Annotated in this window: 47 protein-coding genes, 1 tRNA gene and 2 pseudogenes; 32 read left to right on the forward strand and 18 right to left on the reverse strand. The window is 54.0% G+C overall.

Annotated elements, in window-relative coordinates; genetic code table 11:
* The first annotated feature begins 628 nt into the window (after positions 1–628).
* The gene (locus tag AC2FJF_RS23215) at positions 629–1,399 is read left to right on the forward strand and encodes a lysophospholipid acyltransferase family protein (protein ID WP_058282256.1); all 771 of its coding nucleotides are present in this window, start codon (positions 629–631) and stop codon (positions 1,397–1,399) included.
* A gap of 329 nt (positions 1,400–1,728) precedes the next feature.
* Here AC2FJF_RS23215 and AC2FJF_RS23220 read toward each other — a convergent pair whose 3' ends face one another.
* Positions 1,729–2,148 (reverse strand): hypothetical protein, encoded by a 420-nt coding sequence (locus tag AC2FJF_RS23220; RefSeq protein ID WP_058282257.1) that lies wholly within the window; start codon positions 2,146–2,148, stop codon positions 1,729–1,731.
* A 569-nt stretch (positions 2,149–2,717) separates the two neighbouring features.
* Between AC2FJF_RS23220 and AC2FJF_RS23225 the strand changes: the two genes are divergently transcribed.
* The 5 genes from AC2FJF_RS23225 (at position 2,718) to AC2FJF_RS23245 (ending at position 7,974) form a co-directional block, all read left to right on the forward strand.
* Positions 2,718–3,314, forward strand: coding sequence for a TetR/AcrR family transcriptional regulator (locus tag AC2FJF_RS23225; protein ID WP_496727389.1), 597 nt, complete (start codon positions 2,718–2,720; stop codon positions 3,312–3,314).
* A 122-nt stretch (positions 3,315–3,436) separates the two neighbouring features.
* Positions 3,437–4,543, forward strand: coding sequence for an alkene reductase (locus AC2FJF_RS23230; RefSeq protein ID WP_496727390.1), 1,107 nt, complete (start codon positions 3,437–3,439; stop codon positions 4,541–4,543).
* Positions 4,544–4,883: 340 nt separating this feature from the next.
* Entirely contained in the window at positions 4,884–6,773 is a 1,890-nt protein-coding gene (locus AC2FJF_RS23235; RefSeq protein ID WP_496727391.1) for an SLC13 family permease, read from the forward strand.
* Between the two features lie 253 nt (positions 6,774–7,026).
* The gene (locus AC2FJF_RS23240; protein WP_496727392.1) at positions 7,027–7,392 is read left to right on the forward strand and encodes an alpha/beta fold hydrolase; all 366 of its coding nucleotides are present in this window, start codon (positions 7,027–7,029) and stop codon (positions 7,390–7,392) included.
* A 39-nt stretch (positions 7,393–7,431) separates the two neighbouring features.
* Positions 7,432–7,974: an alpha/beta hydrolase family protein gene (locus tag AC2FJF_RS23245; protein ID WP_496727393.1), complete on the forward strand. Its 543-nt coding sequence runs from the start codon at positions 7,432–7,434 to the stop codon at positions 7,972–7,974.
* A 168-nt stretch (positions 7,975–8,142) separates the two neighbouring features.
* Here the strand turns inward: AC2FJF_RS23245 and AC2FJF_RS23250 are convergent, their stop codons facing one another.
* Entirely contained in the window at positions 8,143–9,030 is an 888-nt protein-coding gene (locus AC2FJF_RS23250; RefSeq protein ID WP_496727394.1) for a LysR family transcriptional regulator, read from the reverse strand.
* A 104-nt stretch (positions 9,031–9,134) separates the two neighbouring features.
* On the opposite strand from AC2FJF_RS23250, the gene AC2FJF_RS23255 reads away from it, so the two are divergent.
* The 8 genes from AC2FJF_RS23255 (at position 9,135) to AC2FJF_RS23290 (ending at position 14,337) form a co-directional block, all read left to right on the forward strand.
* Positions 9,135–9,425, forward strand: coding sequence for a putative quinol monooxygenase (locus tag AC2FJF_RS23255; protein WP_496727395.1), 291 nt, complete (start codon positions 9,135–9,137; stop codon positions 9,423–9,425).
* A gap of 26 nt (positions 9,426–9,451) precedes the next feature.
* Complete coding sequence (locus AC2FJF_RS23260; protein WP_496727396.1) at positions 9,452–10,465, forward strand: zinc-binding alcohol dehydrogenase family protein; 1,014 nt, start codon at positions 9,452–9,454, stop codon at positions 10,463–10,465.
* On the forward strand, positions 10,466–10,846 hold the full coding sequence (locus AC2FJF_RS23265) for a VOC family protein (protein ID WP_496727397.1): 381 nt from the start codon (positions 10,466–10,468) through the stop codon (positions 10,844–10,846).
* A 136-nt stretch (positions 10,847–10,982) separates the two neighbouring features.
* On the forward strand, positions 10,983–11,366 hold the full coding sequence (locus AC2FJF_RS23270; protein WP_496727398.1) for a nuclear transport factor 2 family protein: 384 nt from the start codon (positions 10,983–10,985) through the stop codon (positions 11,364–11,366).
* 136 nt (positions 11,367–11,502) lie between these two features.
* Entirely contained in the window at positions 11,503–12,006 is a 504-nt protein-coding gene (locus tag AC2FJF_RS23275; RefSeq protein ID WP_496727399.1) for an aggregation factor core, read from the forward strand.
* Positions 12,007–12,019: 13 nt separating this feature from the next.
* Entirely contained in the window at positions 12,020–12,472 is a 453-nt protein-coding gene (locus tag AC2FJF_RS23280; protein WP_496727400.1) for a TspO/MBR family protein, read from the forward strand.
* Between the two features lie 11 nt (positions 12,473–12,483).
* Positions 12,484–13,038 (forward strand): CIA30 family protein, encoded by a 555-nt coding sequence (locus AC2FJF_RS23285; RefSeq protein ID WP_496727401.1) that lies wholly within the window; start codon positions 12,484–12,486, stop codon positions 13,036–13,038.
* Positions 13,039–13,164: 126 nt separating this feature from the next.
* Positions 13,165–14,337: an adenylate/guanylate cyclase domain-containing protein gene (locus AC2FJF_RS23290; RefSeq protein ID WP_496727402.1), complete on the forward strand. Its 1,173-nt coding sequence runs from the start codon at positions 13,165–13,167 to the stop codon at positions 14,335–14,337.
* A 216-nt stretch (positions 14,338–14,553) separates the two neighbouring features.
* Here the strand turns inward: AC2FJF_RS23290 and AC2FJF_RS23295 are convergent, their stop codons facing one another.
* From AC2FJF_RS23295 to AC2FJF_RS23315, 5 genes are all read right to left on the reverse strand, one after another.
* Positions 14,554–15,003: a MarR family winged helix-turn-helix transcriptional regulator gene (locus AC2FJF_RS23295; protein ID WP_496727403.1), complete on the reverse strand. Its 450-nt coding sequence runs from the start codon at positions 15,001–15,003 to the stop codon at positions 14,554–14,556.
* Positions 14,993–16,093, reverse strand: a complete 1,101-nt coding sequence (locus AC2FJF_RS23300; protein WP_496727404.1) for an Acg family FMN-binding oxidoreductase — start codon at positions 16,091–16,093, stop codon at positions 14,993–14,995. Before AC2FJF_RS23300 ends, AC2FJF_RS23295 begins: the two co-directional genes overlap by 11 nt.
* Before the next feature lie 215 nt (positions 16,094–16,308).
* Positions 16,309–16,986, reverse strand: a complete 678-nt coding sequence (locus AC2FJF_RS23305) for a GntR family transcriptional regulator (RefSeq protein WP_496727405.1) — start codon at positions 16,984–16,986, stop codon at positions 16,309–16,311.
* Positions 16,983–18,014 (reverse strand): Gfo/Idh/MocA family protein, encoded by a 1,032-nt coding sequence (locus tag AC2FJF_RS23310; protein WP_496727406.1) that lies wholly within the window; start codon positions 18,012–18,014, stop codon positions 16,983–16,985. The genes AC2FJF_RS23305 and AC2FJF_RS23310 overlap by 4 nt, the downstream gene beginning before the upstream one ends.
* Entirely contained in the window at positions 18,011–19,099 is a 1,089-nt protein-coding gene (locus AC2FJF_RS23315; RefSeq protein WP_496727407.1) for an isocitrate/isopropylmalate dehydrogenase family protein, read from the reverse strand. The genes AC2FJF_RS23310 and AC2FJF_RS23315 overlap by 4 nt, the downstream gene beginning before the upstream one ends.
* A 135-nt stretch (positions 19,100–19,234) precedes the next feature.
* Here AC2FJF_RS23315 and AC2FJF_RS23320 point away from each other — a divergent pair, with 135 nt between their 5' ends.
* The 8 genes and pseudogenes from AC2FJF_RS23320 to AC2FJF_RS23355 form a co-directional block, all read left to right on the forward strand.
* Positions 19,235–20,242 carry a Bug family tripartite tricarboxylate transporter substrate binding protein gene (locus AC2FJF_RS23320; RefSeq protein ID WP_496727408.1) on the forward strand — a complete coding sequence of 336 codons (1,008 nt, stop codon included), beginning with the start codon at positions 19,235–19,237 and terminating at the stop codon, positions 20,240–20,242.
* Between the two features lie 57 nt (positions 20,243–20,299).
* On the forward strand, positions 20,300–21,049 hold the full coding sequence (locus tag AC2FJF_RS23325; RefSeq protein ID WP_496727409.1) for a hypothetical protein: 750 nt from the start codon (positions 20,300–20,302) through the stop codon (positions 21,047–21,049).
* Between the two features lie 4 nt (positions 21,050–21,053).
* Entirely contained in the window at positions 21,054–22,565 is a 1,512-nt protein-coding gene (locus tag AC2FJF_RS23330; protein ID WP_496727410.1) for a tripartite tricarboxylate transporter permease, read from the forward strand.
* Positions 22,565–22,852, forward strand: a complete 288-nt coding sequence (locus AC2FJF_RS23335; RefSeq protein WP_496727411.1) for a putative quinol monooxygenase — start codon at positions 22,565–22,567, stop codon at positions 22,850–22,852. The genes AC2FJF_RS23330 and AC2FJF_RS23335 overlap by 1 nt, the downstream gene beginning before the upstream one ends.
* Positions 22,849–23,646, forward strand: coding sequence for an N-acyl homoserine lactonase family protein (locus AC2FJF_RS23340; protein WP_496727412.1), 798 nt, complete (start codon positions 22,849–22,851; stop codon positions 23,644–23,646). Before AC2FJF_RS23335 ends, AC2FJF_RS23340 begins: the two co-directional genes overlap by 4 nt.
* Entirely contained in the window at positions 23,643–24,920 is a 1,278-nt protein-coding gene (otnK, locus tag AC2FJF_RS23345) for a 3-oxo-tetronate kinase (RefSeq protein WP_496727413.1), read from the forward strand. Before AC2FJF_RS23340 ends, otnK begins: the two co-directional genes overlap by 4 nt.
* A complete protein-coding gene (otnC, locus tag AC2FJF_RS23350) occupies positions 24,917–25,558 on the forward strand; it encodes a 3-oxo-tetronate 4-phosphate decarboxylase (RefSeq protein WP_496727414.1) in 642 nt (213 codons plus the stop codon). Before otnK ends, otnC begins: the two co-directional genes overlap by 4 nt.
* Before the next feature lie 216 nt (positions 25,559–25,774).
* A pseudogene (locus AC2FJF_RS23355) lies at positions 25,775–25,918 on the forward strand (TRAP transporter large permease subunit); the annotation flags it as partial.
* Between the two features lie 142 nt (positions 25,919–26,060).
* Here AC2FJF_RS23355 and AC2FJF_RS23360 read toward each other — a convergent pair.
* The 3 genes from AC2FJF_RS23360 to AC2FJF_RS23370 all read right to left on the reverse strand — a co-directional run bounded on the left by AC2FJF_RS23360 (position 26,061) and on the right by AC2FJF_RS23370 (position 28,541).
* On the reverse strand, positions 26,061–26,426 hold the full coding sequence (locus AC2FJF_RS23360; protein ID WP_058271378.1) for a cupin domain-containing protein: 366 nt from the start codon (positions 26,424–26,426) through the stop codon (positions 26,061–26,063).
* Positions 26,427–26,499: 73 nt separating this feature from the next.
* Positions 26,500–28,032, reverse strand: coding sequence for a phospholipase D family protein (locus tag AC2FJF_RS23365; protein WP_496727415.1), 1,533 nt, complete (start codon positions 28,030–28,032; stop codon positions 26,500–26,502).
* Between the two features lie 293 nt (positions 28,033–28,325).
* Complete coding sequence (locus AC2FJF_RS23370; RefSeq protein ID WP_496727416.1) at positions 28,326–28,541, reverse strand: hypothetical protein; 216 nt, start codon at positions 28,539–28,541, stop codon at positions 28,326–28,328.
* A gap of 241 nt (positions 28,542–28,782) precedes the next feature.
* Here AC2FJF_RS23370 and AC2FJF_RS23375 point away from each other — a divergent pair, with 241 nt between their 5' ends.
* Entirely contained in the window at positions 28,783–29,712 is a 930-nt protein-coding gene (locus AC2FJF_RS23375; protein ID WP_496727417.1) for an autotransporter domain-containing protein, read from the forward strand.
* Positions 29,713–29,779: 67 nt separating this feature from the next.
* Here AC2FJF_RS23375 and AC2FJF_RS23380 read toward each other — a convergent pair whose 3' ends face one another.
* Both AC2FJF_RS23380 and AC2FJF_RS23385 read right to left on the reverse strand, forming a co-directional pair.
* Positions 29,780–30,796 (reverse strand): Fe(3+) ABC transporter substrate-binding protein, encoded by a 1,017-nt coding sequence (locus AC2FJF_RS23380; RefSeq protein ID WP_496727418.1) that lies wholly within the window; start codon positions 30,794–30,796, stop codon positions 29,780–29,782.
* A 478-nt stretch (positions 30,797–31,274) separates the two neighbouring features.
* Positions 31,275–32,174 carry a LysR family transcriptional regulator gene (locus AC2FJF_RS23385; RefSeq protein ID WP_496727419.1) on the reverse strand — a complete coding sequence of 300 codons (900 nt, stop codon included), beginning with the start codon at positions 32,172–32,174 and terminating at the stop codon, positions 31,275–31,277.
* 157 nt (positions 32,175–32,331) lie between these two features.
* Here AC2FJF_RS23385 and AC2FJF_RS23390 point away from each other — a divergent pair, with 157 nt between their 5' ends.
* The 3 genes and pseudogenes from AC2FJF_RS23390 to AC2FJF_RS23400 all read left to right on the forward strand — a co-directional run bounded on the left by AC2FJF_RS23390 (position 32,332) and on the right by AC2FJF_RS23400 (position 35,529).
* The gene (locus AC2FJF_RS23390) at positions 32,332–33,906 is read left to right on the forward strand and encodes an arylsulfatase (RefSeq protein WP_496727420.1); all 1,575 of its coding nucleotides are present in this window, start codon (positions 32,332–32,334) and stop codon (positions 33,904–33,906) included.
* A gap of 210 nt (positions 33,907–34,116) precedes the next feature.
* Positions 34,117–34,265, forward strand: a pseudogene (locus AC2FJF_RS23395) (integrase); the annotation flags it as partial.
* Positions 34,266–34,497: 232 nt separating this feature from the next.
* Positions 34,498–35,529 carry a hypothetical protein gene (locus AC2FJF_RS23400; protein WP_496727421.1) on the forward strand — a complete coding sequence of 344 codons (1,032 nt, stop codon included), beginning with the start codon at positions 34,498–34,500 and terminating at the stop codon, positions 35,527–35,529.
* Between the two features lie 172 nt (positions 35,530–35,701).
* Here AC2FJF_RS23400 and ykgO read toward each other — a convergent pair whose 3' ends face one another.
* Together ykgO and AC2FJF_RS23410 are read right to left on the reverse strand one after the other, a co-directional pair.
* On the reverse strand, positions 35,702–35,827 hold the full coding sequence (gene ykgO / locus AC2FJF_RS23405) for a type B 50S ribosomal protein L36 (RefSeq protein ID WP_005648635.1): 126 nt from the start codon (positions 35,825–35,827) through the stop codon (positions 35,702–35,704).
* Positions 35,828–35,920: 93 nt separating this feature from the next.
* Positions 35,921–35,995 (reverse strand) — tRNA-Val (locus AC2FJF_RS23410).
* Positions 35,996–36,144: 149 nt separating this feature from the next.
* Between AC2FJF_RS23410 and AC2FJF_RS23415 the strand changes: the two genes are divergently transcribed.
* Positions 36,145–37,005, forward strand: coding sequence for an N-formylglutamate amidohydrolase (locus AC2FJF_RS23415; protein ID WP_496727422.1), 861 nt, complete (start codon positions 36,145–36,147; stop codon positions 37,003–37,005).
* A gap of 2 nt (positions 37,006–37,007) precedes the next feature.
* On the opposite strand, the gene AC2FJF_RS23420 is transcribed toward AC2FJF_RS23415, so the two are convergent.
* Positions 37,008–38,261, reverse strand: coding sequence for a DNA polymerase IV (locus AC2FJF_RS23420; protein ID WP_496727423.1), 1,254 nt, complete (start codon positions 38,259–38,261; stop codon positions 37,008–37,010).
* An 88-nt stretch (positions 38,262–38,349) separates the two neighbouring features.
* Here AC2FJF_RS23420 and AC2FJF_RS23425 point away from each other — a divergent pair, with 88 nt between their 5' ends.
* Positions 38,350–38,757, forward strand: coding sequence for an NUDIX domain-containing protein (locus AC2FJF_RS23425; RefSeq protein ID WP_496727424.1), 408 nt, complete (start codon positions 38,350–38,352; stop codon positions 38,755–38,757).
* Between the two features lie 308 nt (positions 38,758–39,065).
* On the opposite strand, the gene pyrF is transcribed toward AC2FJF_RS23425, so the two are convergent.
* On the reverse strand, positions 39,066–39,785 hold the full coding sequence (pyrF, locus tag AC2FJF_RS23430; protein ID WP_496727425.1) for an orotidine-5'-phosphate decarboxylase: 720 nt from the start codon (positions 39,783–39,785) through the stop codon (positions 39,066–39,068).
* Between the two features lie 148 nt (positions 39,786–39,933).
* Between pyrF and AC2FJF_RS23435 the strand changes: the two genes are divergently transcribed.
* Together AC2FJF_RS23435 and clpB are read left to right on the forward strand one after the other, a co-directional pair.
* Positions 39,934–40,254 (forward strand): hypothetical protein, encoded by a 321-nt coding sequence (locus AC2FJF_RS23435; RefSeq protein WP_170564848.1) that lies wholly within the window; start codon positions 39,934–39,936, stop codon positions 40,252–40,254.
* Positions 40,255–40,381: 127 nt separating this feature from the next.
* The gene (gene clpB, locus AC2FJF_RS23440; protein WP_496727426.1) at positions 40,382–43,000 is read left to right on the forward strand and encodes an ATP-dependent chaperone ClpB; all 2,619 of its coding nucleotides are present in this window, start codon (positions 40,382–40,384) and stop codon (positions 42,998–43,000) included.
* Between the two features lie 63 nt (positions 43,001–43,063).
* On the opposite strand, the gene AC2FJF_RS23445 is transcribed toward clpB, so the two are convergent.
* The gene (locus AC2FJF_RS23445; RefSeq protein WP_496727427.1) at positions 43,064–43,990 is read right to left on the reverse strand and encodes a class I SAM-dependent methyltransferase; all 927 of its coding nucleotides are present in this window, start codon (positions 43,988–43,990) and stop codon (positions 43,064–43,066) included.
* A 130-nt stretch (positions 43,991–44,120) separates the two neighbouring features.
* Complete coding sequence (locus tag AC2FJF_RS23450) at positions 44,121–44,936, reverse strand: cyclase family protein (RefSeq protein ID WP_496727428.1); 816 nt, start codon at positions 44,934–44,936, stop codon at positions 44,121–44,123.
* A gap of 336 nt (positions 44,937–45,272) precedes the next feature.
* Here AC2FJF_RS23450 and msrP point away from each other — a divergent pair, with 336 nt between their 5' ends.
* Both msrP and msrQ read left to right on the forward strand, forming a co-directional pair.
* Positions 45,273–46,175, forward strand: coding sequence for a protein-methionine-sulfoxide reductase catalytic subunit MsrP (gene msrP, locus AC2FJF_RS23455; RefSeq protein ID WP_282171008.1), 903 nt, complete (start codon positions 45,273–45,275; stop codon positions 46,173–46,175).
* Between the two features lie 4 nt (positions 46,176–46,179).
* Positions 46,180–46,794: a protein-methionine-sulfoxide reductase heme-binding subunit MsrQ gene (msrQ, locus tag AC2FJF_RS23460; RefSeq protein ID WP_496727429.1), complete on the forward strand. Its 615-nt coding sequence runs from the start codon at positions 46,180–46,182 to the stop codon at positions 46,792–46,794.
* The last annotated feature ends 229 nt before the right edge of the window (positions 46,795–47,023 follow it).

Consider the following 47,023-nt stretch of genomic DNA (forward strand, 5'->3'; position numbering starts at 1 on the left):
GCCCTCCTTGGGGAGGACAGGTCCGAGTTTCTGATTTTTAGCGAAGGCTCGGCAAACTGGCTGGAATACGGGGACTACAGGTATGATCAGTGCAATTGATATCTCCTTCCAACCAGCTGCCAAAGTAGTGCGTCAGATGAAATGTTTGGCTTCCGGTATGGTGCTGGTTTCGGGTCTAGGAAGCGTGTGGCATTTCAATTCTCGGGTGGTGATGTCGCCCATGCTCATGCGCATCTGATACCGCTTCTCGACAAGTACGATGTCACCTCGCGACGCTACATCGAGCAAGAAGTAATGACCTTCAAACCAATCCCGAATCCGGGGAATAACGAGCTCCGAACCTTTGCCAAACTAATTGCGGATGCTCTCGACCGATGATGTAACTTTGGGCTCTTACCGATATTCTATGCCAAGGCCGGTCAGTTGTTACTCAAGTCAGACTGAAGCACCAAGATACATTCCGCTACGTCGTCTTTTCTCATTGATCTGGTACTGACTTCGACAGATAGAGAGGTGTGCGGCGGCTGTCTTCCTTCGCAAGTGGCGCATGTCAAAGCGCTGCCGGAGGACCTCCGGTGGCATTTATTCATGGCTTACGCACCAGCCACAGGCCCTATCAGAGGACGTCATGCCCTTTTCACCTGACGGTCAAGACCGCGCTACTCGCGCCATTGACCCATTGCCAATACGCCTTATCAAGCGCGCTATACTGGTTCTTGTCGGCCTGTTTTATTTCCTCTTCGTGGCCTTTGCCCCTCTTCTTTGCGTTCGGCGCAGAGGGTTTCGGGGTTGGTATTGGCGCCTGGTGAAACGGTCATGTTCCCGCCTGCTGTGGCTCCTCAGCATCCGCGTCGAGATGCGTCCTGAGGAAAAGAATGCCCTCGCCGCCGACACCAACAGCATCATCGTGGTTAACCACCGTAGCCATCTCGATGGCTTCAGTCTCATGCATGTGGTGCCCGACACCAAATGGTTCACTTTCGCGGCGAAATCAGAGTTCTGGAACAGCAAACTCCTGCGTACTGGTTTTGATGGAGCGGGTCTCGTTCCTATCAACCGCGATTCCGGTTCAACGGCCATGGATACGCTGACAAAGGCTGTCAGGGAAATGCCTGCCCGTTGTTCCATTGTGCTATTCCCAGAAGGCACCCGGGCCAAAACAGAATCGCTAGGGGACTTTAAGGCGGGTGCTGTATTAGTCGCCCGAGAAACCGGCCGCACGATCACCCCTATTGTCATCCACGACAGCGATAGTCTACTTCCACGCGGCAAACATTTACCGCGCAGCGGGACGATCCGTGTGGAGGCTTTGCCAACATTTACGTGCGATCCTACCGCTAGTGTGGATGAGGATCTGGCGCGATTGCGCAGGCAGATGATGGCTGTATTTGAGCGGTGAAGTCTGTTTGACAGAAATATGCAGAAACCGAGTTTGTTGAGTTTCCGCTACGCGTAGCGGCAGATAACAGATTTGCAGAGCAGTTGTACTTGTTGGTGGGATTTTCTCCAACGGGTATCGATATTCGAAGACCTAGTTAGTACCCGTATTTCAGTATGCTCTTGGCCATTCGTTTTTATGGATGGGCTGCTTGGTATTGTCTCTGAATTCTCAGAAGAGAATGGACAATTAAGTGCCCTGATCTCGCGATTCTTGCCGGAGGCATAAAAAGCAGGGGAGACACGAATTTGCCAGATGCTGTACGACGTATGAGTGACCAAAAGCTAACACTAAGCTGCCATCAGACCACCAGCATCGCCTGCGATACCGACTATGCAATCATCCCCGATCTGAATGCGATTTGCCGGGCTTTCCCCTCCGAGTTCCAGTTTGGGTGAGGTTAACCAGAACGCGCATTGCCACGGGGTCATTTCACGTGGCAGGGCTTTCAACACTTTTTCCATCAAAGGAAGCGGGGTTCCATCCTGAGCAAACTGGAAAGATGGATAGGCGTTGGCTCCTTTGTAAGGTAAAGAAAGTACCTTCCCGGTTCGTGTCCAGATGTCGGCTATCCGCGTGATCTGCCAGGAGCCCTTCTGCCATTGTGCGTGCACGCCTACATCGTCCAGCAACGGATACTCACGCGCAAAATCATCCATCCGGATGTCATTGACCGCGCAACAATGCCCCTCGAAATTATGCAAATACATCTACTTACTCACTGAACTCACTAACAACTCATGAAACGATACTGCCAAAAAACCGTTCTAACCAAAGTTAAGAAGTTCACATTGGGCAAATTAAACTTCAGCTAACCTCGTTTTTTTGCCTAACGCGCTGAAATTATTGTTGGTTTGCTTACGATGACCCGCCGTTCTAATGCTCGTAAAACCAGTTCTGAATTCTTGGCTTTGTTACTCATTGGAGTATTAATCCTCACAAGCTGAGGGCATTGGCCATGAATCTACCGAACCAATCTCTGGTTTGTTGGTGATCAACATCAACGCGTTGGACAAAGCCGCCTGTCACTCTGTCCAGTGTTGGAAACTAGTACCGAGCGCGGGCTCTCTTTTCTACGATCACGATCCTCGTCGTCTGACACTCCGGCAAAATGACAAACAGTCCTGATCCTAAGATTAGCGTGACACCAAGCGGGATGGGGAGGTTTTGTATTTCTACCGACCTAAATTCCTTTCTCTGGTCACAATACGGACTGACCATTCCAAAAATTTCCTACCGCCACCTTGAATTTCTGGACTAATCATTCCAAATCATGCGCATGAGCAAAAAAACTCTCCCAAATGGCGACATCAAATCATCCGCAGGTCCAGGTAGACCTCGTGCCTTTGACGAAGCTGAGGCTTTGGAAAAAGCCTTGTGCGTATTTTGGCACAAGGGCTACGAGACCGCGTCCGTGGACGATTTGACCAAGGCCATGGGTTTGAGCCGGTCCAGCTTCTATGGAACGTTCGTCAACAAGCAGGCTTTGTTTCACAAAGCCCTCCGGCACTATTCAAGGCGTGGTTTGAAATCTCTGCGTGACGTTGCAGATTCGGGCGAAGATGACCCTGTTGGTGCGATAATGAAAGCTCTGGCGAACCCGCAAGGCGGTCGTGACGGCTGCATGCTGATCAATTGCCTTACAGAGCTTGCTCCTCATGATGATGAAGTGGCGGCTCTCGGGCGGCAGCATTTGGAGAGTATTGACGAGATTATTGCGAGAGCGCTTGAGCCTTCGGATCCGGGACAGGCACTCGACAAGGCACGCGCCTTTGCGTCCCTTGCAATCGGCACACTAGCCTTGCGCAAGGCGGGCGTTCCCGCTGAGCAGATATCGCAAACCCTGAAACAAGCCCGGTTGGTGATTTCGCCATAAGGCCTCCCGCCACCATAAGGAAATGAAACCTAAAACAAACTCAATCAAGAGACAGTGACCATAATATTGGACTGATTGGTCCAATAATATCTGAACGAAGTTTACCAAATAAGGAAGCAGCAATGGCTGATGAAAAACTGTTCTCCGGCATCAAAGCTGGTGCAATCGAGCTGAAAAACCGCATTGTCATGGCGCCACTGACCCGCAACCGGGCAAGAGCCGAGGATGACAGTGTCCATGAATTGCAGGCCATGTACTACGCGCAGCGGGCAGATGCTGGTCTGATCATCACGGAAGCATCGCAAATTTCGCCCCAAGGTAAAGGCTACGCCTGGACGCCCGGCATCTATTCCGAAGCGCAGATCGACGGCTGGAAAAAAGTGACTGAGGCCGTCCATGCCAAGGACGGGAAGATCGTAATCCAGCTTTGGCATGTGGGCCGGATTTCGCATTACAGCTTGCAGCAGGATGGTGGCGCCCCTGTTGCACCATCCGCAATTGGAGCTAAGGCCAAGACGTTTGATGGTGAGCAGTTTGTTGAAACATCTGAACCGCGGGCTCTGGCCATCGAAGAAATTGCTGGCATCGTTGCGGACTACCGGAGGGCCGCGGAAAACGCCAAAGAGGCCGGTTTCGACGGTGTCGAGGTCCACGCAGCCAACGGATACCTTATTGATCAATTCCTGCGGGACGAATCCAACAAGCGTGAAGACGCATACGGCGGTCCTGTCGAGAATAGAGCACGGTTCCTGAAAGAGGTCATGGACGTGGTTGTCGATGTCTGGGGCGCCGACCGCGTTGGTGTCCGCCTCAGCCCATTCTCGGACGCCAACAACATCTCCGACAGTGACCCGCAGGCGACATTTACCCATGCGGTCAAATTGCTGAATGGCTATGGGCTGGCCTATCTCCATCTCGTGGAGGGACAGACCGGCGGCCCGCGCGATATTCCGGAAGGTGGTGATCTGAAGGCGCTCTATGAATTGTTTGACGGTGCGAAAATGGGCAACAACGCTTATGACCGGGAAATGGCGGTTGAAGCGGTTGAAACCGGAGCCGTCGATCTGGTGGCCTTTGGCCGGCCGTTTATTTCCAACCCTGATCTTGTCAACCGGTTGGAGAAAGGCGCCGCTCTGAATGAGCTCGATCCAACTACACTCTACGGTGGCAATGAAAAAGGGTACACCGATTACCCGGCACTAGCAGAGGAAGCGGTTGCCGCAGAGTAGTACATCGCTCTAGCCTCCGTAGTGACAGGCAATACCAGATAGAGTGAGCGCGCCGATTTGGACGCGCTCACTTCGCGGGCACGGCAATATCCTTTCTTTAAGCCGGGATCTAACACAAGCCTACGAATGGACTGCTTCCCTCCGATTGCAGTGATTAAGAGAGGCTTTTGAGTTTATCTTCAGCGTCTCTTTGAGTTGGCGAAATCCAGGTTTCAGCAGATACCTCGTCCGAGAAAACGAGCTGCGTAAGTCGGCCTGAGGGATTTTGGCCTTATCTGCTGCGCAGAGTTGGTCCTTCGTATTTGCTGGTAGTCAGGTAACGTTAGGTTGGGAGTACGATATGGAATTACCAACACTGACGTACGAAATGATAGCCGTACTGAGTCTATTGTCTTTTACGGTCTTACTTTTTGTTACCGAGATTATACGGATCGATGTCGCAGCAATTCTTGTAATGGTACTGCTTGGCGCACTGAGCTATCTACCGGGGCTAGGTAATCTAGCCGATGTATCCAAGCTCTTTGAAGGTTTTTCCTCGAACGCCGTGATGTCCATCATCGCAGTTATGGTAATTGGGGCTGGGCTTGATAAGACTGGACTTATGTCAAAGGTCGCTGCCTTGATCCTCAAAAATGGTGGTACGACAGAGGCCCGGATAATTCCCATAATATCAACAACGGTTGGTGTCATCAGTTCTTTCATGCAGAACGTGGGAGCTGCTGCGCTTTTTCTGCCTGTTGTGAGCCGCATCTCAGCACGTACGGAAATCCCGATGAGTAGGTTGCTTATGCCCATGGGGTTTTGCGCGATTCTGGGTGGTACAATCACCTTGGTCGGGTCGTCGCCCCTCATCCTGTTGAATGACCTGATTGTTTCGGCAAATTCATCCCTTCCGGCTAATCAACAAATGGAGACATTTGGGTTGTTTTCAGTCACGCCTATCGGTGTGATGCTGGTGCTGACAGGGGTGCTTTATTTTGTGCTCTTTGGTCGTTGGGTCCTCCCAACGCAGCGGGAGCGTGGAGAAGACGCAAGCTCAGCTAGGTCCATGCAGACTTATGTCGAAAACACCTATGGGCTTAGGGCTGATATGTTCGAGATTCGTGTTCCTGAAGGCTCGATCTTGATAGGACAAACGCTCGCGGATGTCATGGTCGCCCATAACATTTACATTCTCGGCACATCCTATCGCGGCCACAAGGTCATCGCGCCGATGGCGGATACCAAGATCGAAGCCCCTGCGCGGCTCGCAGTGCTTGGCCTGCGTCGGGTGGTTGAGCATCAGTTTGCTGAGCCTTACGGATTAGAGATACTACCCCAACTAGATGTCTTTGCGGATGATTTCGCCGCGACTCAATCGGGGGTGGCAGAGGTTGTTATTCCCCCCGGTTCTTCAGTGATCGGCCAGACTCCGATTGATTTGCGTCTCCGTCAGACACATGGGCTATCTTTGTTGGCCATTCAGCGAGGCGAAGAAACACTGAGCCATGTGGAAACTGAAGATCATGCTGCAACGCATATCGGGCAAGTCCCTTTGCAGGCCGGTGATACGTGTGTGGTGCACGTGCAGTGGGACCGTCTGACACGACTGATGTCGGACAGGGATTTTGTCGTCGTAACTTCGGACTTTCCCCAGGAAGAGTTACGGCCACACAAGGTCGGTTGGGCGCTCGCCTTCTTCCTAATAGCGTTGAGCTTAATTCTGTTCTCTGATCTGCGTTTGTCGTTGTGCCTATTAATTGGCGCTGTTGGCATGGTTTTGAGCCGGGTGTTATCGATTGATGAAGCCTACGAGTCGATCAGTTGGAGCACGGTTTTTCTACTCGCTTCGCTGATCCCGTTGGGCCAGGCAGTTCAGAACACCGGCACTGCGGATTGGATTGCAGCACATGTGTTGGCCCTCCTGAAGGGTTGGCCGATCTGGTCGTTGCAAGCAGGAATCGCCGTTCTGGCGACTGCGTTCACGCTGGTCATGTCCAATGTAGGCGCAACTGTCCTCCTGGTGCCGCTAGCAGTTTCTATTGCCGTATCCGCGGGTGGCAATCCGGCTGTTTTTGCTCTCACCGTGGCAATTTCAACGTCCAACTCATTTTTGATCCCAACACACCAGGTGAACGCGTTGATCATGGGCCCGGCAGGCTACCGGGTGGTCGATTTCGTTCGCTCGGGTGGAATCATGACTCTACTTTTCTTGGTTGTCTCAATGACCGGACTTGCGCTCTTCTTCTGATGCGCTTCTTGGCGATCCGCATAGATGAACTCTGCTTCAGCTGAGAAGAACTGGCAAGATGAGGCTTTGAGACCAATCCTTTTGTTGGAGCAGCAGATCCGAGATCTATGCAAATGGACCTTCGCTGCGAGCAAGAGAAGAAGGGCGGCGAACAAATGCAAACCTGACGTCGACATACGCTGGTACTGGACCGTTTTTGTTTCATCGATCACTGTTGCTTGGCCAATACCGTCGGCATATTGGAGAGTTCACAATGAAGTTCCTTCGAACACCTGATCATCGGTTTGACGGGTTGCCAGATTTCGCATTCGGCCCGAACTATCTTGATGTGGAAGATACCGAAGGCGGTCGTCTCCGAATGCACTATTTGGACGAGGGACCGGCACAGGCACAGACAGTATTGTTGATGCATGGAGAACCAACCTGGTGCTTCCTGTATCGGCGCATGATTTCGTTGTTCAAAGATGCGGGCCATCGAGTTCTGGCTCCTGATTTGATTGGGTTTGGACGGTCGGACAAGCCAAGTGAGCGATCCGACTTCACCTACCAACGCCATGTAGACTGGATGTCCGAGTGGTTGCGGACAGTTGACCTAACGGGCATCACATTGATTTGCTAGGACTGGGGAGGACTCATCGGCTTGCGGCTGGTTGCGAGTATGCCCGAGCGGTTCTCTCGGGTAGTTGTTGCAAACACGGCCTTGCCCACCGGTGACACGCCCTTGGGCGAGGCATTTCTTTCATGGCGGGAATACTCGCAATCCGTTTCTGAATTTAATTCGGGACGCCTTGTATTCGGTGGCACAACATCCAAGATTTCCGACGAAGAGGTCTCAGCTTACAACGCACCGTTCCCGGATGCGCGCTATCTGGCAGGCGCTCGACAGTTTCCAATGTTGGTGCCCGACAAACCCGACAACCCTGCTTCAGAAGCCAACCGAGCCGCATGGAAAACCCTCAAGACCCTCAACACTCCGTTTCTGACCGTTTTTGGAGAAGATGACATGGTCATGGCAGGAGTAGACAAAGTGTTCCAAAAGTCGATCCCAGGAGCCGCCGGTCGAAACTATACCGTGCTACCAAAAGCCGGGCATTTCATCCAAGAAGATGCTGGCACAGACTTGGTACACGTGACTCTGAAATTCATTGAGCAGTCTCAGCGGCTATCAGTTGGTGCAACCCGCCGGAATGTTCGCCTCTAAAAGATATTCGACTTTGCAGCAGTTTCCGGCCTAAAGGGCGGTTACTGAAGGTTCTCCTGAACTACGGCTTAGATATTCCTCTTCGATTCAATTGATTCACTAATAGCTAGGACAGGCGTGAACAGCGCAGCCAATCGCAGAAGCGATTTAGTGTCTTCCCCTGCGGCCTCAACTCACACCAAATTTGCGACGCAAATGCTCAGCTAAGGCCGTTATGCGACGTGGTTGGGCTCGGCTAGGCGGAAACATCATTTGCAAAGGTTTCGGCGGTGGGAGGAAGTCGCGCAAGACAGAGACAAGTCTGCCAGATCGAACATCTTCGCCGACATCCAGCTCGGACTTCAATACGACCCCATGGCCTGCAATCGCCCAATCGCGGATCAGTGAACCATCATTGACTATTCGATTTCCCTTTACCGATACGCGCTGGGCATTTGGTCCTGATCCAAACTCCCAAACGTTGTCGATCATGTCGCCAAACCTCATAACCAAGCAGTTGTGGTTTAATAGATCTTCTGGTTTTTCAGGCGTTCCGAATAAGGCCAGGTAACTTGGGGACGCACATACGAAACGTTGGTAGCTTCCTAGATTTCGCAACCTGAGCGAGCTGTCTGTGATGTTGCCGAAGCGAACGGCGAGGTCGAAACCCTGGCCCACAAGGTCGACATAGCCGTCCGAGAGGGACAGTTCGATTGAGACAGCAGGGTTCTCTTCGGTGAATTCGGCAATAACCTCGGAAACAAAGCTACGTCCCAAGTCAATGGGCGCGCTTATGCGAATTGGGCCAGACAGAGTTTCGGCGCCGCGCCGAACAAGTGTATCCAGGTCCGCAACCTCACTGAGTATGCTTCTTGCTCCGTCAGCTAGTGTCCGGCCTTCTTCGGTAAGGCTAATGGAACGGGTGGTGCGGTTGAACAAAACCGCTCCGTAATGTGCCTCCAGAGCCGCGAGCCGCTCAGACACTGTCGTGCTCGACATCCCTGTCTCGCGCGCCGCGGCCACAAGACTGCCTTTCTCAGCTATGGTCAGAAACAAGCGAAGATTGTCCAAAAGCATTAAACGGAATTTCCGGATTATATGTTCGATTATACCCCGTTTATCCCGAAAGTACTGCGGCGTAAATCTAACGCGTCGCGCAAATACACAAGGGACCTATTCTAATGGCCAAGTTGACAATCGTCGCCAACATCAAAGCCAACCCCGACAAGATCGACCTCGTAAAGGGTGAGCTGATCAAGCTCATCGATATAACCTGTGCCGAAGAGGGTTGCATTAACTATGACCTGCACCAGGACAACGACAACCCGGCTCATTTCGTGTTCTACGAAAACTGGGAAAGCAGAGAGCTTTGGCAAACCCACATGGGTGCTCCGCACCTTGCGGCGTACCTGGAAGCAACAGAGGGCGCCGTTACAGAGTTCACGTTGAATGAGATGACAATCATCAGTTGATACAGAACCGGACAAAGGAGCACGTTATGAAAGCCGTGGGATACCGTGAGACAGGGTCGATTGAGCGGGCGGATGCCTTAATCGACTTCGATACCGACAGACCGACGCCGAAGGGGCACGACTTGTTGGTCAAGGTGCAGGCCGTGTCAGTGAACCCAGTCGATACGAAAATTCGTCAAAAACGAGCGCCTGCAGGTGCAGCACCAGATATTCTGGGGTGGGACGCAGTAGGGATCGTCGAAGCAGTTGGCGAAGCGGTTGAGACTTTTAGTCCGGGACATACAGTTTGGTATGCCGGGGCGGTAAACAGACCGGGAACCAATGCTGAGTTTCATCTGGTTGATGAACGTATTGTCGGAGCCGCGCCAAAATCCATACCTGCAAAAGCAGCTGCGGCGATGCCGCTAACGACGCTTACTGCCTTTGAGATGTTGTTCGACCGCTTGCGAGTCCAAGATGCCGTTTCCGGCGGGACCAATACGTTACTGGTTATTGGTGGCGCAGGCGGTGTCGGGTCAATTACCATTCAATTGGCGCGGGCTCTCACTGACTTGACGGTGATTGCCACTGCGTCCCGACCCGAGACACAAGACTGGGTTCGAGAGCTTGGCGCACACCATGTCATCAACCATGCGGAACCTTTTGGCACACAACGCGGGGCTCTCGGTATCGAAAGCGTGGATTTCATCTTTTCAACGAACCATTCCCAGGTTTATGCGGCTCAAGCCGGAGAGGTGATGACACCTCAAGGTCGCTTTGGGTTGATCGATGATCCTGAGACCTTTGACATCGCGCCATTCAAACCCAAATCGATCTCATTGCATTGGGAGTTCATGTACACCCGCTCGCTTTTTGGGACTGAAGATATAAACCGTCAAAGCGAAATTCTGAATCAAGTTGCCGGGTTGATAGACGATGGAAAGATCAGATCCACAGCAACCGATACACTTGGTACAATCAATGCTGCAAACTTAATGAAAGCGCATGCTATCCTCGAAAGTGGCAAGGCCAAAGGAAAGCGCGTGCTTGAGGGTTTTTAGATGAGAATTGAACGTCTAGATCACGTAAATATCGTGACGACAAAATTGCCTGAGATGGTTACTTGGTATGAAGAGGTCCTGGGTTTGAGACCTGGGGCCCGCCCTGATTTTCCGTTTTCCGGGGCTTGGTTGTATGCGGGTAATCACGCCGTGGTTCACCTTGTGGGTCGCGAAGGCACGCCAAATGTCGGCTCCGAAGTGAAGCTCAAGCTCGAGCATTTTGCGCTCTCAGCCACGGGGCTGAGCGCATTCGAAGAAAAACTGATCTCGGGTCAAATCCAGTACCGCAAAACTGACGTCCCAGGGGCTCGAATGGTCCAAATCCATGTGGCCGATCCTGATGGAAATCATATTCATATAGACTTCGAAGAAACCGAGTAAGTGGCTAGCCCTCGAAATAGTTGGAACGCAAAATCAAGCTCTTGCCGATTAGTGGTCGAGATCCTTGCCGGGTTGCTTCCAAGAATTACTCGGACCAACATTTTTGGGCGGTACAAACGTCGATTCGGAGATCAGCATGCCGGACCTCGAAACAAACAAGAAAAACGTCATCGCTTTCTACGAAATGATGTTCACCGAGTGTCGACCTGCCGAGGCCATAGCGACCTTTGTTGGTGAAACCTATACGCAGCACAACCCACATGTTGGCGACGGCAAGCAAGCCTTTGTCGAGTATTTCGAGTGCATGGCTGCCGAATACCCCGGAAAGCGAGTGGACATCAAACGCGCCTTTGCTGAAGACGACCACGTTGTTCTGCATTGCCACCAAATCTGGCCCGATGGTCTTGAGTACGCAGGGATCGATATTTTTCGCCTGGATGTTGAAGGTAAGGTTGTCGAGCACTGGGATGTTCTTCAGGAAATTCCAGCAAAAAGCGCGAATGACAATGGCATGTTTTAACTTAACCGTTCTGACCACGGTGCATGTAACTTTGAAGACTCCTGTCGGCTGAACCACGATAGTCAAACGACGTAAGTCTGATCCAAGAAACCCGCCGAAGCGTATCTATCAAGAACCTTTTAGAAAGGAGATAATTATGCTTTCGAAGAGTATTCTTACCGCGACACTTGGATTGTTTGCAGCTACTTCGCTTCAAGCTGGTGTACAAATTCGTTTCATAGAAGGCGCACCCAAGGACCGTTTTGTTTTGACAAATGTCGGAGCGTGCGAAGTAGATGCCTCGACCCTCAAAATCGACTTGTCGCAATCTGCCGGACGTCTGATTTTCGACGTTACCGAAAAAGGCGCAGGTGTAGAGGTATTCCAACCTCTCGAATTCGTTGAGGGCGCTGATGCATTGCGTCAACTTCCTTCAGTTGTGGACGGGCAAAAAACAATTGAACTTAAGATCGCCTCCCTTGCAGCTGGGGACAAACTAGCCTTTACCATCGATGTAGATGACACCATCGGGCAACGCGAAATCACCGTAACAGGGTCGGAGATCGAAGGCGCCACGGTGTCTTATTCCGATGCGGATAAGACCAGTACTGCAACCTTCTCTTCCGAAGCGCTTGTCAACGTGACGACCAAGGATTGCTAAAAGCAGTCCCGCAATGTCGAATTTGTTGATCCGTATAGCATTTCTTGCGCTGATGTTGGGAGGCGGCATCCTGATCGGGACACTGACTGCACCTGGCGATTGGTATGCGCAGCTTTCTAAACCCGCTTTCAACCCACCAAATTGGATTTTTGGTCCGGTTTGGACAGTGCTTTATGTGTTGATCGCCATGGCGGGTTGGCGCCAGTTCGAAGCAGACCGAAGCTCCACCACCATGAAGTTGTGGTGGGCGCAGATGGGTCTGAACTTTTTATGGTCCCCAACCTTTTTCGTACTGCAAATGCAGTGGTTGGCCCTTGTGGTCATTGTCGCGTTGCTGGCTGTCATCGTCGTGTTCATCGCTGAAGTCAGGCACACTGATCGAGCCTCTGGACTGGCCTTCCTGCCGTATTTAGCATGGGTCGCATTTGCCACGGCGCTTAACCTTTCCATTGCGATATTGAACTGAGGAAGAACAATATGCGTGGCAACTTCGTTGGGCTTGTTTCAGGTCTAATTATCATCGGATCTACAATGGCACAGGCTGATGGAAATCTCGCTGAGGACTTCTCCGAGGCTCCAAAGACGCGTTGGGACTACGTTGCCGACACTGTTATGGGAGGGGTCTCTTCAGGGCAGGTGCAGTTTCGTTCGGAAGGTGAAGTTGCATTCGCCCGGCTGACCGGAACCGTGAGTACAGAAAACAACGGTGGCTTCATCCAGTTTCGACGCAATTTGCCTGATCGACCAGATGCGAGTGTTTCGGGCGTCAGGCTCTTGGTCCGGGGCAACGGCGAACAATACTTCGTTCACCTCAGGACACGTGGCACGGTGCTTCCATGGCAATACTATCAGGCCCAGTTCGCAACTTCTGAAGAATGGACCGAAGTCTCTTTACCTCTGTCTGACTTCAAGGCTTCAGGTGCTATGTTACGCGCTATTCCCGTTGCTGACGAAATCACCTCAGTTGGAGTTGTAGCCTTCGGGCGCGATCACGAAGTCCTCGTAGATGTCAGCAGGATTGGTTTCTATTGAAGTTCGCCCAAGCGAGGGGCTGCAATCTTCTGTTGCACCAGTCAGATTAGGCGGCTCAATAAATACGAGCGACTATGCAATTCCAATAGTCTTTGCTCGTCTTTTGCAAGCGACTAACTTGGTTCCATGGAACAAGTCGCTCGACTAACCGAATGGTTGATTACAGAAGGTCGTCGCTCCGGCAATCCCGTAAAGGTGGTGTCACAGTTCTGTTCCTCCTTGATCGAGGCCGGAGTTCCGCTGTGGCGAACAAACATTGGCCAGCGCTTTGCCAACCCATTGCTTATTGCTTGGGGGGTAGTTTGGACGCCTGAAGGCACCGACAGCTACGACGTCACCCATGAGACGATGTTGACAGATGGTTATGTCGGGAGTTCATTCGAGTATATTCTTGCGAACAGAAAGCCACTTCACAAAAGTCTCCGGCAACTGGACTTAGAAACAGAGCATTCATCCTATCTGGAATTTGCAGAGCAGGGCGGCACTGACTACTATGCTACTTTGCTCTATTACGGTGATGGATCGTTGCATGGTTGCACCTTTGTTACGCAGTCGCCGGACGGATTCTCTCTGGAGCATCTAAGACTGATTGAAGCGGCATTACCGGGCCTTTCTTCCGCTCTTGAGCCCGTTACGATGCGCAAATCGTCTAAAGGTTTACTTCGAACTTATTTAGGAGATGGACCTTCCGAGGCAGTCTGGAGCGGCAAAATAAAGCGCGGTGAGCGAACAACTCTGGATGCCGTGGTTATGTTTTCTGATCTGCGAGGCTTTACGGCACTTTCCGAGACCTCTCCGGAAGAAGAAATCTTTGACACGCTTACTGACTATTTTGATCTGGTGGTCAAAGCCGTAGAAGACAACGGTGGAGACGTTCTCAAGTTCATGGGCGACGGCATCCTATCAGTCTTTACTATTGAAACTCAAAATGACCACGCCGACCGATGCCGCATGGCAGCGTTCGCAGCCCAGAGCATATTGAGTGGTTTGACTTCTCTCAATTCACGACGAGACGGTATTCAAAAACCGCCTTTGGACATTGGTGTTGGAATTAACGTTGGGCAGGTCAGTTACGGTAATATCGGCAGCCCCGGCAGGCTTGACTTTACAGTTCTGGGCGGCGCGGTAAACGTCGCAAGCCGAATTGAAGGCTTAACAAAATCAATCGGTCGGAGAGTTTTGGCGACGTCAGCTGTTGCAAGTGCTTCACCAAACATGTTCGTCAGCTGTGGAGATCACGAAATACGTGGCCTTGCTCAGCCAATTGAGCTGTTCTTTCTCTCTGAACGTGCGCCTTAATATGGTTTGTGCTTCTGGTGGTTGTGGCATTGGCAAACGGGAATTGCATACACCATGCGTTGAAGCACATCGTTCATTATCAATTTCCACGTTCTAAGATTGTGACATTTGACTACACGCCCACCTTGCCGGAAGGATCACTGCTGCTTCCCACGGGCGGAGACTTTATGATGTTTTGAGAATTTTACTGCTTGCTTAAGCTGACGCAGGTTGCGCCTAGTCCCGCTCACGGTCCAATGTTTCGCGAATGAGGGTCAGATTAGGTAAAGAACTGTGAAACGGTTCAGGCCCCAGTTCGAACAAAACTGGACCAAGAGCTTCTGACATATGCTCCATACAAGCTTTCAATAACTCTACGCCTTCCGGTGTAGACCGAGCAATTTTCGAACGCTTATCATTGGGGTTGGCTTCAAGGGTAATCAGGGCATGATTTTCAAGACTGGAGAGCATGTGCGTCATCGAAGTTTTGGGCACTTGAAACGCTTTCGAAAGTTGCAGTGGTGTCTCTCCCTCGGGGCGCCGGACCAGGTGGCCCAATATGCCAAATTGGGTTGCGGTCATTCTGCCAGGTAAGAACGCTTCAAGCTTGGTCGAGATCAACTGATTGATGATCCCGACCTCGGTGAAGAACCGGTAGACTTCGTTGGGCTCATCCTCAGGCTTCATTCAGAATTCGTGTCTCCAGCGGCCAGCGGGGTGTGGCAATTGGTTCAGGTCCATACCCCAAACGCAGCAACATTTGCACCGTGTGGCCCGGCGACGCAAGAAGCTCATGCGCCAGAGCGTATTCATCGGCCATCTCAGGGTACTCCTGAAGTGCCTGACTAACCGGATGAACGCCCAGGCCCATTTCGGTTGTCTTCAGATAAAAACGCATCAATTGACGTCCGGCATCGAGTTGATCGCTTCGCGTATTTGTGGCTGTCGTAAGGATTGCGTATTGCGGCGTCGCGTCTAGCATGGCGAAGTAGCCTCGCATGTGTGACTGAGTGCCTGGGTGGTCAACGTTCATAAGGGTCTCATTATCCAACAAGCCGGTAAGTCGCAGCGTTTCCAGCATGGGATCACGTAATTCAATCCCGTCCGGGTTGGCGTTGATTTCTGCTTTCCCGATCCGCATGAGGTCGACGGACTCTTTCAAGGTCTGCGGTGTACGCATTTCGATTTCAAAAGCGCGTTTCGTTAGGTCTCGAACACGGGCCACTAGATCCTCATCGGAAATCAGAGTGGCATAGTTTTCAAGGACCGACGTTTCCGCCTCGGACAGCCGCTGTTCAGTGTATGGTCCTTTGTTGGAATGCCGTTTGCGGATTTGATCTGATAGTGGATCGGATGTCCCGCCTGGCACAAACACTGCTTCTGCGATGGGTCCGTCATCCCCATCTGGCAGTAACTTGACCTCGGTATCGAACCCGAGAGCACCTGCTGCTAGAATCATCGTCTCAACAAATGCGCCGAGGCCAATATAGAGCTGGCGGTTGTAAGGATCGGTTTCAGGAAGCTCGCGATCAGGATCACGGTGGATGCGCACCTTGTCTTGTCCAACCAACTCGACCAGCCAAGGTTGCAAGTTGTGTGGATTGGGGGCGAGAATTGCGTAGGACAAAGCGGCTTTGCGTGGGTCGTCATACGGTTTTGGCGTCCACGGAGCCAGCGCGGCATGCGGCGTGCGTGTAGCGAGGAACGCAACCGCACCGCTTGCCGCCAGTATTGTGCCTCCGCCTAGAATCTTGAGAAAACGTCTTCGGTTTGGCATCTTGACTCTCCAATAGTACGATATCGAACTAGTTTAATACGAATCCGTACTATATCAACCCCAATCGATGCAGTGATTGGTTGAGTGACTTGAAAAAAGTAAATCAGAACAGCCGAACGCAACGGCGGACTGCCGTTGTAGACAAGTATTCGTAGCGCCTTTTATGCCGAAAATAGGCAGTTATTTTAGTTGATTAACGACCGGACACGAGAAGATCAGAGGCTGGTGAGCCGATGCTTTTCGAGTATCCCGCAAAGCATAGCCTGTGCTTGCAGCCTGTGTTCTCGATGACGTTCACGGGCGACATCCGGTCGACTTTCACTAATCGCTTGGAAAACAACCCGGTGATCTTCATTGGATTTGACGGGCAGGGGCCTGATGAACAACGTCGTTGCGCGCGCGCGACGTACCTGGTCGCTCATCATGGCGACAATCGCTTCGACACGTTTGTTGCCGCCCAACCGAACGAGCTCCTGGTGAAACAACTCGTCGGCCTCGGCCCAGGCTTCTAGGTCTTCGACTTCGATGGCTTGGTCCATCTTTGCAATTGAGCCAGCAAGTACCGCCAGTTCATCTTCTGAATAACCCGCTTCGGCTGCGCGCTGTGCTGCGAGACTCTCAAGTTCCGTTAGTATGTCGTAAATTTCACGCATATCGTCTGATGAAACAGGCAGTATCCGCACGCCCTTTCGGGGCCGCATTTCTAGCAACCCCTTACTTTCCAACATCAGTGCAGCTTCCCGTATCGGGGTGCGGGACATGCCAAGGGTCTCGGCGAGTTCCGATTCCAGATGGTCAGTTCCGGCTGCAAGTTCGCCGGACAGGATCATCTTTCGCAAATCCCTAACAGCGCGTTGCGTATTGGAAAGAGTTTTTGCGTCCTGATCTTTCACGGGGTCTCCAGGTTGATCTTTCGTCCCTCCGCAGCCGAGAGATAGATGTTCTCTTCGATGCGGATCACGTCCAAATAGTCTCGAGCTGTGTTTTCCAGCGGCGTGCCCTTTACAAGGCCTGAAACGACGTGACTTTGCAAGGCGTGTACGCAGTCTCCTCCAAACCCATCATGATCGCTCGGAGGTAAAATCTGCTGTCGCTCCTGTTTTCCAAAAGCGCGGAGCTCGACTGAACCGTCGCCGTTAAGAACCAGTGATCCTTCCGTTCCTTCGATGAGCGCTTCGCCCATGGTCTGACGCAGGTTTTCGGCGCTGTGGTCAAGGCATCTGTTGCCATCGAACAGAGCTCTTAAACCGTTGGCGTGGTCAAACAGGATGTAACCTGCGTCCTCGCCTGCGATAACTGGGTTAACTTGGCGCAAGTCCGCATAAACTGCGCTGGGCGTATCGAACAAAAATCGGAATGTGTCTACCCAGTGAACCGCTGTTTCGTGAACAAGGAAACGTTGCATGTCCTGAAAGTACGGCTGCCGGTCTAAGTAGGCGCGTGGTCCCTGTCCGTCGCCGGGTCGAAGCCGGAAAGTAGCTTGGAGAGGTGTACCAATTTGACCCTCGGTCATTGCCTCTTTGATTGCGCGATACCAAGGCTGGAAGCGAAAGTTCTCGTGTACAACAATAGTTGCCCCAACTGCTTCAGCCTCGGAGACGATCTTCTCAGCTTCATCCAAAGACTTGCAAAATGGCTTTTGGCAAATCAGCCATTTGATACCAGAGCGCAGTGCCGTTCGGATGGCGTCGGCCTGCGCCACAGGTGGAAGGATGATGTCCACGAGATCTGGTTTTTCCGCCTCCAACATTTTTGACAGATCATCGTAAGCGGCCAGTCCTGTTTCTTCCGCCTTGTTGATATCACGGTTGCAGGATGCAATCGGAACCGCTCCGGGCATTCGGGACCAGCTTTCGTAGTGGAACCTGCTGAAATACCCTGCGCCCACACACGCGACCCTGATGGCTTGTTGAGTATTCATGCCCGCAATGCTTCCAATACCGATGAGGCTGCATCCTGCGTTCCGGCGGTGCCACCCAAGTCCCGCGTCAGGTTCCGACCGTTCGCAGTCACCTTTTCCACCGCTTCGCGCAATCGTTCACCGTCGCTGGACAGTTCTGGGTGATCATGGGTGAACCCCAACCATTCAAGCATCATTGCTGCGGACAGAATCATCGCAAACGGGTTGGCAATACCCTGTCCTGCAATGTCCGGAGCGGAACCATGGCAGGGTTGGAATACAGCGTGGTTCAACCCGATATCCGCTGATGGCGCCAGTCCTAGACCACCCATGAGACCCGCACCAAGGTCTGAGAGGATATCTCCGAACATGTTCTCAGTGACCAAAACGTCAAATTCCCAAGGCTTTTGAACCATCCACAGAGCGGTAGCATCAACATAAGCATGGTCTGCCTGTAATTCGGGATGGTGTGCGGCTTCTGCATCAAACATCGATCTGAAGAACGCAAAGGCGCGGAATACATTGGCTTTGTCGACACATGTAACTCGACCCGGACCGCGCCCGGTTCTTTTGCGGTTCTGGGCGAGCTCAAACGCGAACCGGAACAGTTTTTCGGACACCTCACGAGTGATCAGCAGAGTTTCACGTGCTTCGTCATCGGTAACTTCGCCAGCGCCTTGAGTGAAGAACAGCCCTTCTGTGCTTTCGCGTATCAAGACAAAGTCGATCTCTTTTTCGGGAGGCAGCGCCAAGGGGGTCATTTGTCCGCTGCTTACTTTTACAGGACGCACACCAGCGAAAAGTCCCAGTTTCTTTCGCAAATCAATCTGCGGTGAAATCTCGGTTCCGTCAGGGTAGCGAACATCCGGCAAACCCATTGCAGATAGCAGAATCGCGTCGGCGTGGCGTGCAGTTTCGAGTGACCCGGCCGGAAACGATTCTCCAGTTTTGGCGTAGTGGCCTGCGCCTGCCGGAGCATCGGTAAACACCAGTTCGTAGGAAGGACTGCCGCGCGAAAGCTGGCGCAGAATTTCAAGCGTAGGGGCCATGATTTCCGGGCCGATTCCGTCCCCTTGGAACACTGCCACATCATAACTTTTCTTCATCTTAGCCCGCTTCCTTCCCGTTTCGCATCCATAGCGCGATTGCAGCTCTCACTACAGTCCGTTGACAACGCATTCTTTAATGTATACGCAAATAAATGCAATAATAAACGCAAAGTTGTTTGGGAGGACTTGGAAATGAAACTAAAGCTAGGGCGGTTGGCGGCCGCAGCCGTGATGGCGACCGGGATTACAGGGGCAGCTGCTGCGCAGGATTATCCCTATCGTGATATCACCACAGCTGTGGTCTGGGGGGCCGGTGGTGGCACGGACACGATCAACCGAATGATCATGGCCGAGATGGAAAAACATCTTCCGGTCTCGATCAATGTGATCAATCAAACAGGTGGTGTCGCAGGCTCCAACGGTATGGTTTATGTGATGAACCAACCAGACGATGGCTATACATTGGTTGGTTTGTCAGAGTCTAACGTCACCGCTGCTGTGCAGGGTGGTTGGGATAAGAAATTTGATTTTTGGTATCCGTTCATTGTTGGCGGATCACCTGATCTGATCTCGGTTCCGGTGGACAGCCCGTACAATACTCTGGAAGAACTGGTCGACGCTGCGAAAGCTGCTCCTGGCACTATTCCCGCGGCGGCTTCCGGCGCAGGTTCGATCCACCACTTGAATCTTCTGGCCATCGAAAAAGGGTCAGGGACTGAGTTCAAATTTGTTCCATACAAAGGCTCAGCGCCCGGGCAGGAAGCAGCGATAGCGGGTGAAGTTGCGTTGGTTGTGACGTCACTGGCTGAACAGGCTCCATTGATTGAAGGCGGTCAACTTAAACCGCTCGCGATGTTGACGCCCGAAGATGCGCAGATTGCAGGGGCAACAGTGCCTTCTGCCTTTGGCATCTATGACGGTCTTGATCAGTATTTGCCGCTCAAACAGGCCATCGGGTTTGCAGTTCACAGTTCAGCCGGGGACGATGTAAAGGCCGCGCTTGGTGATGCCTTCGAGCAAGCTATTGCCTCCGACACCGTCGCCGAATGGGCCTCTGCAAACAACTATGATGTCGGTGGTCAACACGGTGAAGAAGCTCAAGAACTGTTTGCGAACCTCGAGGCTACTTTTGCCTACACCTTGCAGGACCTTGGCGCTGCCACAGTGGATCCGGCCTCGCTGGGTATCGAGCAGCCCTAATCCGATCAATTTTGAAGGGGCGCGCTTGATCGCGCCCTTTCCCTCAGGAGGCAGGCAATGGACAAACCTGACGAAACACTGGTCATGCGGTCGCGCGACTTTTGGGCAGCAATTGTTCTTATAACAGTGTCCGTCTTTTTTCTTTGGAAGACATCGGACATTCCACTTTGGGGCGAAAACCGCGCAGGTGTAAGTGGATCGGATTGGTACAACTCGGCTGCAATTGTACCGCTGTTCATCTTCGGTGGATTGCTTAGCTTGTCCTTCGTTTTGCTGGCTATTTCAATCCGCTCAGGTGGGGCCCAAAACGCGCTCAGTGCTTTGGGCATCGGATGGGATAAGTCGGAAGCCTATCGAGCTTCAACAATAGGCCTGATCCTTCTTGCTTATGTCGTCGGACTGGTTCCCAGAGTGGACTTCATTTTGTGCTCGGGGTTACTGATTACAGCTTTGATCTACGGCTACTACGGCGGTTACGCGCGGCGTGCTTTGGTGGCCTGTATCGCAGTTGTCTCTGCCGGGCTTTTTGCGTTCGCCGTATTTCCCGCGCAGGCGGACTGGAATTCACACGGTGATGATTGGTTTACACTGGCCCTATGGGTCTCGCTATCACTTTTGGTGTTGACCAAAGCGGCTTCCGAACGCGTTTTGCGGGTCGTTCCCTGCGTCGCGATATTGGCCCCGCTCATCCTCGTTTGCGCGATGGCCTTTGTATTCCGACAGAACGTGCCCGCGCGCGGCGGGCTGATCTTCAAGCAAATCGAATACCACTACTACGTGACGCTGCGTCCGTTATGGAAAGACTGACCGGATGGACTTTATCCTTTCGCAACTGGCTGGATTTGGGACCGCATTCGTGGGCCTGGCAGTAGACCCGCTGACCTATCTGTATTTGATCGCATCCGTGTTCTTGGGCATCACGTTCGGCGCATTGCCCGGCCTGACCGCAACGCTGGCAGTGACGATCCTGACGGGTTTCTTCGGCAACAAGATCCCATTGGACTATTCGCTCATCGCTTTGCTCGGGGCCTATGTCGGCGCGATTTACGGCGGCTCTTACCCGTCTATTCTGCTGAACATTCCGGGCACAGCAGCCAGCGCGGCGACGGCCATGGATGGATACCCTCTGGCCAAAGCGGGTCGAGGGGGCGAAGCACTAGGGCTGACCACAACGGCCAGTTTCATTGGCACGGTTATCGGGACCATCACGCTTTTGATCTTTGTCTGGGCGTTGCTTTTGGTTTCAAAAAACATCGCAAGCCCGGAGAAAGCACTGCTGGCCCTGTTCGGGATTCTGCTTTCTGGCACTTTGATGAGCGAAGACCTGGTGATTAAGGGATGGATCGCTGGTTTGATCGGGCTTGCGATGTCCATGGTGGGTCTCGACCCTTTGTTGTCTGAGCCGCGCTATACCTTCGGCTGGTCTTACTTGATGAGCGGGTTTCAGGTCGTGCCGGTTTTGATGGGGGCCTTTGCCATTCCCCAAATCATCGACGGTTTAAGGCACATTGAGGCCGGGAAAGTTCTGGCTCTGAAAGGCCGTATTCTTCCAAACATTCGCTCTATTCGACGTTACTTGCCGACCATTGGCCGGTCAGGAGTGATCGGGACCGGGGTAGGAGCGCTTCCCGGCGTGGGCGAAGATGTCGCCGGTTGGGTCAGTTACGGTGTCGGCAAGACCGTATCTGCCGAGGGCGATAAGTTTGGAAAAGGCTCTTTGGAAGGTCTGCTGTGCTCAGAGACCGCAAACAACGCCTGCATTGGGGGCGCGCTAATCCCGCTTTTGGTTTTGGGCATTCCCGGTTCACCACCCGCCGCGGCTTTGATGGGGGCTTTCAAGATCAACAACGTGATCCCGGGCCCGACGATTGATCCCGAGATCATTCTGCGCGTGGTTGCAATCCTAGTGCTGGCATCCCTGACAATGTTCTTGATGGGCCTGTTCACTGCTCGGGTTTTTATCAAAATACTCGCCATACCGCAGACCATTTTCCTGCCTGTTGTTATGGTTCTAACAACAATTGGGTCTTTCAGTGTTGGGGGTGGCATCAATGATCTTTACCTGATGCTTGGAGTAGGCGCCGTTGCCTATTTCATGAACTTGATGAAATACCCAATCGCGCCGTTGGTGATCGGGGTTATTCTGGGCAGCCTGTTTGACGAAACCTTTCGCCGGTCGCTGTTCTTGTCGGATGGGGATCTTTCGGTCTTCTTTTCGCGGCCCGGTGCGGCCATTCTGCTGGTGCTCAACATTGGTCTGATCCTCAGCCAACTGCCTGTCGCGAAGCGCGCTTTCTCACGTCTGAAAGGACTTCCCGTCTGATGTTTGTGGTTACTGTCACCTTCACTCTCAAGCCCTGTACGAGAGACACCTTTTTGCCGCTGATGGTCGAAAACGCTTCGACCTCTTTGCGTGAAGAACCCGGATGCCAGCAGTTTGACGTTTGCCTCGGCGATGATCCTGAGACAGTTTTTCTCTATGAGGTTTATGATGATAGCGCGGCGTTCTCCGCCCACCTAAAAAGCGCGCATTTTCAGGCCTTCGATACGGCAGTGGCTGATATGATCGCCACCAAGGTAGTTCACCAGTACTCCGAGGTCATCCGATGAACGATTGGGAAATCCACGCCGTGAAATACGCGGATCGCAATGCCCGGACGCGAGCTGATAGTTTCATCATCGATGATAATCACAGCGCGCCTCACGCGATGGATTACTTCGTTTGGGTGCTCCAACGCGGTAACAAAGTCATTCTGGTCGATACTGGCTACGACTCCGATGAGGCCGCCGCCCGTGGTCGTCCCATTGCGATGGATCCTCGCGAGGCTCTGCGGCCCCTAGGCATTTCACCGGAAGCGGTAACCGAGGTTATCGTGACCCATCTTCATTATGATCACGCGGGGGGGCTGCATATGTTCCCGAACGCGAAGTTGCATATGCAATCGGCGGAGATGGCCTTCGCCACAGGCCCCTGCATGTGCCACGACCATCTGCGCGCACCTTTCACGGCGGGCCATATTTGCGAGGTCGTAAACCGTCTCTATTCAGGGAAGGTCGTGTTCTACGATGGAGAAGCCGAGATTATAGATGGGGTCACGGTGCACTGCATTGGTGGGCATTCGCGAGGGTTGCAATGCGTTCGCGTAAGGACGGAAGCCGGGTGGATGGTGCTCGCCTCTGATGCCTCGCATTACTATGAGAATTTCATGGCGCGCAAAGCCTTTCCCATTGTCGTCGACCTACAGGACATGATGGATGGTTTCGAGACACTCGAGAGGTTGGCCTCGCATCCTCGACTTATCGTGCCCGGCCATGATCCACTTGTGCGTGAGGTTTTTCCAGTCGGTGCAGCGCCGCATATCTATAGGCTAGACCCAGGGCCGACGAGGGACATCGAACTATGAAAATTGGTGTCATAGCGGATGATTTTACTGGTGCGAGTGATATTGCGAACACCTTGGCGAAGGGCATGGAGCCAGAAGGTGGGATACGAACCGCGCAGTTTCCGGGTGTTCCCAATATCCCGGTCGACGAAGAGATCGAAGCGGGTGTGATCTCACTCAAAAGCCGCACTGCACTGGTTGAAGAAGCCATTGCAGACAGTCTGAGTGCTTTGCGGTGGCTCGCGGATCAAGGATGCCAGCAGTTCATCTTCAAGTATTGTTCGACCTTCGATTCCACGACGGAAGGAAATATCGGCCCAGTTGCGAAAGCGCTTGCCGACGAGCTGGACGCGCAAAAGGTGGTTTTCTGCCCGGCCTTTCCGGCAACCGGACGCACCGTCTATCACGGTCACCTATTTGTGCTCGGTAAGCTGTTGCACGAGTCTGGGATGGAAAATCACCCTCTTACTCCGATGACGGATGCTAACATCAGGCGATGGTTGCAGCATCAGACCCAAGAAGCGGTCGGGTTGGTGTCGATTGACGCCGTGGAGCAAGGATCAGAGGCGATTGCTGCTGCTTTGCAGAAGACCGACGAACGATTTGTAATTGGCGATGCGATTTCGGATGAAGATTTGTTGGCCTGGGGCGAAGCTCTAAAGAATGCCAAGCTTGTTACTGGGGGATCGGGTATAGCACTGGGGCTTCCAAGAAACTTCCTGAGAGAGACTTCATCCAAAAGTGCCGGCAGTGTGTTCACTGGTATCGCTGGACCCGAAGCGATCCTTGCGGGGTCTTGCTCAGGTGCGACCCGTACGCAGATCAATATTCATGCGGAATCCCATCCGACCTTCGCCATTAATGTTCCGGGCGTCATGTCCGGGGACGTGACCACGCAAACGCTTTTGGATTTCTTTGAAACGCATCCGGGTCAGGCGCCACTCGCGTATTCATCGGGAAGCCCGGATAATGTGGGCGCGATCCAAAACAAATTTGGTCAGGAAGCTGTGGCAAAAAAACTGGATAGTCTCTTTGCAGATACAGCACGAAAACTAGCGGAAGCGGGGTACAAGCGCCTTGTGGTGGCAGGAGGAGAGACGTCGGGAGCTGTCGCCAAGGCTGTCTCTGAGGCACTGGGGTCACCGGCCATGTCAATTGGGCCAGAAATTGACCCTGGCGTACCAGTCTTGAGCGTTGGAAAAACTGAACCCATTGCGATGGCACTAAAGTCTGGGAACTTTGGCGCTCCAGACTTTTTCGCGAAAGCGCTGAGAATGATGGAGGCAGGCCGATGAGTTCGGATGAATGGGCTATGCGGCAGCAGATGTCGGAGTTGTGTGCATCTCTGTTTGCGCGTGGATTTTCTGTCGGTACTGCGGGCAATGTCTCTGCCCGTCTGAACGAAGGCATCCTTATGACACCCACCAATTCGACATTGGGGAATATCGACCCCGAGCGCATTGCCAAAATTGATTTGGATGGCAACCACGTCTCCGGAGACAAGCCGACCAAGGAAGTCTTTCTGCATCACGCCTTCTATGAAACGAGATCGGAAGCGGCTGCCGTAGTTCATCTGCACTCGACCTGGGCGACCGCACTGTCGTGCCTGGAAGACACTGATCCAGATGACTGTATTCCACCGCTGACGCCGTATATGGTCATGCGTGTTGGTACGGTCAAACTGGTTCCATACGTCAAGCCGGGTGACCCGAAATCCGGTGAATTGATCCGCGAACTGGGCGGCAAATATAGTGCTGTTCTATTAGCCAATCACGGTCCCGTCGTATCAGGAAAGGATCTCTTCTCAGCTGTCTGTGCAGCTGAAGAGCTGGAAGAAACGGCTAAGCTGCTAGTGGCTTTGCGCGGCCTGCCAACCCGCTTATTGGATGCTGGACAAGTAGCAGAACTCAATGAGACTTTCAGAAGGATGTAATCAGACACCGAAAGGGGGAGTGTGCCGACTTTTGGGCAAATCGTGCAAAATTATTCGCGAATACCGCGCAAAGTTATGGGCAAGCACATTTGAATTTAATGCACGAAATCAATAGCAGGAGCGCATCGTTATGAGCGCGCCTACAAACTTGTAGGATTGCGTATGACACTTCGCACACCCCATAGGTTTGCTTAGTTTGCCTATAGTTTTTCGCTGCGCGATTATGACCGTCCATTCATCTTGGGACAACTCGCCGCCGGAGGAACCCTGGGCATTCTGATCCCCCCATCGATCCCGCTGATCATCTATGGCGTCATTACCGAGACTTCGATTCCAACGCTTTTGGCGCTTTGGATTCCTTACAAGCTGTTCTGACGGAACAAGCGGCGCACTCAATTGGTTCTTACAAACTGCCATACCGGGATACAGTCAGGCCGAAACGGTGCCATCCTCCGGTGAAGGTTCCGTCTGGGGTTTCGTATATGGCCTCGGATCGGCGAAGTTACTCAAACTGAATTATGACCGCTTCAAAGTCCTGATCGCTTGTGACCCTGGTGTGGTGACCCTTTCCCACTTTGTCTTCCATGTGCCACACGTCGCCGGGGCCGATGTCACGATAGTTTCCATCACTTGCAGTGACGCGGATTGTGCCTGCAAGGCATATCAGCCTTTGCGCCACCGGGGTCGGATGGATGGGCTCGTTCCAACCGGATCGAAGCCGCAGAAACATTGTCTGTTTGACGCGCTCTGGCTCGGATACCTCGATGGCCTGCGCGGGCGGGGCGAAACTCCGTTCCTCGAGGTTGACGTCAATGTCATCCCAATGGCTTTCGCCAGCAGCATCGGCATAAAGCTTGTAATACTTCACGGTGAACGTCCTTTCAGCTTTTTGCAGCGGTAAACCTAAGAATGATCGGTCGCGTTAGTCGTTACTTGCGGGCCTAAAGCTGTGACCCGATCGGTAAAATACCAAGAAAACCAGAGACGATGTGATCCCAGACCGACCCTGTGGGCTCGGAATCGTATTCCAGTATTTCCCCGCCCGCTCCTCGTGTTCTCCATTTAAGCTGGCCTGCGCGTTCCAACGTCACCTGGTAGGTGTAGGCGGGCAGGGCCGCGTCCAATGCACCCATCGTTTGAACGGCCATCGTGGGCGAGTCGATCAGAATGCCCATTTCGGTATTGATGTTCACAGATCGCGGGTCCCAATTGAATGAGCCAACAAAGAGGTAACGGTCGTCGATGGCAAAAGCCTTGGAATGCAGGCCGGACCGGGATTGCGCCCAGTTGATACCGCGACGCTGAACCTGATAGGCATCTGGCCGCAATTCATAAAGCTCAACCCCACCGCGCAGCAACGCCCTGCGTTTCTTGGCGTAATGGGCATAGACCGGCACGACGTCGTTCGACCCTAAGGAATTGGTCACGACCTTGACGTCCACACCGCGATTTTCCAACTCGGTCATCCATCGGACGCCATTGTTGCGCGGCACGAAATAGGCCGAGATGATATTTACCTCGCTGCTGGCAATTTCAAAATACGGCAGCAATTGCGATGCAAGAATGGGGTCGGACGTTTCAACGCCTGCAGCTTTTGAAGGCGGGTCCGCATATAAACGCGCGGGGACCCAATTCAGCCGCAGCGCGCCGTCGGCAAAATTCTCTTGCGCGGATTTCCTGAGCGCAGCGCCGTACTGGGTCTGTTTTGCCTCCTCCACCAACTCATTCAGCCTTGTGCGCGCATCGTTCAGGTCAAACGATTCCGGTTGTCCAACAACCACGCGGGCGGGAACGGCAAATTCACTGTTCCAATAGGAGTCAAAGCTCTGGGAAACTTCAGTTACGACTGGGCCTGCCGCCAGCACGTCCAGATCGGCATAGTTCATTTCTTCCCGGGCCAGGAAATACTCGGCCCCAATGTTGCGCCCCCCGACGATCGTGAACATGTTGTCTGCGGTCATGGATTTGTTGTGCATCCGGCGATTGATGCGTTTGAAGTCTGTCAGACCTGCAATCAGCAGGCTTTGATCCCGCCAAAAGGGATTGAACAGCCGGATCTCGATATTCTCGTGATAGTCCAGCGCTGCGGTCATAGCGTCGTAGCTGGACGTGTCCATGTCATCCAATAGCAGCCGGACACGAACGCCCCTGTCTGCCGCCTGCAAAAGGCTGGCCGCAAACAGGTGGCCCGTGGGGTCATTGTGCAAAAGGTAGTACTGCGCGTCGATGGTATGCTCGGCCGCAGCGGCCAGCAAAAGCCTTGAAACCAGCGCTTGTTCCCCATCACTGATCAGTTTTACCCCGGACCGCCCATCCTTGGGATCGCCAAGCCGGTTGGCCGCGCGCACCAGGGCGCTGTTTGCGGGGGCCGCAAAGGACGACGAAACGGTCTTTTCGTAACTGCGCGTTTTGGGGGCGCAAGCGGCAATGGCCAGCGTACTGCACAGACAAACCACGACGGCCCATGGCTTCATCGACATTCTCCCCCCATTCTATCTCAGGTGACTACGCTTGTAGGGGTGATTGCAAGTTTGTTTCCGTATTCACCGGGTCGTTTCTCAAGCCTGTGTTGTTTGGGCGAAACCCTAAAAGGGCCCGCGCAGGGGTGTTCGCTGACCGCGTCGTTTTAAATTGAAGACGGAGTCTCGGATACTGAGGTTGAAGGGGTGTCGCCGGGTTTTGCAGGTCCGATCGGCCCCCAATTCTGATCATAAAGCACCTAACTGGTTCAAGGCACCTGCGCCGTCCCACAAATGGGTGACGATTTTCAGGTTCGGGGTTTGCGGCTCAGCAACCCGTATTTCATGGCCCAGGATCGGAATGAACGACGTTTGCGTCTTTCCGATTTCGCTGCACGCTTGGATTGTGCGCCGCCCTGTCGGTTGAATTCGAACACATCAATCACCTTCTCGGCACAGCCGCAGGCTTCGCCCATGCCAACCTTGGCAAAGTAGAATTTCTCGAAACTATCCCGGTTTTTCATGGCGAGCCTCCTGACGTGATTGAACCCGTTTTGGGGGAAAAGTCCAAATCACATTCCGGATGGTTGTTGAAAACGCCACGATGACCGGGTGTTTCCAAAATGCAAGCCATCAGATTTCGTGACCGCGAATTTGTTGTTTTCGTTTTTCGTAAACTAAGACTGGGTTACGGTTCGCTTAACGCCTAGCGCGTCTACAAGGATGCGCTTGCCGGCCGACAACATACGACAGGCGAACCTGCGATTGAAAAGACTTGTTGCGTACACACTGCCATTGTTCTGTGGTTTCGCCGCGTCGACCAACGCGCAAAACCTGGATCCAGACGCCTCGGAAACCGCCGCCCGGGCCGCTCTTGCGGTGCTGAGTATTGCCGCCACACCGAACGAAACACTGTCGTCCCTATCCTTTCTGAGCGCAGCCGGTGACGCGCGAAATCTGCGGTCCACACAGTTGCGCGGCGGGTTCAAACCATTGGACAACGGCCTGTATCTGGAAGGTCAGTTCGCCTATCAGAACTATAATCCGGTGGTGATATTCCCCGAAATCGGGTCTGATACCGAACTGGATGTGAAATGGTCAAGCATCGCCGCGACCCTTGGTGTCGGATGGGAATTTCCGCTCACAAATGATTGGCACATCCGGCCAGCCGCGCATCTGTCCCTTGGCCATGTCACAACGGACGCCGTGTTTTCCGACTTCCCGTTGTTTCCGACCCGCTCGAACGGAGTGGGCGAGGTGGATGGCAATCTGAACGCCTTTGGCTTCGGCGCGTCCCTGAGTCTTTTTCGCGAGGCACATTTCGGCCGTTGGCACGCAGAATACAAACTGCGCCAAACATTTCTGGAGTTTCACCCGATAGACGAACCCGAGGTTGGGAATGCGCGCGCAAACTCGAATCAGACCACGTTGTTTTCGCGCTATCGCTATCCGCTGGACAAGGTCAAACTACTGGGCAGTCCGTCAAAGCTGGTTTTGGACGGGGGTGTTGTCCTCTATCACGGCGACAGCGCGATGGTGTTGGATACGGATTGGCTCGCGACGGTAGGTGTCGGAATTGAGGTCGATACCACAAAGATCGGGTTGCCCGCCGTCGAGGGCGCGCGCGTCATGCTGAACGGCGTTATCGCGGATTCGTTTTCGGGGTTTTCGGTCGGGTTCGGGGTTCGGTTCTGAACCTGCCACCAAAGGAAAAGGGCGCAGAAAACCTGCGCCCTTCTTACTGCTCTGGTTTTTGCCCAGATTATTTCCAGCCGGCTTCGTTAAAGATCTTTTGCGCTGTCGGCAGGTTTTCGGCGACGTCGGACAGGACGACCTCATCCGCTTTGAACTCACCCAGCGATTTCACCGAGTCCGCAAGCGCGACGCCTTCAACCGCGGGGAATTCGTCATTCCCGGCCGAGAAATATTGCTGGGCGCTGTCGCTTGCCAAATATTCGAGGAAGAGAACGGCATTCTCTTTGTTCGGCGCATTTGCAGCCACACCTGCACCGGACAGGTTCATATGCGCGCCATAGCTGTCCTGGTTCGGGAAGACCCAACCGATTGCATCGATATCGGCCGAGACGCCTTTGACATCTTTGCGGATTGCGCGAGCAAAGTAATAAGTGTTTGAAACCGCGATGTCGCATTCGCCGGATACGATACCCCGCAGCTGATCGGTATCACCGCCCTGTGGTTCGCGGGCCATGTTGGCCACGATGCCTTCGGCCCAGGCCTTTGCTGCTTCGGGGCCTTCATGGGTGATGATCGACGCCAGAAGGGTCTGGTTATAGGTGTTGCTGGACGACCGGATACAGACCTGACCCTTGTATTCGGGCTTGGCAAGATCGGCATATGTCGCTGGAGGGTTAGCGACGTTTTCCTTGTCGTAGAAAATGATGCGACCACGTTGCGAGAAGCCGAACCATTCATTGTCGCTGTCCTGAAGGTTGTTCGGGATGCGTTCTTCAAGAACGGCGCTTTCGATCGGTTGCAGAATGCCGGCATTCTTGGCCCGTGAAAGGCGCGAGGTGTCGACTGTCAGCAGAATATCCGCGGGCGAGTTCGCGCCTTCGGCTTCCATCCGCGCGATCAGCTCATCGGCTTTGCCTTCGATGCGGTTGATGGTGATGCCAGTGGCCTTTTCGAAATCACTGTACAGGTTTTCGTCGGTGTCATAATGGCGCGAGGAATAAAGGTTCAACTCACCCTCGGCAGCGGCAGAAGTGGCAATCAGGGCCGACAATGCGGCGGCGAAGCAGGTAGAGGATTTGAGCATCATAACTCCCAACATTGAAATGTGCGGCGTAGTAATCCGACTGAAATTGTCAATTAAACGATTCCCGAGTGGATGCAAGGAAATCTGACAAAATTAGTTGGTCAAATGGTCGCTATTGTCCGGTGGGGGAAAGATGCGGAAAGTACGATGCAGAAAAAGTTGGTGGGTAGGATTGTTAAGGGCCCAATGTGTGAATTGGATTCTACGCTGTGAGTGCACGCCGCACCAAACATGCTGCAACTGCGTAGTTCTTGGTCCCGCCATGCAAGGAAGAAGTCAGCAATTCGGGCTGCGTGCCGCGATTTTAGGACCGCGAGTTCACACAGCGCGCAGCATTGCCACCATTGGCCATTTTCAAACAAAAAGCCGCTCTGCGGTGTAATCCGAGACATTGCCAAGCTAACTGAGCTCGCGAAAACGTTTTAGTCGAACCACGATACGTCCCAGTTGGGCGTCTTTTTGTTCTTCAAATCACCGGTCACGCCCGGTGTTTGGCCAGTTCACTCCAACACAATTCAAGAGCAGCCGAAGTGTTTTGGGATTTGCGCGCCGCGCAGATGTTCCATGAAAGGCTCTGTTTCATCGACACCGGTTTGATTTTCTTTGTGCTGATCAGTTCTGCGAAAGTGTCCGGCATCCCTCCTACGATATAGTCTGGCTCTTCCAGTAATCCGGTCAGAAAGTTGTAATCGTCGCATTCGACATTCGGCTGGACATTGACTTTATTGACCGCGTCAGTGTTGCCGCCAAGTGACTTTATCAGAGTCGCTTTCCAGTGTTTGTGAAGATGCGGTGATGCAAAGGGAAAGTCGAAAACACCTGCCATTGTTTGCGGGCCGCGTTGGTGAATTTCATGATCGGGGTGCGCAACAAACTGAATTTGCCGTTTTTCCATCACCATGATTTCGACATTATCCGCATCTGGAGTGTAGGTCAGATCGCCCAGAAACACATCGAACTGCCCCGCCTGCAACAAGTCGAGCGGACGCGCGTAGGCGCTCACCAGTATTCTGAATCGCAGGTCGGGCATCACTTGCCGCACAGACCGCAGGACGGGCACGATCAGAGATCTTGTGGTCAGAGGTCCGCAACCGATCAGCAAAGTACCAGGTCCGGCGTCACGCAAACTGGCAACACGCGTCGCATAGCGATCCAGGTCTTGCCGCAGAGCCTTAGCGATGGGCAAAAACTCCTGCCCCGCCCGCGTCAGCGTACTGCTGTTGCGCCTTCGATGAAACAGCACGAGCCCTGCATGGTCCTCGGCTTGCCCAATATAGCGGGAAAACGACGCGTTGGAGGCACCCATCACGCGGGCCGCGTGTTGGAAGCTGCCAGTTTCAGCCAAAGTAAGAAAGGCGGTTAATGCGTTTTCATTCATCGTGCGGTCAATTTCATCTCAGTTATCGGTTTTTAACTTTCATAATGTGAAATCCTAGTAAAGCTCTGTTGCAGCATTAAAGTTTCGACCGTTATCCCTGATGAACCTTCCGATATTTCCATCATCGGTATCGCCTTCCACTTCCGCAGAGGTCAAAATGTTCAACCTTCGATCCATTGCGTTTTCGGCAACGGTGACCACAGCTTCGGTCTGTGCTACGCCTGTCTTGGCCGAAACCGACCAACCCAATATCCTTGTCATCATGGCCGACGATGTGGGGTGGGCCAGTCTTGGCAGCTATCATCAGGGGGTTAAAAGCATCAAAACCCCCAATCTCGATCAACTGGCAGCGGATGGCATGCGCCTGACGGATTATTATGCTCAGCCAAGCTGCACGGCGGGGCGTTCGGCCTTTATCACCGGACAGTTGCCGGTTCGTACCGGGATGCATACCGTCGGCTTACCCGGAGACCCCGAAAAGGGTCTGAGTGATGACGATCCCACCCTGGCCAACATGCTGAAATCCTTGGGTTACACGACCGGTCAATTCGGTAAGAACCATTTGGGCGATATGAACAAGTTTCTGCCAACGGTGAAAGGTTTTGATGAATATTGGGGTTGGCTCTATCACTTGAACGCGATGGAATACACGTCCGACCCGGACTGGCCCAAAGATCAAAAGTTCAACGACACTTTTGGTCCTCGGAATATCATCCACGCCTATGCGACAGATACGGTTGATGAAACGGTAGACCCGCGCTGGGGTCTGGTCGGCAAGCAACGCATCATCGACGATGGCCCCGCTCCGCCTGAACGGCAAAAAACGCTGGACGACGAAGTGACAGCCCATACTCTGGGATTCATCAACCGCGCGGTTGAAAGTGACACCCCGTTCTTTGTCTGGATGGCACCGGCGCGGGCGCATGTCTGGACACACCTGAGCCCTGAATACGAAGCCATGCTCGGCGATGGGCGTGGGTTGCAAGATGTGGTGATGAAGGAACTTGACGACAACGTAGGAAAAGTCATGGAGCGGTTGGAAGAACTGGGTGTTTCCGACAATACGATTGTTGTATTCACTTCCGACAACGGCCCCGAAACCATGACTTGGCCCGACGGGGGAACAACGCCGTTCCACGGTGAAAAGGGCACAACCTGGGAAGGCGGTTTCCGCGTACCTGCCATTATTCGCTGGCCCGGGAAAGTTCCCGCCGGAACCGTAAGTAATGGCATCTTTGCTGGGCTCGACTGGATGCCAACCCTGGTCGCGGCTGCAGGTGGACCGGATGACTTGCCGGATGCTTTGTTAGAGGGTCACGAAGGCTATCAGGTGCATCTTGATGGTTACAATCAGTTGTCGTTCTTGACCGGCGCAAGCGACAGCAGCCGCGAAGAAATCGTCTACTACGAGGGACCGGACCTGCAGGCCGTACGCCACGGTGACTGGAAAGCGCATTTCACAATTCAAACCGAAGGGTGGGCTGGCCCCAAAGAGGAGTTGAATGCTCCGCTTCTATTCAACTTGCGCCGTGATCCCTACGAAAAAGCGGCCGAAGAGTCGGGGATGTATACCCGGTGGATGGGCAACAAAATGTGGGCCTTTGGTCCTGCGGCTAAGATCGTTCAGAACCACCTGTCTACGTTCAAGGGCTATCCTCCGCGGGGATCGGACATAACCAATCAAACTCACGTGGAAGAACAAATCTCGACCGAAGGCGGGATGTCACAGTAAAACAAACAATAGTCGGGAGGCATTCAATTGTGCCTCTCGATCTTCTTAATCGAGTACTTGAAAACACCTGCGCACGTGGGTCAGCTTTGATACCTTGCTCGGGCACTCGTGTATGCCGCAGCGTCAAAAAGTCTGGGCTCGACGCCGATGTAGGAGCAATCGTGACATCGATTCGACCGCCCCAACTTCGCTCAGCTTTGGATCGGTTCTTACAGCACGCGTTCACTCCGACGGGCGAAAGCCTCAAAAATCTAACGCAAGACCGGAATCCTTCGCGCTGTGCAGCTTTTGCTGGGTCACACGAAAGTCGACAGCCGGGGCGCTACCCAGGCATTGAACTGGAGGGCGCGTTGAGCATCTGGCAACAGTCGGCGAGCGGCTCCGCCATTCCAGAACGGTTCTTTATCTTCTGTGCGTCATTGGGCCGTTTTGAGCCCATAATGTCCGATGCTGCGCAGTGCATAAAGGTCTGCTTCGGTGAAATCTGTTGAGCTCTGCACTTTTGTTGAAGCTCACTCGAATAAGTGCCATGCTAAGCATAATTTCGAACAGAAACTTGGCAAGATCTGACCGAAGGATGGATTCACTCCTTTGATTTACGTTTACTATTTTTTCTACCTTTTGGCTTGGATTTTCGGGGTAACACGACGAGGCAATGATGCCGCGAAAACCAAGAGAATTGGTGTTAGGCTAACCGTTATCTCTCTGCTTACTACGGTTGCCTTTTTTGTTTTGATAAGCGGCATAAAGATGGGTGGCCTTATTTTTGGTGCCATACCACTTTTTCTTCTTTTTCCCATACTCGCGCTTGGAATTGGCCTTGTCACTTCAGCAGTTGCAAATGACCTTGCAAACCGAGGCCTGACGATTTCCGCCCATGCCGTCCGGGTAATCTCGTTGGTCGGCCCTTCTTTGGCAATTCTGTTTTTATGGTGGAACCAACACATAGATGAACAGCAGCGCCGGGATGACTTGGCTGCTTTCCAGGCTGGCGAGCTTGCTGGGCAAATCGGTGACGAAGAGATTCGTTTTCCCGCAAGTCCACAGCTTGAGACCATTCATTCGTGTAGGGGAGATCAGCCCTGCTACACGAAATTTTGGCGCAGTGGAGACACACTGCAAGACATGGTTGCATATGGGGTGGGCGAAGTCAGTTTTACTGAAATTGAGCTGATCCCCGTGCATAGCACATGTGACGGTCCCACCGCGCCACTGAACGCATGTTTGCAACAGTCCGAACTTCAGAGGTGGTGTGAAACAAGGGTGGCGCTTTCTGAGAGCATCTGGTGCCTGGGGAGGCCAAGGCATAGGGTGGTATTCTCGCCTGTGGCTGAAGGCAATTTGCGGCAATTCCAGGAGGAAAACTGGTTAGGTACTGATACAGATAGCCTCGGGACAGATTATGTTGGCAATCCTATTGCAATTGAATGCAATGCCCGCCGCGATGAAAGCATACTGAGCAATCCTCACCTTAGTCGCTATTGCCGTGTCAAGTTTAGCGTTGCTGCTGATGTGATTGCCGCTGTCTATCTTGATAGGTTTGAGCCTTCTGAAATGAAATCGCAGGCAACAACCATGTTGGAATATGCGAGTGTAATCTGGGCGAGCGTAATCCAACAATGATCGTTCCAAGTGTGCCGACGACGTTGCTTCGTTTTTTAGGCGAACGCGTGTTGAGCAGACATTGATGCAAATACAACAAAGGTCTGCTTCGTCCGCATAGCAGACATTAACACCGCAAACAAAAAAAGCCGCGCTCGAAAGCGCGGCTTTAATATTTGGTAGAGTGCAGTTCTTAGCCCTGGCGAGCTTTGAACTTGCGCTGCGTCTTGTTGATCACGTAGACGCGGCCTTTGCGACGCACAACACGGCAATCACGGTGCCGGTTCTTGAGCGAGCGGAGCGAGTTCTTGACCTTCATGGGTCTGTCTCCAATCTGCGGCGCCTTCATCAAGGACGTGGCCAGCGCCTGGGTTTGCGGGTGTCCCGGGTCAGACCCGAAACAGTGAATAGATGGTGGGCGGTACAAGGATCGAACTTGTGACCCCTTCGATGTCAACGAAGTGCTCTACCGCTGAGCTAACCGCCCACTTAACCTTTGCGTTGCCCTGCCCCATAACGAAATGGGGCGCGGAACCCCGCGCCGGTAGCGGGGTCTATAAAAGGAGTCGCAAAGGGGTTCAAGGGGTTTGGTAGAACTATTTTCCGGTCTATGTTCAATGCGAACAAGGAGTCACCATGAAGAACGCTGCTTACGTATTGGATATGCCCGTCAAGCGCACGTCTTGCGTTGTATTTTCTTCTCCTCACAGTGGCCGGAACTACCCCGAAGCGATGCTGAACCGGACAGTTTTGAGCCAGAATGTGATTCGATCTTCGGAAGATGCATTCGTGGATCAGTTGTTTTCTGCAGCGACTGACCATGGTGCACCCCTGATATCTGCAACAAAATCAAGAGCCTATCTGGATCTTAATCGCAGTGCTGAGGAGCTGGACCCGGCCCTGATCCAGGGCGCGCGCCGCCACGGCCATAACCCGCGTGTCGCTTCGGGGCTGGGCGTGATTCCCAGGGTTGTCGCCAATGGGCGCGCGATCTACCGCGGGAAGCTAACGATGGATGAGGCGCGTTTGCGCATCGACACCTGCTGGCGTCCTTATCATGCGCGTCTCAAGTCGCTGCTGGCCGAATCGCACGCCGCTTTTGGTCAGGCCATTTTGATTGATTGCCATTCGATGCCGCATGAAGCGGTTTCGGTGGCCAGCACGACCACGTCCCAGCGCCCGCAGATCGTGTTGGGTGACAGGTTTGGCGCTTCGGCTTCGGCCGAGATTGTGGACCGGATCGAATGCGCGTTTGCCTCGGCGGGTCTGGTTGTCGCGCGCAACGCGCCCTTCGCCGGCGCTTACGTTACGCAGACCTACGGGCGGCCCGGGCGCAATCAGCACGCTATCCAGATTGAGATCGACCGCTCTCTGTATATGGATGAGGTCAAAATCGCGCCGAACGGCAATTTCGCGGCGTTTCAGGACGTATTGCGGCAGGTCATACGGGAAATTTCGGGTATTGGCCGCGATCCGTTGCGTCTGGCGGCTGAGTAACCTCAGCGCAAAGCCCGGCCTTTGACAATCGCATCCGTCCCGAATCTGCGCCGGATTTCATCCGTAGCGCGTTCCGCCTGAGACCGCCTGGACGCGTCGGGATCCAAAAGGTCTCCCGAGATGTCCGCCTGATCATCAGGGCACAGATCGGATATTCCGCAACCCAACAGACGATATGGCCCTTTGTCGCCGACCTGATCGAATAGCCCACGTGCGGTGCGGTAGATGCGGTCCGCGATCTGAGTGGCGTCCCGCAACGAGACACGTCGGGTGATGACCTTGTGGTTTGCTTGTTTAAGTTTCAGGGTTACGACCCGTCCGGCCAGCCCTTTGGCTTTGGCGCGATCCGCAACTTTTTCGGACATGCGCCACAGATGCCCGTCAAGGATGTCCAGGCTGGCTGTATCCTCGAAAAACGTGGTTTCGTTGCTGATCGACTTCATTGGCTCGTGCGAAGACACGCGCCGTTTGTCCTGACCGCGCGCCAGATGCCATAGCCGATAACCCATTGATCCGAACCGGGCTGTCAGTGCCTCCTGATCCCAGCGTAATAAATCCGAGAAGGCGCGGATGCCGGCACGATCCAACGATTCCTGTGCCGCCGGGCCGATACCCCAGATCAGGCGCACTGGTTTATCGTGCAGAAACTCGGCGGTCTCAGCTTTTCCAATCACTGAAAACCCACGCGGCTTGTCCAGATCCGAGGCGACTTTGGCCAGAAACTTGTTGTGCGACAGACCGATTGAGCCTGTTACGCCCAACTCGTCCTTCATCCGCTTAACCAGTCTTGCCAGCATGGCTGCCGGTGGCGCGCCATGCAGCCGCTGCGTACCGGACAGATCCATGAATGCTTCGTCCAGTGACAGTGGTTCGATCACAGGGGTCAATTCGTCCATCATGGCTCTGATCTGTCGTGACACCTCGGCGTAGACCGACATGCGAGGCTTGATGACCACGGCGTCCGGGCACAGTTGCAGGGCTTTGAACATCGGCATCGCAGAGCGGACACCCCGAATACGCGCCACATAACACGCGGTTGACACAACACCGCGTTTGCCGCCTCCGATGATCACCGGTTTGTCGGCCAGATCGGGATTGTCCCGCTTTTCAACCGAGGCATAGAATGCGTCGCAATCCATATGCGCGATGGACAGGTCGAACAGCTCGGGGTGCGTCTTGATCCGCGGGCTGCCGCAGGAAGGGCAGCGCGCTTCCTGTTCCAGAATCGAAAAGCAGTCGCGGCATAAAGCGGGCATTACATTTACATCTCAGTTTTATGCGCTTTGTCATATCAGGCGTTACTGGCTAAAATTTATCCGGTTGGGCAACAAAGAGAAAGCGCTCATGCAGTTCACGGGGGCGAAGGTCGCGCTGTTTCTTGGACCAGACCTTTTGGTCATTCAAAGGGACGACAAGAAGGACATTCCATTCCCGGGCCATTTCGACTTTCCCGGCGGAGGGCGCGAAGGGTCAGAGACGCCGCTGCAATGCGTCAGGCGCGAAACACTGGAAGAAGTCGGGCTGCACCTCGCCAAGGCTGATTTTGTCTGGTCGCGCATGTATGGGCAAAACTGGTTCTTCGCAGCACACCGGCCACCCAGCGACGTCAACCTGATCAGGTTTGGCGATGAGGGGCAAGGATGGCGTTTGATGTCGCCGGATATTTACCTTGAGAATGCGTTGGCGGTGCCGAATTTCGCGATCCGCCTACGTGACTACTTGGCCCAAGGTAGGCCGTCTTTTGATATGTGAGGTTTTCGGAAGAAGACCCCCCGCGATTGGCGGGGGGAGGTGACGGACCTCAGGAAGAGATGGTCCGCGGGGAGTATCACGTCCCCAGAATCGCGCAAATTTCGGGATTTAGATAGGACCCAGGTCACACAACGAAAACTCGCATATTTCATGTGTGTTTTGGGGCACAGGGACGATTTGGCGCGGAATTGGCAAAAAGTGACGTTGGGTCAACTGCTTGAGCCGCAGAAACCGTAAGAAATTGTCTGCGCGGACGCGACCACCCGGCATCAAGCCCTAAAAAATTTTAGCCTGCAATGCGTCGAGAGTTAAGCCCTGTTCGGTGCTTTTGCCTGCGGTGAGGACAATTCGGCAAGGATTGCCTCGGCAGCAGCTTTAGGGTCGTCGGCCTGATAGACAGGTCGGCCCACGACGATGTGGTCCACGCCATCTGCGACGGCATTTGCGGGTGTAGCAACTCGTTTCTGATCGCCAAGCGCGGCACCTGCGGGGCGGACGCCCGGGGTCACGATCAGACGACCTTCGGCCTGGGGCAGGGCACGGATTAGCGCGGCTTCTTGCGGGCTGGCGATGACGCCGTCGGCACCAGACTCAAGCGCGCGTGCAGCGCGTTCGACAACCAGATCCTGCACTTCGCCCTCTTTCAGAAGGCTGGCATCCAGGTCGTCGCGGTTCAGCGAGGTCAGGATGGTAACGGCCAAAATCTTGAGGTCTTTGCCAGCGGCCCCTTCTTTCGCGGCCCGAACCACATGCGGATCACCATGCACCGTCAGGAAATCCAGATCGAATTGCGCCAGCCCGCGAACGGCGTTTTCGACGGTGTTGCCGATATCGAACAGCTTCATGTCCAAAAAGATGCGCTTGCCGTGTTCCTGTTTCAGTTCATCGGCCAATGCCAACCCGCCACCGGTCAGCATCCCCAGCCCGATCTTGTAAAAGGAAACGCTGTCGCCCAGCTGTTCTGCCATGGCCAGACCCTGAAGGGCATTGGGAACATCTAGGGCTACGATCAAGCGATCATCGGACATGGTGCGGGCTCCTTTTTGGCAAACGTCTGCGTCCTAGCGGTTTCGGGCCGCCGTGTCCATGCAGCGCGCGCGTGATCCAGATCACGCAGCTTTGGCCGGACTGTGATATGGTGCCGGTCATTCATAAGAATTTTTCGATGGGGGGACTATGAAACAGGTATTTAGTGTTGGGATACTTCTGGCTCTGATGGGATGTCAGGATATGCCATTGGAAAATGAGGCCGCGGATACGGTCATCAAATCCCCGACAAATGACAATTTGCGTCTGGTGGGGGGATATCGCTCAACCGACGATGATTGCCAATTGACCGGCGAGACGTCATTTACAGTCAATTTTCTGGATGATGCAGCAGACCTTGTTTCCTGCCCGACGGGCAGCGACGCCGCACAATCATTGGTGGAAATGTACCCTGCACGCGAGGTCGCACAGACGGGCGGATATACTGTCTACACCGTGCCCCGACGATAAGTCTGAATCTGCGCTCCAGCCTCTTGAACGGGCAAAGATATTTCCCAGATTGAATGTGAGGCCCAGACCGACGCGTGCCGCCAAGCGGGCGCATCACATTCAGGGCGCTTAGGAAAAGGAGAATACTATGGACTTGAACAAGTTCACCGAGCGGGCACGGGGATTCGTGCAGGCGGCGCAGACGATTGCACTGCGCGAGGGGCACCAGAGATTGATGCCCGAACATCTTTTGAAAGCATTGATGGATGACGATCAGGGGCTGGCCAGCAACCTGATCACACGCGCCGGCGGCGCGCCAACCCGCGTGGTCGAAGCACTGGACGCCGCGCTGTCAAAAATTCCGAAGGTCAGCGGCGACGCGAGCCAGATTTACATGGATGGCCAGACCGCCAAGGTTTTTGCCGAAGCTGAAAAGATTGCCACTAAGGCGGGCGACAGTTTTGTGCCGGTCGAACGCGTTCTGATGGCGCTGTGCATGGTGAAGTCCAAAGCCAAAGAGGCTTTGGAATCCGGTGCCGTATCTGCGCAAAAGCTGAACGAAGCGATCAACGACATCCGTAAAGGCCGCACCGCTGACACTGCGTCGGCGGAAGAGGGCTATGACGCCCTCAAAAAATACGCGCGTGACCTGACCGAGGCTGCGGCTGAGGGCAAGATCGACCCAATCATTGGGCGGGATGAGGAAATCCGTCGCTCGATGCAGGTTCTGTCGCGCCGGACCAAGAATAACCCGGTTCTAATCGGGGAGCCTGGTGTGGGTAAAACCGCGATTGCCGAGGGTATGGCCCTGCGCATCGTCAACGGTGACGTGCCGGAATCGCTGAAAGACAAGAAGCTGCTCGCGCTCGACATGGGTGCGCTGATCGCCGGTGCGAAATACCGTGGTGAGTTCGAAGAACGCCTCAAGGCCGTTCTGACCGAGGTCACTGAGGCCGCCGGTGAGATCATTCTGTTCATCGACGAGATGCACACGCTGGTTGGTGCCGGTAAATCCGACGGTGCAATGGATGCCGCCAACCTGATCAAGCCTGCGCTTGCCCGGGGCGAGCTGCATTGTATTGGCGCGACCACTTTGGATGAGTATCGCAAATACGTGGAGAAGGATGCAGCTCTTGCCCGCCGGTTCCAGCCTGTTGTTGTGGCTGAACCGACCGTCGAGGACACGATCAGCATCCTGCGCGGCATCAAGGAAAAGTACGAGCTGCACCATGGCGTGCGTATCTCGGACTCGGCGCTGGTGTCGGCCGCGACCTTGTCGCATCGCTATATCACCGACCGTTTCCTGCCCGACAAAGCCATCGACCTTGTCGATGAGGCGGCGTCTCGGTTGCGGATGGAGGTGGATTCCAAGCCCGAAGAACTCGATCAGCTGGATCGTCAGATCCTGCAGATGCAGATCGAGGAAGAAGCGCTGAAGCTTGAGGACGACGCGGCCTCGAAGGATCGTCTGGAAGCCTTGCAAAAGGATCTGGCCGACCTGCAGGAGCAATCCGCCGAGATGACCGCCCAATGGCAAGCTGAACGTGACAAGCTGGCTGGCGCGCGTGATCTGAAAGAACAGCTCGACAAAGCGCGTGCTGATCTGGAAATTGCAAAGCGTGAAGGCAACCTCGCCAAGGCGGGTGAGTTGTCTTACGGCGTCATTCCCGAGCTTGAGAAAAAGCTGACCGAGGTTGAGAACGCCGAAAGCAGCCAGATGATGGCGGAGGAAACGGTGCGTCCGGAACAGATCGCTAGCGTTGTCGAACGCTGGACCGGTATTCCGACCTCGAAAATGCTGGAAGGTGAGCGCGAGAAGCTGCTGCGGATGGAAGACGATCTGCATTCGCGCGTGATCGGTCAGGATGCGGCGGTGACCGCCGTGGCAAACGCCGTGCGCCGCGCGCGAGCGGGCCTGAACGATGAGGGCCGTCCGCTGGGCTCGTTCCTTTTCCTCGGCCCGACCGGCGTGGGGAAAACCGAACTGACCAAGGCCGTGGCGAACTTCCTGTTCGACGACGACAACGCGATGGTGCGCATCGACATGTCCGAGTTCATGGAGAAACACGCAGTCGCCCGCCTGATCGGTGCCCCTCCGGGCTATGTCGGTTATGACGAAGGCGGTGTGCTGACCGAAGCCGTGCGGCGCCGGCCCTATCAGGTCGTGCTGTTCGATGAGGTCGAAAAGGCGCACCCGGATGTGTTCAACGTCTTGCTGCAGGTTCTCGATGACGGCGTTCTGACCGACGGTCAGGGCCGCACCGTGGACTTCAAGCAGACGCTGATCATCCTGACGTCGAACCTTGGGTCTCAGGCGCTCAGCCAGTTGCCAGAAGGTGCCGACAGTGCGCAGGCCAAGCGTGACGTGATGGACGCGGTCCGGGCGCATTTCCGGCCTGAGTTCCTGAACCGTCTGGACGAAACGATCATCTTTGATCGCCTAAAGCGGGCCGATATGGATGGTATTGTCGATATCCAGATGGCTCGTCTGCAGAAACGTCTGGCCGCCCGCAAGATCGAGCTGGTCTTGGACGGCGGCGCCAAGGAATGGCTTGCCGACGAGGGCTATGACCCGGTCTTCGGTGCACGCCCGCTGAAACGCGTTATCCAGCGTGCCTTGCAAAACCCGCTGGCCGAGGCTCTGCTTGCCGGTGAGATCAAGGATGGTGAGACCGTCCCTGTGACCGCAGGCTCAGACGGTCTGATTATCGGCGACCGGCTGGGTACGTCAGAGCGGCCCCGTCCGGATGATGCCGTGGTGCATTAAACCAAACAAAGGCCCGCCACTCCGGCGGGCCTTCTTTTTTAAGTCACTTCAAAAGCAACTTGTTCAAGTGGGTCGCAGTTGAACAAGTGAGAAAGACGAGGCGTCCAAAGAATCCATAGGGAAATCCATCGTCTCTGGACCCAGCCCCAATTCGCTCAAGTATTTTTCGGTCCCTCTGCGCCCAAATATGTGCTCAAGCACAGAAAACCCTTGTTCAGACGCGTAGGCGCTGACCTCAGTGGGAGAGATGTTGAAACGAAAGGGTTCGCCGACTCCGGCCACCGCATTTCCGATACTGTCGACTTCCTTTTGCGCTTGCGACGCTGCAGCGGTTGACGCGTATGTCGTCAGAAAACGCGTTTCATTTGAACCATTCGACAGGACCATTGTGTAGACATCTGCAACTTCGGGCGGTGCTACATATTCTAGCGAAACCTCAGCAATAAAGACCGTGCCCAGTTCATGGTCGTAACCGAGCGACTGCAACTTATCGAGCGTTGTCTCACGAGAGAAATCAACCGCCGTATATCGAACGTTTGGTGGAACGCCAAAATTTGAACTGACCAATGATCGCTTGGCTTCGATAGTCTCGGGGCGGTCAACCTCGAAAACTGGAATGTGGCTGTGACTGTTGGACAACCTCAGACCCAGCGTATCTAGGCCCGCGCCAAGTACTACGATCTGACGCGCACCATTCTTGATTGCAGTAAGCGCGCGGTTTTGCATGAAAGTCTTACGCCAAAGAACCGACGCGACGAGGCGGCGTGCCACTGAACGGTCATCGGCGAACTTGAGTACGGTTTCCCAGTCGGTAGCTTGGTCCAGGACCTCGGGCCCCTCGGTAGAACCGTTGCGAAACAGCTGCTCGGCAAATGGGTCGTAGAATACGCGTCGGTATGTTGGGTTACGGTTTACCAAGGCGCAAAAAGCGCAAACCCCAAGGGCGGTGCGGCTTAGCCCGGGAATGGCACTTTGCGGAACATAAAACATGAAAAGCTCGCTTCAATTGTCTGTATGACAACGTAGCCTGAATACCCTACCAATTGGCAGAGTTCAGATTATCCGGTCAAAGTCGCCAGTCTTTTGGAGATAAGGCCCGCCAGCAGGCGGGCCACTTCGTTCAAACCATTGCAAAAATGCGCGCAGGCCCGCCGGTGCCACCGGCATGTTTTGGCGCACCGATCACCAGCGTTGCGCCAGCCGCCGGTACGCGATCCAGTCCCGCGATATTCTCAATCCCGAAACGGCCCGTGGGCAGCCAAGCATAATGGGTGGCGAAGTCGGTCGATATGCCGTGGTCCAGGGACAGCGTGTCGGATGCGATCGAGCGTGCACCGGTCTCTTCGATCAGCATCATTGCGGCTTCGGGGTGGAAACCCGGGTAATGTTGTGCCTGACCGTCGAAACCGCGATACGCGTCGCTGTCAGCTTTGGCGGCCCAACCGGAATACAAGGCCACGCAAGCGCCATCCGGAATGTCTCCGTTGGCAGACATCCATGCCTTCAGGTCATCTGGTGTCAGCAGCGTATCGACATCCTCGGCTGCGCGGGCGGCAATGTCGACAACGCAAAGCGGTGCCACAAGATCGGACACGGGGATTTCGTCCACCGAAGCACCATCCGCTGAAAAGTGCAGCGGCGCGTCGATATGTGTGCCTGTGTGTTCATTGACTGTCAGGCGCTGCAGGTTAAAGCCGTGTTCGCCAAAATTGAAAACCTGTTCGGACGCGTACCCCGGTTCGCCAAAATAGGTTGGGAAATCGGCACTGATCGTATGGGTCATATCCTCGACCTTACCCTCACCAGCGGCGAGGGCGAACGATGCACTGGTGCCAGTTGCGGCAACAGCCACACCGGAGGCAGCGGCAGCTTTGAAGAACCCTCTTCTAGAAAGCATACGGTCTTTGACCGCGTTCATCACGCAGATGTCACACATTCGTCTTCTCCCTTTAGTCTTGCCCGACAATCGGGTGGACAGCGGATCTAAGGGCCTGTTGGCCAATCCTGGCTACAAGACTGCAAGTTGCGTGAAGCAGTTGTAAAGATTGAAGGTCCGGGTATTCCGCCTGAATTGGGCGTTGCGAGTTCAACTTGGCGTGACAGGTGCTAACGGTTTTGGCGCAATTCGCCCTCGGGGATGTCTGATGTGATTTGGTATGGACTTAGCGTGAATCGTTACAGTCTCGTCTCCCAATCGTGACGCATGTTGCCTTGGCGGTGTGGTATCAGCGGATTATCTGGAATCTCAGGCTAGCTTACCAAGGAGACTTAAATGGCGCATCGCTGGACCAATACACTGACACATGCCGACGTCACGCCACAGGCGGCGTTTTTGAACCGGCGGCAGGTGATGGCCGGCCTGGCGGGTGTAGGATTGGCGGGGCTGGCCAGACCGGCAGCGGCGCAGGAAGCACTTGAACCCAACACCTGGGAAGAGATCACCTCGTACAATAACTACTACGAATTCGGGACCCGCAAGGAAGATCCCGCAAGATATGCGCATACCCTGGTGACCGAACCCTGGAGCGTCACGATCGACGGTCTGGTCGACAAGCCGGGTGAATATGACTTCAAGGACATCATGTCCGAAATGACGGTCGAAGAGCGTATCTACAGATTCCGCTGTGTCGAGGCCTGGTCGATGGTCGTCCCGTGGAATGGCTTTGAACTGGCGGACCTTCTGAATATGGCTGGCGTACAAGAAGGTGCCAAGTATGTGGCCTTTGAAACGGCATACCGACCCGATGAGATGCCGGGCGTTCAGTTCCCGATCCTCGAATGGCCATACCGGGAAGGCTTGCGCCTGGATGAGGCGATGCACCCGCTGACTATTATGGCGACTGGTATCTACGACAAACCTATCCCGAACCAAAATGGCGCGCCGCTGCGTCTGGTGGTGCCGTGGAAGTACGGTTTCAAGTCTATCAAGTCTATTGTTCGCATCACCGTTTCGGATGTCGAGCCGCCCACCAGTTGGAACATGTCTGCCCCGCGCGAGTATGGCTTCTATAGTAACGTGAACCCCAACGTGGATCATCCGCGCTGGTCGCAGGCCTCGGAACGTCAGATTGGCGGCGGTCTCTTTGCCAAGCGTATCCCGACGCTGATGTTCAACGGTTACGAAGAAGAGGTCAGCGGACTTTACGACGGTATGGATCTGAAGGAATTCTACTAAGACCATGCAGACGCTGAATCAGATATTGCGCCGCATTCCGGTGTGGCTGGTCTACTTGCTGGGGGTGCTTCCGGCGCCCTGGCTGTTTTACCAGGGGCTGACCGGCGGTCTGGGCGTGGATCCGATTGAGGCGTTGGAACACCGGTACGGCGAACTTGCGCTTCAGCTGTTGATCGTCGTGTTGGCAATATCGCCGCTGCGGCGATTCTTTGGGCTGAACCTGCTCAAGTTTCGCCGGGCGCTGGGCGTGCTGACCTTTGCCTATGTCAGCCTGCATCTTTTGGTGTGGCTAGTGCTGGACGTGCAGCTGCCCAGTCAGATTTGGGCGGATATTGTGAAGCGCCCTTATATAACAGTTGGCATGGCAGCGTTTGTCATGATGATCCCGTTGGCGGTGACGTCAAACAATCTGTCGGTACGCAAATTGGGGCCCCGGTGGCGCAGCCTGCAGAGGCTTGTCTTACCTGCGGCGATTCTGGGCGGGCTGCACTATGTTATGCTTGCCAAGGGATTTCAGATCGAACCGCTGGTCTACCTGTCTCTGATCGTTAGCCTGATTCTGCTGCGCATTCCGGTTTCTGGCCTGCTGACTCGGTTTCGCCCGGCCGATTCCGCCTGACTCGGTGTCGAGTCTGTGGGTAACTCTGTCCAAAGCTCCAGATTCGCTGCCGGTTGCTCTGACGACCGCTTTTGTTGGAATGGTTATTATCGTATAACTTATTGGTTTTGAGCAATAAAATGTGACTTTTCGGTTTTTTACAAGTTTATCGAATTTTCTGCTTGCGGACTTATGCGGTTATACTTAGAACCCCCTTCACCGGCGCTGCTGAGGCGGTGCTGACGGGTCG

The organism is Ruegeria sp. CDSB013, from assembly GCF_059611165.1.

Coding starts and splice junctions, on each gene's coding strand:
- AC2FJF_RS23215 (WP_058282256.1), top strand. CDS start 629: ATGCCCTTTTCACCTGACGGTCAAGACCGCGCTACTCGCGCCATTGAC.
- AC2FJF_RS23220 (WP_058282257.1), bottom strand. CDS start 2,148: ATGTATTTGCATAATTTCGAGGGGCATTGTTGCGCGGTCAATGACATC.
- AC2FJF_RS23225 (WP_496727389.1), top strand. CDS start 2,718: ATGAGCAAAAAAACTCTCCCAAATGGCGACATCAAATCATCCGCAGGT.
- AC2FJF_RS23230 (WP_496727390.1), top strand. CDS start 3,437: ATGGCTGATGAAAAACTGTTCTCCGGCATCAAAGCTGGTGCAATCGAG.
- AC2FJF_RS23235 (WP_496727391.1), top strand. CDS start 4,884: ATGGAATTACCAACACTGACGTACGAAATGATAGCCGTACTGAGTCTA.
- AC2FJF_RS23240 (WP_496727392.1), top strand. CDS start 7,027: ATGAAGTTCCTTCGAACACCTGATCATCGGTTTGACGGGTTGCCAGAT.
- AC2FJF_RS23245 (WP_496727393.1), top strand. CDS start 7,432: ATGCCCGAGCGGTTCTCTCGGGTAGTTGTTGCAAACACGGCCTTGCCC.
- AC2FJF_RS23250 (WP_496727394.1), bottom strand. CDS start 9,030: ATGCTTTTGGACAATCTTCGCTTGTTTCTGACCATAGCTGAGAAAGGC.
- AC2FJF_RS23255 (WP_496727395.1), top strand. CDS start 9,135: ATGGCCAAGTTGACAATCGTCGCCAACATCAAAGCCAACCCCGACAAG.
- AC2FJF_RS23260 (WP_496727396.1), top strand. CDS start 9,452: ATGAAAGCCGTGGGATACCGTGAGACAGGGTCGATTGAGCGGGCGGAT.
- AC2FJF_RS23265 (WP_496727397.1), top strand. CDS start 10,466: ATGAGAATTGAACGTCTAGATCACGTAAATATCGTGACGACAAAATTG.
- AC2FJF_RS23270 (WP_496727398.1), top strand. CDS start 10,983: ATGCCGGACCTCGAAACAAACAAGAAAAACGTCATCGCTTTCTACGAA.
- AC2FJF_RS23275 (WP_496727399.1), top strand. CDS start 11,503: ATGCTTTCGAAGAGTATTCTTACCGCGACACTTGGATTGTTTGCAGCT.
- AC2FJF_RS23280 (WP_496727400.1), top strand. CDS start 12,020: ATGTCGAATTTGTTGATCCGTATAGCATTTCTTGCGCTGATGTTGGGA.
- AC2FJF_RS23285 (WP_496727401.1), top strand. CDS start 12,484: ATGCGTGGCAACTTCGTTGGGCTTGTTTCAGGTCTAATTATCATCGGA.
- AC2FJF_RS23290 (WP_496727402.1), top strand. CDS start 13,165: ATGGAACAAGTCGCTCGACTAACCGAATGGTTGATTACAGAAGGTCGT.
- AC2FJF_RS23295 (WP_496727403.1), bottom strand. CDS start 15,003: ATGAAGCCTGAGGATGAGCCCAACGAAGTCTACCGGTTCTTCACCGAG.
- AC2FJF_RS23300 (WP_496727404.1), bottom strand. CDS start 16,093: ATGCCAAACCGAAGACGTTTTCTCAAGATTCTAGGCGGAGGCACAATA.
- AC2FJF_RS23310 (WP_496727406.1), bottom strand. CDS start 18,014: ATGAATACTCAACAAGCCATCAGGGTCGCGTGTGTGGGCGCAGGGTAT.
- AC2FJF_RS23315 (WP_496727407.1), bottom strand. CDS start 19,099: ATGAAGAAAAGTTATGATGTGGCAGTGTTCCAAGGGGACGGAATCGGC.
- AC2FJF_RS23320 (WP_496727408.1), top strand. CDS start 19,235: ATGAAACTAAAGCTAGGGCGGTTGGCGGCCGCAGCCGTGATGGCGACC.
- AC2FJF_RS23325 (WP_496727409.1), top strand. CDS start 20,300: ATGGACAAACCTGACGAAACACTGGTCATGCGGTCGCGCGACTTTTGG.
- AC2FJF_RS23330 (WP_496727410.1), top strand. CDS start 21,054: ATGGACTTTATCCTTTCGCAACTGGCTGGATTTGGGACCGCATTCGTG.
- AC2FJF_RS23335 (WP_496727411.1), top strand. CDS start 22,565: ATGTTTGTGGTTACTGTCACCTTCACTCTCAAGCCCTGTACGAGAGAC.
- AC2FJF_RS23340 (WP_496727412.1), top strand. CDS start 22,849: ATGAACGATTGGGAAATCCACGCCGTGAAATACGCGGATCGCAATGCC.
- otnK (WP_496727413.1), top strand. CDS start 23,643: ATGAAAATTGGTGTCATAGCGGATGATTTTACTGGTGCGAGTGATATT.
- otnC (WP_496727414.1), top strand. CDS start 24,917: ATGAGTTCGGATGAATGGGCTATGCGGCAGCAGATGTCGGAGTTGTGT.
- AC2FJF_RS23365 (WP_496727415.1), bottom strand. CDS start 28,032: ATGAAGCCATGGGCCGTCGTGGTTTGTCTGTGCAGTACGCTGGCCATT.
- AC2FJF_RS23370 (WP_496727416.1), bottom strand. CDS start 28,541: ATGAAAAACCGGGATAGTTTCGAGAAATTCTACTTTGCCAAGGTTGGC.
- AC2FJF_RS23380 (WP_496727418.1), bottom strand. CDS start 30,796: ATGCTCAAATCCTCTACCTGCTTCGCCGCCGCATTGTCGGCCCTGATT.
- AC2FJF_RS23385 (WP_496727419.1), bottom strand. CDS start 32,174: ATGAATGAAAACGCATTAACCGCCTTTCTTACTTTGGCTGAAACTGGC.
- AC2FJF_RS23390 (WP_496727420.1), top strand. CDS start 32,332: ATGTTCAACCTTCGATCCATTGCGTTTTCGGCAACGGTGACCACAGCT.
- ykgO (WP_005648635.1), bottom strand. CDS start 35,827: ATGAAGGTCAAGAACTCGCTCCGCTCGCTCAAGAACCGGCACCGTGAT.
- AC2FJF_RS23415 (WP_496727422.1), top strand. CDS start 36,145: ATGAAGAACGCTGCTTACGTATTGGATATGCCCGTCAAGCGCACGTCT.
- AC2FJF_RS23420 (WP_496727423.1), bottom strand. CDS start 38,261: ATGCCCGCTTTATGCCGCGACTGCTTTTCGATTCTGGAACAGGAAGCG.
- AC2FJF_RS23425 (WP_496727424.1), top strand. CDS start 38,350: ATGCAGTTCACGGGGGCGAAGGTCGCGCTGTTTCTTGGACCAGACCTT.
- pyrF (WP_496727425.1), bottom strand. CDS start 39,785: ATGTCCGATGATCGCTTGATCGTAGCCCTAGATGTTCCCAATGCCCTT.
- AC2FJF_RS23435 (WP_170564848.1), top strand. CDS start 39,934: ATGAAACAGGTATTTAGTGTTGGGATACTTCTGGCTCTGATGGGATGT.
- clpB (WP_496727426.1), top strand. CDS start 40,382: ATGGACTTGAACAAGTTCACCGAGCGGGCACGGGGATTCGTGCAGGCG.
- AC2FJF_RS23445 (WP_496727427.1), bottom strand. CDS start 43,990: ATGTTTTATGTTCCGCAAAGTGCCATTCCCGGGCTAAGCCGCACCGCC.
- AC2FJF_RS23450 (WP_496727428.1), bottom strand. CDS start 44,936: ATGTGTGACATCTGCGTGATGAACGCGGTCAAAGACCGTATGCTTTCT.
- msrP (WP_282171008.1), top strand. CDS start 45,273: ATGGCGCATCGCTGGACCAATACACTGACACATGCCGACGTCACGCCA.
- msrQ (WP_496727429.1), top strand. CDS start 46,180: ATGCAGACGCTGAATCAGATATTGCGCCGCATTCCGGTGTGGCTGGTC.